Annotated in this window: 51 protein-coding genes (1 of these 51 only partly in view); 13 read left to right on the top strand and 38 right to left on the bottom strand. The window is 63.8% G+C overall.

Features of this window, described 5'->3' with window-relative positions; all coding sequences use genetic code 11:
- Positions 1–16 precede the first annotated feature (16 nt).
- The 10 genes from BW940_RS03905 to BW940_RS03950 form a co-directional block, all read right to left on the bottom strand.
- The gene (locus tag BW940_RS03905) at positions 17–235 is read right to left on the bottom strand and encodes a hypothetical protein (RefSeq protein ID WP_076607884.1); all 219 of its coding nucleotides are present in this window, start codon (positions 233–235) and stop codon (positions 17–19) included.
- Between the two features lie 88 nt (positions 236–323).
- Positions 324–788 carry a universal stress protein gene (locus tag BW940_RS03910; RefSeq protein ID WP_076607885.1) on the bottom strand — a complete coding sequence of 155 codons (465 nt, stop codon included), beginning with the start codon at positions 786–788 and terminating at the stop codon, positions 324–326.
- Positions 789–790: 2 nt separating this feature from the next.
- Complete coding sequence (locus BW940_RS03915) at positions 791–2,476, bottom strand: VC_2705 family sodium/solute symporter (protein ID WP_076607886.1); 1,686 nt, start codon at positions 2,474–2,476, stop codon at positions 791–793.
- Complete coding sequence (locus BW940_RS03920) at positions 2,473–2,925, bottom strand: DUF4212 domain-containing protein (RefSeq protein ID WP_076607887.1); 453 nt, start codon at positions 2,923–2,925, stop codon at positions 2,473–2,475. Before BW940_RS03920 ends, BW940_RS03915 begins: the two co-directional genes overlap by 4 nt.
- A gap of 153 nt (positions 2,926–3,078) precedes the next feature.
- On the bottom strand, positions 3,079–5,052 hold the full coding sequence (gene acs, locus BW940_RS03925) for an acetate--CoA ligase (RefSeq protein WP_076607888.1): 1,974 nt from the start codon (positions 5,050–5,052) through the stop codon (positions 3,079–3,081).
- A gap of 310 nt (positions 5,053–5,362) precedes the next feature.
- Positions 5,363–7,597 carry a bacterio-opsin activator domain-containing protein gene (locus BW940_RS03930; RefSeq protein WP_076607889.1) on the bottom strand — a complete coding sequence of 745 codons (2,235 nt, stop codon included), beginning with the start codon at positions 7,595–7,597 and terminating at the stop codon, positions 5,363–5,365.
- Positions 7,598–7,734: 137 nt separating this feature from the next.
- Entirely contained in the window at positions 7,735–9,711 is a 1,977-nt protein-coding gene (gene acs / locus BW940_RS03935) for an acetate--CoA ligase (protein WP_076607890.1), read from the bottom strand.
- A 79-nt stretch (positions 9,712–9,790) separates the two neighbouring features.
- The gene (locus BW940_RS03940; protein WP_076607891.1) at positions 9,791–11,827 is read right to left on the bottom strand and encodes a cation:proton antiporter; all 2,037 of its coding nucleotides are present in this window, start codon (positions 11,825–11,827) and stop codon (positions 9,791–9,793) included.
- A gap of 87 nt (positions 11,828–11,914) precedes the next feature.
- Positions 11,915–12,409, bottom strand: coding sequence for a universal stress protein (locus BW940_RS03945; RefSeq protein ID WP_076607892.1), 495 nt, complete (start codon positions 12,407–12,409; stop codon positions 11,915–11,917).
- A 142-nt stretch (positions 12,410–12,551) separates the two neighbouring features.
- The gene (locus tag BW940_RS03950) at positions 12,552–12,983 is read right to left on the bottom strand and encodes a universal stress protein (protein WP_076607893.1); all 432 of its coding nucleotides are present in this window, start codon (positions 12,981–12,983) and stop codon (positions 12,552–12,554) included.
- Positions 12,984–13,100: 117 nt separating this feature from the next.
- On the opposite strand from BW940_RS03950, the gene BW940_RS03955 reads away from it, so the two are divergent.
- The gene (locus BW940_RS03955) at positions 13,101–13,316 is read left to right on the top strand and encodes a hypothetical protein (RefSeq protein ID WP_076608117.1); all 216 of its coding nucleotides are present in this window, start codon (positions 13,101–13,103) and stop codon (positions 13,314–13,316) included.
- A gap of 25 nt (positions 13,317–13,341) precedes the next feature.
- On the opposite strand, the gene BW940_RS03960 is transcribed toward BW940_RS03955, so the two are convergent.
- The 17 genes from BW940_RS03960 to BW940_RS04040 form a co-directional block, all read right to left on the bottom strand.
- Positions 13,342–14,148, bottom strand: a complete 807-nt coding sequence (locus tag BW940_RS03960) for a hypothetical protein (protein ID WP_076607894.1) — start codon at positions 14,146–14,148, stop codon at positions 13,342–13,344.
- 50 nt (positions 14,149–14,198) lie between these two features.
- Complete coding sequence (locus tag BW940_RS03965) at positions 14,199–15,179, bottom strand: hypothetical protein (RefSeq protein ID WP_076607895.1); 981 nt, start codon at positions 15,177–15,179, stop codon at positions 14,199–14,201.
- Positions 15,180–15,239: 60 nt separating this feature from the next.
- Complete coding sequence (locus BW940_RS03970) at positions 15,240–15,899, bottom strand: hypothetical protein (RefSeq protein WP_076607896.1); 660 nt, start codon at positions 15,897–15,899, stop codon at positions 15,240–15,242.
- A gap of 2 nt (positions 15,900–15,901) precedes the next feature.
- Positions 15,902–17,014 carry a hypothetical protein gene (locus BW940_RS03975; RefSeq protein WP_076607897.1) on the bottom strand — a complete coding sequence of 371 codons (1,113 nt, stop codon included), beginning with the start codon at positions 17,012–17,014 and terminating at the stop codon, positions 15,902–15,904.
- A 232-nt stretch (positions 17,015–17,246) separates the two neighbouring features.
- Complete coding sequence (locus tag BW940_RS03980; RefSeq protein WP_076607898.1) at positions 17,247–18,521, bottom strand: outer membrane protein assembly factor BamB family protein; 1,275 nt, start codon at positions 18,519–18,521, stop codon at positions 17,247–17,249.
- Between the two features lie 2 nt (positions 18,522–18,523).
- Entirely contained in the window at positions 18,524–18,895 is a 372-nt protein-coding gene (locus BW940_RS03985; RefSeq protein WP_076607899.1) for a DUF3209 family protein, read from the bottom strand.
- Positions 18,896–18,948: 53 nt separating this feature from the next.
- A complete protein-coding gene (locus BW940_RS03990) occupies positions 18,949–20,175 on the bottom strand; it encodes a CbiX/SirB N-terminal domain-containing protein (RefSeq protein WP_076607900.1) in 1,227 nt (408 codons plus the stop codon).
- A 55-nt stretch (positions 20,176–20,230) separates the two neighbouring features.
- The gene (locus BW940_RS03995) at positions 20,231–20,959 is read right to left on the bottom strand and encodes a cobalamin biosynthesis protein (RefSeq protein ID WP_076607901.1); all 729 of its coding nucleotides are present in this window, start codon (positions 20,957–20,959) and stop codon (positions 20,231–20,233) included.
- Positions 20,956–21,222: a ferredoxin gene (locus tag BW940_RS04000; protein WP_076607902.1), complete on the bottom strand. Its 267-nt coding sequence runs from the start codon at positions 21,220–21,222 to the stop codon at positions 20,956–20,958. Before BW940_RS04000 ends, BW940_RS03995 begins: the two co-directional genes overlap by 4 nt.
- Positions 21,223–21,224: 2 nt before the next feature.
- On the bottom strand, positions 21,225–22,253 hold the full coding sequence (gene cobJ, locus BW940_RS04005; protein ID WP_076607903.1) for a precorrin-3B C(17)-methyltransferase: 1,029 nt from the start codon (positions 22,251–22,253) through the stop codon (positions 21,225–21,227).
- Positions 22,254–22,265: 12 nt separating this feature from the next.
- On the bottom strand, positions 22,266–23,141 hold the full coding sequence (locus tag BW940_RS04010; RefSeq protein WP_076607904.1) for a precorrin-3B C(17)-methyltransferase: 876 nt from the start codon (positions 23,139–23,141) through the stop codon (positions 22,266–22,268).
- Complete coding sequence (gene cbiG / locus BW940_RS04015) at positions 23,138–24,121, bottom strand: cobalt-precorrin 5A hydrolase (protein WP_076607905.1); 984 nt, start codon at positions 24,119–24,121, stop codon at positions 23,138–23,140. The genes BW940_RS04010 and cbiG overlap by 4 nt, the downstream gene beginning before the upstream one ends.
- 2 nt (positions 24,122–24,123) lie before the next feature.
- The gene (locus tag BW940_RS04020) at positions 24,124–25,068 is read right to left on the bottom strand and encodes a cobalt-precorrin-4/precorrin-4 C(11)-methyltransferase (protein ID WP_235847768.1); all 945 of its coding nucleotides are present in this window, start codon (positions 25,066–25,068) and stop codon (positions 24,124–24,126) included.
- Positions 25,068–25,937 (bottom strand): cobalt-factor II C(20)-methyltransferase, encoded by an 870-nt coding sequence (locus tag BW940_RS04025; protein ID WP_076607906.1) that lies wholly within the window; start codon positions 25,935–25,937, stop codon positions 25,068–25,070. Before BW940_RS04025 ends, BW940_RS04020 begins: the two co-directional genes overlap by 1 nt.
- Positions 25,934–26,515 (bottom strand): precorrin-6Y C5,15-methyltransferase (decarboxylating) subunit CbiT, encoded by a 582-nt coding sequence (cbiT, locus tag BW940_RS04030; RefSeq protein ID WP_076608119.1) that lies wholly within the window; start codon positions 26,513–26,515, stop codon positions 25,934–25,936. The genes BW940_RS04025 and cbiT overlap by 4 nt, the downstream gene beginning before the upstream one ends.
- A gap of 229 nt (positions 26,516–26,744) precedes the next feature.
- Positions 26,745–27,668 (bottom strand): glycosyltransferase, encoded by a 924-nt coding sequence (locus BW940_RS04035; protein ID WP_076607907.1) that lies wholly within the window; start codon positions 27,666–27,668, stop codon positions 26,745–26,747.
- Positions 27,669–27,726: 58 nt separating this feature from the next.
- Positions 27,727–29,088, bottom strand: a complete 1,362-nt coding sequence (locus BW940_RS04040) for a cobyrinic acid a,c-diamide synthase (RefSeq protein WP_076608120.1) — start codon at positions 29,086–29,088, stop codon at positions 27,727–27,729.
- A 100-nt stretch (positions 29,089–29,188) separates the two neighbouring features.
- On the opposite strand from BW940_RS04040, the gene BW940_RS04045 reads away from it, so the two are divergent.
- Both BW940_RS04045 and BW940_RS21670 read left to right on the top strand, forming a co-directional pair.
- A complete protein-coding gene (locus BW940_RS04045; protein ID WP_076607908.1) occupies positions 29,189–29,749 on the top strand; it encodes a DUF1802 family protein in 561 nt (186 codons plus the stop codon).
- Positions 29,750–29,815: 66 nt separating this feature from the next.
- Positions 29,816–29,983: a hypothetical protein gene (locus tag BW940_RS21670; protein WP_173834840.1), complete on the top strand. Its 168-nt coding sequence runs from the start codon at positions 29,816–29,818 to the stop codon at positions 29,981–29,983.
- 3 nt (positions 29,984–29,986) lie between these two features.
- Here BW940_RS21670 and BW940_RS04050 read toward each other — a convergent pair whose 3' ends face one another.
- The 3 genes from BW940_RS04050 to cobN are packed head-to-tail and all read right to left on the bottom strand — an operon-like array spanning position 29,987 to position 35,413.
- Positions 29,987–30,778, bottom strand: coding sequence for a cobalt-precorrin-7 (C(5))-methyltransferase (locus BW940_RS04050; RefSeq protein WP_076607909.1), 792 nt, complete (start codon positions 30,776–30,778; stop codon positions 29,987–29,989).
- Positions 30,775–31,533, bottom strand: coding sequence for a precorrin-8X methylmutase (locus BW940_RS04055; RefSeq protein ID WP_076607910.1), 759 nt, complete (start codon positions 31,531–31,533; stop codon positions 30,775–30,777). The genes BW940_RS04050 and BW940_RS04055 overlap by 4 nt, the downstream gene beginning before the upstream one ends.
- Positions 31,526–35,413, bottom strand: coding sequence for a cobaltochelatase subunit CobN (cobN, locus tag BW940_RS04060; protein ID WP_076607911.1), 3,888 nt, complete (start codon positions 35,411–35,413; stop codon positions 31,526–31,528). Before cobN ends, BW940_RS04055 begins: the two co-directional genes overlap by 8 nt.
- A gap of 34 nt (positions 35,414–35,447) precedes the next feature.
- On the opposite strand from cobN, the gene BW940_RS04065 reads away from it, so the two are divergent.
- The 7 genes from BW940_RS04065 (at position 35,448) to BW940_RS04095 (ending at position 43,658) form a co-directional block, all read left to right on the top strand.
- Positions 35,448–37,643 (top strand): VWA domain-containing protein, encoded by a 2,196-nt coding sequence (locus tag BW940_RS04065; protein ID WP_076607912.1) that lies wholly within the window; start codon positions 35,448–35,450, stop codon positions 37,641–37,643.
- Between the two features lie 99 nt (positions 37,644–37,742).
- Complete coding sequence (locus BW940_RS04070) at positions 37,743–39,365, top strand: uracil-xanthine permease family protein (protein ID WP_076607913.1); 1,623 nt, start codon at positions 37,743–37,745, stop codon at positions 39,363–39,365.
- Between the two features lie 84 nt (positions 39,366–39,449).
- Entirely contained in the window at positions 39,450–40,274 is an 825-nt protein-coding gene (locus tag BW940_RS04075; protein WP_076607914.1) for an alpha/beta fold hydrolase, read from the top strand.
- A gap of 143 nt (positions 40,275–40,417) precedes the next feature.
- On the top strand, positions 40,418–41,083 hold the full coding sequence (locus tag BW940_RS04080; protein WP_076607915.1) for a MaoC family dehydratase: 666 nt from the start codon (positions 40,418–40,420) through the stop codon (positions 41,081–41,083).
- Positions 41,084–41,162: 79 nt separating this feature from the next.
- Entirely contained in the window at positions 41,163–41,375 is a 213-nt protein-coding gene (locus BW940_RS04085; RefSeq protein ID WP_076608121.1) for a hypothetical protein, read from the top strand.
- A 92-nt stretch (positions 41,376–41,467) separates the two neighbouring features.
- A complete protein-coding gene (locus BW940_RS04090) occupies positions 41,468–42,922 on the top strand; it encodes a heme o synthase (protein ID WP_076607916.1) in 1,455 nt (484 codons plus the stop codon).
- Between the two features lie 91 nt (positions 42,923–43,013).
- On the top strand, positions 43,014–43,658 hold the full coding sequence (locus tag BW940_RS04095; RefSeq protein ID WP_076607917.1) for a DsbA family protein: 645 nt from the start codon (positions 43,014–43,016) through the stop codon (positions 43,656–43,658).
- 27 nt (positions 43,659–43,685) lie between these two features.
- Here the strand turns inward: BW940_RS04095 and BW940_RS04100 are convergent, their stop codons facing one another.
- Positions 43,686–45,314 (bottom strand): potassium channel family protein, encoded by a 1,629-nt coding sequence (locus tag BW940_RS04100; RefSeq protein ID WP_076607918.1) that lies wholly within the window; start codon positions 45,312–45,314, stop codon positions 43,686–43,688.
- Between the two features lie 10 nt (positions 45,315–45,324).
- Positions 45,325–46,329, bottom strand: a complete 1,005-nt coding sequence (locus BW940_RS04105) for an aldo/keto reductase (protein WP_076607919.1) — start codon at positions 46,327–46,329, stop codon at positions 45,325–45,327.
- A gap of 187 nt (positions 46,330–46,516) precedes the next feature.
- Here BW940_RS04105 and BW940_RS04110 point away from each other — a divergent pair, with 187 nt between their 5' ends.
- Positions 46,517–46,927 (top strand): universal stress protein, encoded by a 411-nt coding sequence (locus BW940_RS04110; protein ID WP_076607920.1) that lies wholly within the window; start codon positions 46,517–46,519, stop codon positions 46,925–46,927.
- Here BW940_RS04110 and BW940_RS04115 read toward each other — a convergent pair whose 3' ends face one another.
- The gene (locus BW940_RS04115; protein ID WP_076607921.1) at positions 46,928–47,884 is read right to left on the bottom strand and encodes a TIGR03557 family F420-dependent LLM class oxidoreductase; all 957 of its coding nucleotides are present in this window, start codon (positions 47,882–47,884) and stop codon (positions 46,928–46,930) included. It abuts the gene before it with no gap.
- Positions 47,885–48,015: 131 nt separating this feature from the next.
- Here BW940_RS04115 and BW940_RS04120 point away from each other — a divergent pair, with 131 nt between their 5' ends.
- A complete protein-coding gene (locus BW940_RS04120; protein ID WP_076607922.1) occupies positions 48,016–49,002 on the top strand; it encodes an ABC transporter ATP-binding protein in 987 nt (328 codons plus the stop codon).
- Positions 48,999–49,772 carry an ABC transporter permease gene (locus BW940_RS04125; protein ID WP_076607923.1) on the top strand — a complete coding sequence of 258 codons (774 nt, stop codon included), beginning with the start codon at positions 48,999–49,001 and terminating at the stop codon, positions 49,770–49,772. The genes BW940_RS04120 and BW940_RS04125 overlap by 4 nt, the downstream gene beginning before the upstream one ends.
- 56 nt (positions 49,773–49,828) lie before the next feature.
- On the opposite strand, the gene BW940_RS04130 is transcribed toward BW940_RS04125, so the two are convergent.
- The 5 genes from BW940_RS04130 to leuS form a co-directional block, all read right to left on the bottom strand.
- On the bottom strand, positions 49,829–53,242 hold the full coding sequence (locus tag BW940_RS04130; RefSeq protein ID WP_076607924.1) for a PAS domain S-box protein: 3,414 nt from the start codon (positions 53,240–53,242) through the stop codon (positions 49,829–49,831).
- Positions 53,243–53,306: 64 nt separating this feature from the next.
- Positions 53,307–53,780, bottom strand: a complete 474-nt coding sequence (locus BW940_RS04135) for a pyridoxamine 5'-phosphate oxidase (RefSeq protein ID WP_076607925.1) — start codon at positions 53,778–53,780, stop codon at positions 53,307–53,309.
- Positions 53,781–53,825: 45 nt separating this feature from the next.
- Positions 53,826–54,422, bottom strand: a complete 597-nt coding sequence (locus BW940_RS04140; protein WP_076607926.1) for a DUF420 domain-containing protein — start codon at positions 54,420–54,422, stop codon at positions 53,826–53,828.
- Between the two features lie 119 nt (positions 54,423–54,541).
- Positions 54,542–54,829, bottom strand: a complete 288-nt coding sequence (locus BW940_RS04145) for a HalOD1 output domain-containing protein (protein WP_076607927.1) — start codon at positions 54,827–54,829, stop codon at positions 54,542–54,544.
- A 191-nt stretch (positions 54,830–55,020) separates the two neighbouring features.
- Positions 55,021–57,671 carry the 3' portion of a leucine--tRNA ligase gene (gene leuS, locus BW940_RS04150; RefSeq protein WP_076607928.1) on the bottom strand. Its footprint extends 52 nt past the window's final position, so the window shows 2,651 of its 2,703 coding nt (coding positions 53–2,703); its start codon lies off the right edge, out of view; its stop codon occupies positions 55,021–55,023.

Genomic DNA, 57,671 nt, shown 5'->3' on the forward strand with positions numbered 1-57,671 from the left:
GAGACTCGAACCGGTGTCACTGCTGTTTGGCCAGTTCGATCGAGAAGAAAAAGCCGAAGTAGGCAGGAACACCGGCTGCCATGAACATATAGAACGCCCACGTGGGTGCGCTCGTAAAGACGAAGTCGAAGAGGATACTCACCAACGCGACCCAGGCGACGGCGAACATCAGGTCGTGGACCATTCCGTTCCTGTTTTCTTTGACGTGCTGACGAAAGCGTTCAGCAAGGCTCATCGTGTAGTTCCTCGTGAGTGTGTCGGCGATGATCGTTTCATACTGTAAGAAAAGAACCGGTAATACGTCAGTCTTGTGCGTTGGCGGCTCAGTCGTCGCTTTCTTCGTAGTCGACGACCAGCACGGGGGTATGCGTCGAGCGCAGGACGCGCTCGGTGACGCTACCGAGCAGTGCGCGTCGGACGCCCGAACGCCCGTGGCTCCCCATCACGATGAGGTCGATATCGTTGTCTTCGGCGTAGCTGGCGATCAGCCGGTGTGGCTGGCCGCCGGAGTGATGTTCGACCGCGGACAGCCCGTGTGCCTCCGCTGTCTCCGTTACGTATCCAGTCGCTTCTTCGGCATCTTCACGCAGCTCTGTCATCCCCGCGAAGTCGCCTTGTTGAATACGGTCTACCTGCTCGGCACCCAAACCGTAGGCGACCGCGTCGGTATCGGCAATGTACAGCGCGTGAACGGTTGCGTCGTACTTTTCTGCCAGATCTACCGCAGTGTCGACCGCTATCTGTGCTACCTTGCTCCCGTCTGTCGGAACGAGTATGTTATCGTACATTGTTAGTCGTCTGCAGGTGCGTTTCCGTTCTTTTCGGCGACGACGTCCGCCGCCGTCTTGTCACGCGGCATCGGGTCGGGACTGTGACACTGTCGAACCATCTGTTTTGTCTCGAGTGGCGGCTCGCTGGTGAGCAGCGAGACGACGATGGTGATAGCAAAGACGAGGGGCACGCCGACGAGGCCGGAGCCGATGGCCGGCATCCAGGTCTCGAGGACTTCGATACCGAAGCCAGGGCCGAAGTGGCCTTCGTTGAACATCGGGATGAGCCAGATGATCAGCCCGCTCGTCATCCCGGCGAGTGCACCCGGGCGGTTCGTGTTCTCCCACCAGAGTCCGAGGAAGAACATCGGGAACAGCACGATCGCAGCGAGCGAGAACGCGAACGACACGAGCGCAGCGACCGGTGCCGACGGGTTCAGCGCGAAGATGATCGAGAGCACACCGATCGCGATGATGCTCAGACGACCGACGAGGACCTGCTGGCGCTGGGTCGCGTCCTCGTTGATGATGTTCGCGTAGATGTCGTGGGAGATCGCCGACGAGGCGGCGATGAACAGGCCAGCCGTCGTCGCGACCGCAGCGGCGATACCGCCTGCTGCGACGATGCCGACGAACCACGTTGGTAAGTCTGCAAGCTGTGCTGCCATCACGACAATGACGTCACCGGCAGCCGCAGTCATTCCGGGGTCACCGTAGACGGCACCGATCTCGTCCGCGTACAGGGCCGTCCCGAACGCGGCGAACGCGGGTGCGCTCAGGTACAGCAGTGCGATGAAGAACAGCCCCCAGGTGCACGACCAGCGGGCGATTCGTTCGTTTTGAACCGTGTAGAACCTGACCAGCACGTGCGGGAGTCCACACGTCCCGAAGATCAGGCTGAAACACGTCGCGATCCACAGGTAGTAGCTCCCGCCCGCGAACGGATCGGAGAACTCAGCACTGAGTTCGCCGATTAACTGCCCGTACTCGAGCTGTGGGAGAATCGTCGAGTAGCCGCCCGCCCAGCCGGTGGCGAGCAGGCCAATGAGGAACGCGGCGATGAGGATGACGTACTGCATGACCATGGTCTTGGTCGCACCGAGCATTCCCGAGAGCGTCAGGTAGGCGATAGTGACGACCATGAACAGGATCATCATCACCTGGTAGGCGCTGAGCATGCCGCCAGTCACCGCCGACCAGTCACCGAGAATGTACATGCCGACCAGCCCCATCCCGCGGGCCTGCCCGAGCGTGTAGACGAATCCGATGAGGAACGTCGTGATCGCTGCGATGGCACGCGCGGTGTCGGAGTTAAAGCGGTCTCCAACGAAGTCCGGTGCGGTGTACTTCCCGAACCGGCGCATCTGTGCGGCCATGAAGATCAGCAGGATGAAGTACCCTGTCGTCCAGCCGACGACGAACGCCAGCCCGTAGACGCCTGATAGGGCGATCAGGGCTGCCATTCCGAGGTACGACGCGGCCGACATCCAGTTGGCGCCGATCGCCATCCCGTTCTCCAAGTTACCGATCGAGCGGCCGGCGACCCACATGTCGTCCGTGTCGGCGACCTTGTACAGGAACCCGGCCACGAGGAACGATCCCATCATCGCAAAGACGATGACCGCGGGGAGTGCCTTGAACGAGATGTCGAGGCCTTCCGGAAGCAACTCATCACTTGCCTGTAGCGGAACTGTAAGATCCATCATTCTTGGGTACCTCCATCAGTTGCCGCCGCATCGTCCGGAACGGTATCCGTCGTCTCCGGTGCGGCCGTCGGCTGTTCGATGCCGTACTTCTCGTCGATCTGGTCGCGCTTACGGGCGTACCACACCGAGAGGAGCAGTGCCGCACCCGGTCCGACGATCGCGATCGAGAAGTAGTGGAACGGGAAGCCGAGTATCGGCATCTCAGTCGTCATCGCGCCGGGTGCGATACGAGTCGCCGTAATCGGGCCGAACGTCGTCACTGCCCAGACGGCAAAGCCGAGCCAGATCACTTTCAGGTGATCCCGCATGAACGGGGTTGCCGGCTTCAGCAGGTTGATTTCGACGTCGAGATAGTCGATCTGCTTCTCTCGCTCCACGTCGCTCATTCCACCGTCGGTCGCCACTTCGCGGGTATCGCGTTCTGAATCGTGGTTCGTATCTGCGGTCATTGGTAGTTGCCTCTACTTTCGTGGTTCGTTTTGCTCGACACGCTGCCGTCCACGCTGACGGTGCGTCCCGAATTATGGGTGATATTCTCTGTCATGAGATTTCGCCTGTGTTCGCGTCGTCTGTGGTTGCTATTTGAAAGAAAGTACCCCGGCTCAGTCTTCGCTGACCTGCTCTGCGATCTCGTCGACGACTTCGGGGTTCCGGAGCGTCGACGTGGTGCCGAGCTCGTTGCCGCTTGCGATGTCCTCGAGCAGTCGGCGCATGATCTTCCCGGAGCGGGTCTTTGGCAGCTCGTGGGTGAAGACTACTTCCTCGGGTTTGGCGATCGGACCGATCGAGTCGAGGATCGCCTCGACGGCTCGGTCCTCGAGTTCGTCACCGGTTTCGTAGCCGTCTTCGGGGATCGCATAGATGTAGACGGCTTCGCCTTTGACCTCGTGGTCGCCGCCGACGACGGCGGCTTCGGCGATTCCTTCGACGCCGACGACGGCTGATTCGATCTCCATCGTGCCCAGTCGGTGGCCGGAGACGTTGATCACGTCGTCGACGCGACCGAGGACGGTGATGTAGCCGTCCTCGTCGATCTTCGCACCGTCTTCGGGGAAGTAGACCCACTCGTCGTTCTCCGGATCGGAGTACTCCGTCCAGTACTCGTTGACGAAGCGCTCGTCGTTCCGGTAGAGCGTCCGGAGCATGCCGGGCCACGGTTTCTGGACCGTCAGATACCCGGCCTGGCCGGCGTCGACTTTCTCGCCGGCTTCGTCAACGACCTGTGTGTCAATGCCGGGCAGTCCAGGACCGGCGGAGCCGGGTTTCATCTTCCCGACACCGGGCAGGGTCGTGATCATGTGGCCGCCGGTTTCGGTCTGCCACCAGGTGTCGACGATCGGACACTCGCCGCCACCGATGTGGTCGTAGTACCACTTCCACGCGCGTGGGTTGATCGGCTCCCCAACGGTGCCGAGCAGACGCAGCGAGGAGAGGTCGTGCTGTTCGGGGTACTGTCCGCCCCACTTCATGAACGCGCGAATGGCCGTCGGTGCGGTGTAGAAGACGTCCACCCGGTTGTTCTCGATGATCTCCCAGAAGCGGTCCTTCTCGGGGTAGTCCGGCGTTCCCTCGTACATCACCGTGGTCGTCCCGAGCGCGAGCGGCCCATAGAGGATGTAGGAGTGACCGGTGATCCAGCCGATGTCGGCCGAACACCAGTAGGTATCCTCGGGTTTCAGGTCGAGCACCGAGTGGGACGTCCACGCGGAGTAGGCCAGATAGCCACCCGTCGTGTGTTTGACGCCTTTCGGTTTGCCCGTCGTTCCCGACGTGTACATCAGGAACAGCATATCCTCGGCGTCTCGAGAGACCGGCTCGACGCTTTCGCCGGCATGCTCCTCGATTAGCTCGTCGTAGTCGTGCTGGTTCTCCGAGAGGGAGTGCTCGAGGTCGTCGCCGAGTCGGTCGACGACGATGGTCGTCGTCTCGTGGTCGACGCCCTCGAGCCCCTCGTTTGCCTTCGAGATGTGATCGAGTGCGTCCCCGCGACGGTAGTAGCCGTCACAGGTGACGAGATACTCGCTGTCGGCATCGCTCATCCGAGTCGCCAGCGCGTCGGCCGAGAAGCCGGCGAAAACGACGCTGTGTGGCGCACCGAGACGGGCACACGCGAGCATCGCGATCGGGAGCTCGGGTACCATCGGCATGTACAGCGTGACGACGTCGTCTTCCTCGACGCCGAGGTCACGCAGCGTTGCCGCGAACTCGTTGACCTCGTTCAGGAGGTCTCCGTACGTGTACGTTCGCGTCTCGCCAAGCTCGCCTTCCCACTTGATCGCGGCCCGGTTTTTCGCCCCGTCCTCGACGTGACGGTCGAGACAGTTCTGCGATGCGTTGAGTTTCCCGTTCGTGAACCACTGGTAGCTGGGTGCGTCCGACTCGTCTAAGACGTCGTCGTACTCCTCCTCCCAGTCGAGAAACTCCGCAGCGCGTTCCCAACACTCCGGCCAGTTTTCGTCGAACTCCTCATAGATCCCCGGATCCGAGACGTTCGCCTGTTCGACGAACGACTCGGGCGGTTCAAACGTGTCTTGTTCCTCGAGACGAGCCTCGAGGCTGCCATCCTCCTGTGACATGATACAACAGTTCAATATGCTACTACCATAGTAAAGCCGGCATCTAGTTGTGCAAAATCGGGCCCCAAACAGGGAGGGAATATAGAGAATATTGACTGTATTAGGAGCGGATATCTGGTTATACGCGGCCAAATCCCCGTCAGATCGGACACGCGACACCATCGTTGATACCGGGCGTGGGCAGCCACGGCCGGAATGGACGGCGACGAACCACTGCCCTCTAGAGGCTTAGTATACGGTTGGCCGACTGCCGGAGACAGTGGTCGGCCGATCAGGAGGAAATCTCCGGCCTCGAGTCAGCGACACGCCGTTAGTCGCTTCTGGACGACTCGACGTCGTCGCCGGCCGGATCGTCGAAGAACGTCCGCAGGAGTTCGTGTTGGCCCTTCCGGAGGTGATTGTGCAGCGTCGGCGAGGAGACGCCCATCGCATCGGCGATCTCTTCGGCGGTGCTCTCGCGAGGCCAGTCGTAGTAGCCGCCGAAGTACGCGGCCCGCAGCGACGCCTCCTGTCGGTCGGTCAGTCGGTCCTCGAGTCCCTCCCGGAACTCGCGGGCGGTCTGGACGGTTCGTTCGGCTTCGCGTTTCCCGACCAGTTCCGAGTTGGGGAATCCGGAACGAAGGCCGACGAGGACCGTCCGCAGGTCGGCATCGGCTGCGGATTCGGCAGTGATCGTCGTCACACCGCCTTCGGTAACGGCATCGATGACGGTGACGCCGTACTCGGTGAGTGTCAGCGTCGGCGAGGAGCCCTCGACGACGAACTCGACGCGCCAGCCGTCCTCGTCGGTTTCGACCAGCCGACAGTCGTCGATGCCGGGATCGTCCGCCGCGAGGTCGAAGACGTCGGCCGGCGAGCCATCCTGCAGTCGCACGTAGTACAGTTGCGTCGTCTCCGAGATCGGGACGAGCGAGTCGAGTTCGAACCGACAGCCGAGTCGCTGGGAGGCGTCGACGAAAAACGAATCGTCGTCGCGACAGGCGAACTCAAGTTCGACGACGCGATCGGACAACAGCAGGTTCCGTCGCCGGATCGCGGCGATCGCGTAGCCGACCTGTTTCCCGAGCGTCTCGAGCCACTGGCGTTCGTCCGCATCGAACGCCGCCACCCTGTCGGTTGCGACCGTCAGCGTTCCGTAGACCGTATCCCCGTAACATAACGGAACGCGCGCGAGCGCTCCCTCACCGTCGCTCCCTGCACCGTTTTCGCCTTCGGGCTCGATATCGAGGGGGACGTCGGTGGCGACCGAGAGTGTGCCTTCCCCGTCATCCGTCGCCGGGCCGTCTTCCTGCCAGTGGTCCGGAACGAGCCGATCGACGTCGGCGGGCTCGATCCCGCTCGAGGCGCGCCAGTCCGACCGCCGATCCGTCACGGTCGCCCGGTCGATCCAGGCGTATTCGTAGGCGCGTCCGTCAGTTAGTGCCGCACAGGTCCGCGTCTCGACTTCCTCGTGGTCGGTCGATTCGAGCAGCGATCGCGCGACCGCTCGGTGGGCCTGAGCGACCGCATAGCGTCCCTCGAGTTCGTCGCGGCGTGACCGGACCGCCTCGAACTCCTCGTGTGAAGCCGAGACATCACGAACGAAGACGGCAAAGCCGCGATGGCGACCACGGTCGTCCCGCAGCGGCGAGATGACTTCGGTCGCGCGAAACTGTGAGCCGTCCTTGTGGACACGCCACCCCTCGTATTCGGAGCCGGACTCCTCTAAGGCGGTCGACAACGCTCGTTCCGGGCAGCCGTCGTCCACGGCCGCGTCCGTATAAAACGTCGAGACGTGCGTGCCGACGATTTCGCCGGCCCGATAACCGAACATCGACGCTGCGCTGCGATTCCACCGTTCGACGTAGCCGTCCGCATCGAGACGGAGCAGCGCGTATCGATCGCTTGCAGCCAGTAACAGTCGGATGACGCTGTCGTCGCTCACCATCGGTCCGGACTGAGTCTGCGAGCGGCCGTGATCGGATCCCGACGGCCGTTCGACGGCGTCGAAGGCGTCGACGATCTCCGCGTCCGTCGGTTCGGGGAGGTAGGACTCGAGTGCCTCGAAGCTCCCCCAGCCACCGACGGTTTTGACGACTCTGGGGTTGACCGCGTGATCGATGAGTGCGGTGTAGGTGAAGTACTGTCGCAGATCGCTCGTGGAGAGCTCGGCGAGTACCGGCTGGTCGTACCGCTCGCTGGCTCGCTCGGCGATGTCCGAAACCAGCATCTGCAGCCGTCGCGCCGTGACGGGAAAGATTCGATCGTTGGTGGAGAGCCCATTGCTCTGGGCGTATCGCCGCAGTTCTCGTTCGACGTGGGTCGGTAGATACGCCGTCCGTCTCGATCCGTCGTTGACGGCTGGGACCCGAATCAGGTACCGCGGCGGATCGATCCTGACCTGTTCGATGCTATCGACGGTGAGTTCGGTGAGCTCCGTCGGTCGGAGTCCGACATCACCACAGAGTCGAACGACGAGTGCCTCGCGATACGTTTCGGCGGCGTCGAGGAGCGACTCGTAGTGCTCACGCGACAGCATCGACGAGTCGGTCCTCTCGAGACTCATGGTTCGTTGTTTCTAACGACACGAATATAATTGTGTCGGCAGACACACTGTTTGCGATGTGAAATCGGTTTATGGGCAGCACTTGTTCTGTACTGTGTTTCGCCTCCCTTGAAAATGCGAAACGCTCTCCGTCACGGTCACTCCTCGTCGAGCTCGGCCTGGATTTCGCCGATGATCTCCGGGTTCCGCAGCGCGCTCGTGTCTCCGAGTTCCTCGCCGTTTGCGACGTCCTCGAGTAGTCGGCGCATGATCTTCCCCGAGCGCGTCTTGGGGAGTTCGGGCGTAAACTGGACTTTTGTCGGCCGGGCGATCGGGCCGATCGCCGTTTCGATGTTGTCGATAATCGCCTCGCGAACCGCTGTACCGTCGTCGTAGCCGCCTTCGGTGCTGACATAGGCGTAGACGTCCGTTCCGTTCGTCTCACTCGAGCGGCCGACGACGGCGGCTTCGGCGACGCCGGCGACACCGGTAATTGCGCTCTCGACTTCCGTCGTGCTCAGTCGTCGCCCAGAGACGTTGATGACGTCGTCGACACGGCCGAGAACGGTAATATAGCCGTCCTCGTCGATTCGAGCAGCGTCGCCGCTGAAGTAGTGCCAGTCGTCGCTCTCTGGATCGGAGAACTGATCCCAGTACTCCGCCCGAAAGCGCTCGTCGCCGTCGTACAGCGTCCGAACCATCCCCGGCCACGGGCGGGCGATGGTGAGATAGCCGGAGTCGCCGGGGTCGACCTCGGTGCCGGAGCTGTCGACCACGCGGACGTCCATTCCGGGCAGGCTCGGGCCGGCTGCGCCGGGTTTCATCTCGCTGACGCCCGGAAGCGTCGAAACCGTTACCGCACCCGTCTCGGTCTGCCACCAGGTATCGACGACCGGACACGTTTCGTTGCCGATGTGTTCGTAATACCAGTTCCACGGGCGGGGGCTGATCGGTTCACCGACGGTGCCAAGCAGGCGCAGCGAGGAGAGGTCGTAACCGGCGGGATACTCCGATCCCCATTTCATGAACGCGCGGATGGCCGTCGGCGCGGTATAGAAGATATCGACCGCGTTCCGGTCGACGATCTCCCAGAGACGGTCTCGATCGGGGTAGTCGGGTGTCCCCTCGTACATCACCGTGGTCGTCCCGAGTGCGAGCGGCCCATACACGATGTAGGAGTGGCCTGTAATCCAGCCGATGTCGGCTGCACACCAGTAGGTGTCTTCCGGTTTGACGTCGAGGACGGCATGGCTCGTCCAGGTCGCGTGGGCGAGATAGCCCCCCGTCGTGTGGACGACGCCTTTTGGCTCCCCGGTGGTACCCGACGTATACATCACGAACAGCATATCCTCGGCGTCCCTGGGGACGGGATCGACGAGTTCGCCCGCGAACGTCTCCCGCAGCTCGTGATAATCGCACTCGTCGTCGCCGAGAACGTGTGGGAGGTCGTCGCCGAGCCGATCGACGACGACGGTACTGACGTCTTGCTCGAGTTTGAGCCGGGCGTTGTCCGCCTTGCTCTTCTGGTTGAACGCATCCCCTCGACGGTAGTAGCCATCACAGGTGACCAGATACTCGCTGTCGGCGGCGTCCATCCGCGTGGCCAGCGCGTCAGCCGACAGTCCCGCGAAGACGACGTTGTGTGGCGCACCGATCCGGGCACACGACAGCATCGCGATCGGTAACTCCGGGATCATCGGCAGATAGATCGTCACGACGTCGTCTTCCTCGACGCCGAGCGCTCGCAGGGCCGCGGCGAACTCGTTGATCGCGACGTAGAGGTCCCGATAGGTGTACGTCTGTCGCTCCCCGTGTTTGCCCTCCCACCGGATCGCCGTGTGGGTTTTGCGACCCGACTCGAGGTGACGATCAACGCAGTTTTTGGCGGCGTTCAGTTTCCCGTCGGGAAACCACTGGTAGAACGGCGCGTCCTCCTCACGGAGAACAGTCTCGTACGACTGGTCCCACGAGAGCAGATCCGCTGCTCGCTCCCAGCACTCGGGCCAGTTCTCCTCGAACTCGTCGTAGATCCCCGGATCCGTAACGTTTGCCTGCTCGACGAACGACGGCGGCGGGCGTCGGGGCGATCCAGTGAGGACAGGCCGGTCCCGTTCCCACTCGTTCCGATCGACCATGTTCGTTCGAACCGAAGACAGTCAATGGAATAAACGTTCCTCCGAACGGTGTCCCGTTGAGCGATCGACCGACGCTCGCTCAGCGGAACTCGAGGAACTGGCGATCGTCGTCCCGATCGCTGACGGCCGGATAGAGCACGATGAAGTTCCCGCCCGTCTCTGTGGCAATTTCCGTCGGCAGCGTCCGCAGTGCCGACTGCCACCCCATCGTCCCGCGCCGTGCACTCATTGGGACAACGAGCGCCGTCTTGTCAACGTCCCCGCGGAGTCGGGTCGAGACGGCGTTCCAGTCATCCACCCGTTCGAAGGTCGCAGGGACGTCCGGTTCGACCAGCCCGAAGAGCCGTTCGAACTGCTCGGGATTCCCGTCGACGACGATAGCCCGGATCGACGCGCCGACCTGTTCCGCGAGGTGTTCGATCGTGTGGACGGCCTCGTAGAACCCGTCGTTGTGATCGATCCCCGGCGGGAGGATGACGATGATCTCGCTCGTCGTGTTCAGCGGCTGGCGGATGTGTGAGACCAACACGAGCTGTGTCGACTGCGTGAGGACCCGATCGATCACGTGGCCGAAGATACGCCGGTGGCGCGGCGTGCCGTCCCACCCGATGACCAGCGTCGTGATTCGGTTCTCGAGAGCGGCCCGGACGATTCCCGACGCCACGTTCCGTTCGACGCGCGTCTGGCGCTCGACGGGAACCTCGGCGCCGGCAGTGTACGTCTCGGTCTCTGCGAGCGAGGCTTCGATCGCGGCGATCTCGGCTTCGGTTCGGGAGCCCGGCTGGGCGACGCTCAGGGTGTACAGCGGCTGGTCGGCGTCGCCCTCGCGAACGAGCAGGGCGAGATCAAGGAGTCGCTCGCGAAACTGGGAGTCTCGCGAAAACGGGACCAGTACCCGCTGTGGCGCGGTTCGCGGATCGTACTCGGAGTGTGCCGAAGCGCGGACGATCGCTCCCCCGTAGCGCTCGACGATCGCGGGGCTGATGACGCCGACGACGAGGATCATCAACACGACCGCGTTGAGCATCGCCTCGCCGAGCAGTCCCGCGTCGAACCCGATGAGGACGATGGCAAGCGCCGCCGCGGCCTGTCCGATCGAGAGTCCGAACATGGTCATCGTCTCGTCGGGAGTGTAGTCATACCGCCACGCGGTCAGCCAGGCCGCGGCGTACTTCGTCGTGAGCACGAGCACGACGAACGCGGCGGTGAGCGACAGTGTCTCGAGGCCTTCAGTCAACACGCGGACGTCGACGAGCATGCCGACCGACAGCAGGAAAAAGGGGATGAACAGGGCGTTGCCGACGAACTCGATACGGTTCATGAGCGGGCCGCGTTCGGGGATGAGCCGGTTGAGGACCAGGCCAGCGAGGAACGCCCCGACGATGTGTTCGACGCCGGCGAGTTCGGCCAGCGAGGCACAGACGAACAGCACGGCCATCACGAACAGGAACTCGACGTAACTCTCCTGGTCGACCGTCCGGAAGAACCATCGCCCGATGCGAGGGACGAGCAGCCAGACCCCAGCGAAAAAGAGCGTGAGTCCGCCTGCCAACTCGAGCCAGAAACTGGCCCCGAGGTCGCCTTCTGCGCCGGCAATAACGACGGCAAGGACGAGTAACGCGAGCGTATCGGTGATAATCGTGCCGCCGATCGTCGCGGTGACGCTTTCGGTTTTTGTGATCCCGAGCCGGCTAACCACTGGATACGCAAGCAGCGTATGGGAGGCGAAAATGGCCGCAAACAGGGCTGCAGCCCCAACTGAGAGCCCGAGCCCGTAGTACCCAACGACCATTCCGACTCCCTGTGGGATCACGAACGAGAGCAGCCCGAAGACGAAACTTCGATACTTGTACTCGATGAACTGGGTGAGGTTGATCTCGAGGCCCGCGACGAACATCAGATAGACGATCCCGACTTCGCCGAGCAAGATGATCGTCTCGTCGCGCTCGAGCACCTCGAGCCCGTTGGGACCGATGGCTGCGCCGACGACGAGGACGCCGATGATTCCCGGCAGCCGATACCGGCCGAACACCAGCGGGGCGACCAGAAAGACGATCATCGCCACCCCGAATATGAGAATCGGGTCGGTGACTGGAAGCGCCAGGTACGGCGCCATCAGATGGCGCTCCTGCCAGCGCGAGCTCGATGAGGTGTGAGTCTCTGACCCGCATCCGTCATTGCATGGCGAGTACGACAGTCTCGCTTACTCGATTGTCGAGTCGATATCGGCGACGTCTTGGGGCTCGATCGAGTCTCCGGGTTCGCGAACGACGTACACGTCGTATCGCTGGTCGTTTGCGACCGGGCTTCCGACGCTCGACTGCGGTGCGATCACCGAGCCGGCGTTCTCCGAGCCGATGAAGACGACCGACGCTTCGATCTCGCCGGCGATTCGTCGAATCTCGCGAACGACGTCCGTCGTGGACGTCGACGTCGGTTCGTCGGAGCTGACACGCTCGGTTCGGACCGTCGCCTCCGGGGCAACCTCGCCGGCTCGGACTTTCATTCCCGCTTCGATCGCCTCGAGATCGAACGGCTCCCCTTCCGTGATCCAGCCCCGTTTTCGTGCGTACTCGTCGTCATCGGGAATCACCGTCAGTACGACCACTTCTTCGTCGAGCAGGTCACCGAACGTGGCGGCCTTCTCGAGGGCTTTTCGTGCCAACTTCGAACCGTCGAACGGGACGAGTAGCGTCATACCCGTATCTCATACGACAGTGGAAGTAAATGTTCGGTCTTCGACAATCCAGAACTGCGCGATCTCATACGGACAGCTGTCAGTCAGTGCCGGCACACCCGCGGCCCGCCGTTCGGGTAGGAGACAGTGACAGCAGACCGTCTTAATCGGTTTCGTCGATCAACAGCACTGGCCGGGTCGTGGATCGAACGACGCGGTCGGCAGTGCTTCCGAGAAGCGCTCGCCGGAACGACGAGCGGCCTCGAGCGCCGAGCACGATCGCGCTCGCGTCCTGTTCGTCCGCGTACGCGAGAATCGTTTCGTATGGAACACCCGAGCGAATCGTCGTTTCGACCGTAACCCCGGCGTCGTCGGCCGCTGCCTCGAGCGCCTCGAGCGCCTCGAGCGCCTGTTCGCGCTGTCGGTGCCTGACCTTTTCGGGATCGACGATCGCGTTGTCGTACTCGGTTCGAGTCTCGAGGACGGCGATTCCGTACAGTGTCGCATCGAACCGGCGGGCGAGTTCGACCGCGTGGGAGACGGCCTCGTGTGCCGCCTCGCTCCCATCGGTCGCGACCAGAATCGACTCGTACATACCGCTTGCTACAGCGTACACCCCGTAAGTTCTGTCCCTGTCGTTCCGTCGGTGGACGGTATCGGGACCGCAATCGAAACCTCGTAGCACTATATGTTCGAGTTCGTACGTCCACGTATGACTGAGGAAGTTCCGGTGAATCCAACGGATATACTCGTCCTCATCGCTGTGTCGCTCGGTGGCGGGGTTCTCATCGCATCGCTGATACTCACCCCAACACTCTCCACACGATTTATCAGTACCACCTTTCTCAGCATGACCTTGCTGGCGTTTTTCCTGTTCCTTCCAGTAATGGGTGTGCGACTGTTCATCGACGACTGGAACGACGAGTAGTCGCCGTCACACTCTCACGAGCCAATCAGTGTTTGTCAGGCATCGTCGAGTGGCGCGCGGTCCCTTTCATGTCGGCACGCTCCGACGGCGGTGGTGCCATCGTCGAGTAGCGGGTCCCACTGCCGCCGGACGTCTCGCGATTCTGGTTCGATCCGAGTCCAGCATCGAGCAGTCCGTCGTCGTCTTCCGCGTCAGTTTGGTCCGCTGTCGCTTCGTCCTCGTCGTCTGCTCCATCGTCCTCGCCGACGGTGCTGGCGCTCGCCTCCTCGAGTCGACCCTGGAGTTGCTCGAGGTCGTCACCGATGCCCTCGAACGAGGACTCCATGGCCGACCGAAGCTGGTCGCCGAGATCGCTGGACGTGTCGGTCCCATCGGACTCGTCTGTGCTCTCATCAGCGGTGTCCGCTTCTGTCTCATCCGTCCCGTCGTCTATCGAGCCGGATTCGGCTGTCCGCTCGCCGTCACCGATCGCTGCTTGTAACTCGCCGACGGCCCCCTCGAGTGCCTCGCCGTCGTCCCAGTCGGCGAGTTTCGAGAGGTTCAGCAGTCGCTGTAGCTCCTCGACCTGCGCTGGATCGCCCTGAGCGATCGCCGCCGGAATCGAGTCCGGTTCGGTCCCATCCGGGAGCGTATCCAGGCCGACCGCCTCGAGCAGTTCCTCCGACTCGGCCGACTCGAGGAGGTCGTTCGCCTTCGCTGCGGTCTCGAGTAGGTCTGTCTGGGCCGTCTCGTCGGCACCGTCGTCCGAGTCGCTCGTCGTGACGAGCGAGCCACTGGATGCATCGGCCTCGTGCAGTACCTCGTTCACGTGTTCACGCAGTTCTTGGCTCATCTGTCGTGTCTCGGTTCTGAACCCGCACTCGAGGCGGTGATATCGATCGATTACTCGGCTTGCGCGTCCGCCTTGTCCGCCGATTCGTCGTCCGACTCGTCGTCCGTCACCGTCGCGATGATTTCCTCGGTCATCTCCTCGCGGCCGAGGTTCGCCTTCACGCCGACGTCCTTGGCGACTGATTGCAGATCGTCGTAGGACATCACCCCCAAGAAGTCCGTGAGCGTGTCTTTCCGGAGTCCTTCGAGATCCTCGGCCGACGTTTCCGAGTCGTCTTCGCCATCCTCCTCGGCGTCCGGTTCGTCGTCGCTTTCGTCTGCCGTGTCCTCCTCGGCGTCCGGTTCGTCGTCGCTTTCGTCTGCCGTGTCCTTTTCGGCGTCCGGTTCGTCGTCGCTTTCGTCCGCCGTGTCCTTCTCAGCGTCCGGTTCGTCATCGCCTTCCGTCTCCGCTTCGCCGTCCTCCGTCGTCTCGTCGTCCCCAGATTCGTCTGCATCGTCGTCCGTGAGGACATCGTCGAGTCCGCTGGCCTCGCTTACGTCCTCGGCGGCCGACTTGACCGCCGCTCGAGCACCGGACTCCTCGCTTTCCTCGTCGGCTTCGTCACTCTCTGCGTCGGCTCCGTTCGCCCCGTCCGCAGATTCCTCTCCGCCGGTCTTTCCCTCGGTCTCGAGAAGTCCCTCAAGGCCACTCCCTTCCGTCGCACCCTGTGCCAGAGACTGGACCGATTCCTTGGCACCGTTTTCATCGACCGTCTCGCGGAGGGCGTCACGGATCGCCGTCGTGAGATCCGACTGCAGCTCTTGGCGGTCTTTTTCGGCTTCGATCCCCTCGGCGATCGTCTCGTGGATCGCGCGGCCGATCGATGCACCCAGTTCCCGTCCCGCTCGAGCGCCGAACTCGCGACCGACCGCGGCACCGATCTCGCCACCATCGATACCGTCTTCGATGGAGCCATCGCCGAGCAGATCGGTTACCGCGACCTGATTGCTCACCTCCTGGGCAACCAGCTGTTTCAGCCCGGCATCACTCATCAAACTCACCTCGAGGCGGACCGTCCGAACAGTCGGCGTGCAGTTGATACGATGACATGGTTATTCCTCCTCGTCCGTCGTTTCGTCTGCGGTCTCAGCGTCGTCGGCGTCCGCAGTTGTGGCACTTTCTTTCTCACTTTCTGCGTCGTCGCTGGTGTCTTCGGCTTCCTCGGCCGGTTCGTCCTCGTCTTCGGCTTCCGCTGCCGGTTCGTCCTCGTCTTCGGCTTCCGCTGCCGGTTCGTCCTCGTCTTCGGCTTCCGCTGCCGGTTCGTCCTCGTCTTCGGCTTCCTCGGCCGGTTCGTCCTCGTCTTCGGCTTCCTCGGCCGGTTCGTCCTCGTCTTCGGCTTCCTCGGCCGGTTCGTCCTCGTCTTCGGCTTCCTCGGCCGGTTCGTCCTCGTCTTCGGCTTCCTCGGCCGGTTCGTCCTCGTCTTCGGCTTCCTCGGCCGGTTCGTCCTCGTCTTCGGCTTCCTCGGCCGGTTCGTCCTCGTCGGGACCAAGCAGTTCCTCGACGACCAGCTCACCGATCGTCTGGCCGACAGATTCGCCCACCTTTCGGCCGACGAGTGCGCCGATCTGGCCGCCGAGTGCTTCGCCGAGTGGCTTCTCTTCGTGGATTTCGTCTTCCCACTGGGTTCCCTCGACGAGCTCATCGACGTCAACGTTGTCGGCGATCTTTCCGTAGTCGATCCGCTGGGTCACTGATTCCGATTGCTCACTCATGATTACGCCTCCGCCTGTGGCGCTGCATCGGACTGGGCATCCGACTCGACTTGCTCGCGATCCGGCTCGAGTTGCTCGATCAGTTGCTCGATTGCCTGGCTGACGATCGTCGCCACGAGGTCTTCGAGCGGGAAGCCGGGAACGAGCCCGAGTAGCTTCTCTTTTAGCCAGCTCCAGGCGTCGGCGAGCCGACCACTGGACTCGTCGGCCGTCTCTGCTGTCGCTTCGGTCTCGGCGTCCGATTCCTCGGCAGCGGTTTCCGCTTCGTCACCGCCAAGACCGAAGAGTCTACTGAGCAGTTCCCGTGGCTTGCTCGCCAGTCCGCTGAGGAGCGCTTTCGGTTTCTCCAGCAGGCCGCTAAGTAGTTCCTTCGGCTTGTCCAGGAGTGACGATACTGCGTCCGAGAGGCCGCCAGCGCCATCGAGAAGGCCCGTCACTGCAGACAATAGGTTCCCGAGCAGGTTGTTTTCACCCGGGCGAGCCGAGACGTCGAGCGTCACTGGATTTAGATTCACCTCGAGGCCGAGCAGATCGAGAAACAGCCCATCGAGATCCAGATGGAGGACGCCGGACGTGTCGTCGTCTTGGTAGACGTCCTCGGCGTCTTCGACGTGGTACTCGTCTTCTTCGTCGGTCGCTTCTGCTTCGTCTGCTTCCTCCTCGGCTGCTTCTTCCTCAGCCGCTTCCGCTTCGGCCGCTTCTTCCTCAGTTGTTTCCTCTTCGGCTGCTTCTTCCTCAGCCGCTTCCGCTTCTTCCTCGGTTGTTTCCTCTTCGGCTGCTTCTTCCTCAGCCGCTTCCGCTTCTTCCTCGGCTGTTTCCTCTTCGGCTGCTTCTTCCTCAGCCGCTTCCGCTTCTTCCTCAGCCGCTTCTTCTTCGGCCGTTTCCTCGTGGGCGTCCGGCTCCGCCTCGGCTGTCTCCGCTTCAGACGTCGATTCACCGCCATCGCCCTCCTCGCTCTCGTCTTCTGCTGACATCTCGGCTTGCCCGCCGTCGGTCATCACCTTGTGATCCGGCGGTCTCGCCTGCTTGTCGACGTGGCGGTTCTTCGTGCAGGCACAAACCGCCACGGGATCCGAACAGTCTTCAGATCCAGCTTGTTCTTGGATCGGTGTCATTCTACGAAAACCAAACGAGAGTCGGCGTTGTGGGGATTTGCCTTGCGTGTGCGACGGCAGCACGGACACCGCTCTGTAGCTCGAACATGCTCTCGGCGAGACACCGTGGCGACAAAAATTGTCGAAGCCCTGTAGTAACAACTGAAACTGTTTGCACACCGATCGCATAGCCGTCGTGCGATCGGGTGCGCACTGGCTTTCAGTGGCTATTATATTCGACCATGTGACCGCCTTACTCAAGCGAGCCGACGCAAAGCGCGTACTCGCCGCGCCGGTTGCCCTCATCGTGATACGCGACAGGCTCTTCGATCGCCGCGATGGTCTCACCGTCGACGGCTGCAGCGGTCGCGACGCCCTCGAGAGGTTCGACGCCGGTCGGTCCGGATTCGAGGTCGAACCAGCGAACGGCATGTGTCTCGGGGTCGCGAACGCGGAAGTTCTGGGCACACGGTGTGACGAGCGTGTCACCATCGGTGGCGAGCCCATGAACGAACCCGCGAACCTGCTCGTCCCACAGGAGGCCACCGTCGGCATCGAACGTCGCAATCCGATGCTCGTTCGGATGGCGACCGTTGGTCTCGCGGCTCTCGAGTGCGTAGGTGTTCCCGGTAATGAACGCCACCCGGTCGTTGTTCGCGTAGACGTGATTCGGGTACGCATACAGCGTCTCGCCGTCGAGTTCTGTTTCGACCGCCAGATCGACGGCCCAGCGTTCGGCCCCGCCGGGGCCGAGCAGGTAGCCGCGCTTGTCGCCGTGACTCGAGACCGCGATCGAGTCCTCGTCGAACGAAACGTCGCCGACGCGCCGGACGCCCTCGGTGCCGGGGTCCCAGGTCCACTCGAGATCGCCCGTTGCCGTTCGGAGGACGACGAGCCCGTTGTCGTGGTCGCCCATACAGCGGTTGTAACCCACGGCGAGGCGCTCGCCAGCGTCATCGAGATCGATCGCGATCGGTGAGGCGTCGGTCTCGTAGGTCCAGCGAACCGAGCCGTCGGGATCGAACGCGTAGACGGTGCTGTGCCACTGTCGATGCTCGCCGTCGCGCTCGTAGCGTCGCGCGGCCGCGTACAGTTGGTCTCCGTCCGTCTCGAGCGCGACGACGTAGGGCAAGTAGAAGACGGTGTCTTTGACCGCCTCGCCGACGTCCGCGGCCGTATCGTACCGCCAGCGTTGCTCGCCCGTCTCGGCGTCGTAGACCGCGATCGCTCCCGATTCGCCGCGGCCGGCGACGGCGACTGCACCAGCGCTGCCGGCTGTCTCGTCGTTCTCAAGCGTTGCAATTCCGACTGCGTGATCCGGATGAGTGACGGTCCAGCGGGGCTCGAGGGAGTCGGCCTCGCGGGCGGTGACCGTCCCGTCCCATTCACCCGTCACAACGAGGTCGGCAGTCGTGGCGACCGCAGAGCGGGTCCACATGTGTCGGCTGCGGGCCGGTTCGAGGTCGCCAAGCGGTCGTCGTTGGAGCGATCGCTCGTGCTCTGGTTCGGAGCCAGCGGTTCCAGCCATGCTCACTCCTCGACCGGGAACGTCTCGTGGAGGGTGTCGTGGGCTTCACCCATCCCGTCGACGATACTCTCGCCCTGAACACTCAGCCGCTCGATCGCCCGCTCTGCGTTGCGGACCTCGAGCAGTCGACCCCGGGTGTAATCGTACTCGGGATCCTCGCTGTCCATGGCTGCAACGTCCTCCTCGAGGTCGACCAGCGCCGCATCGAGGTGGCGCTGGATCTCGGCAAGGGTGTCGGCCTCAACGAGGCCCTCGATGGGGCCCTCGAGATGGCCTTCAAGTTCTTTCTCCGCGTGCTCGCGGGCGCTCTGGTCCCCGACGCCGAGGACGTTCATCAGTCCGAGTCGTACCGCTTCGATTTCGTGACAGCTCATAGCTAGTTTCTGTGATTTCGTGATCGGTGGTTGGTCGTGTGTCTATGCGTCTGCTACAGCGTCTGGTCGACGAGGTCGCTCACGATGCGGTCCCGATCCAGGTGGTCCGCGACGAGTCGTTCGGCATCCTCGGCTGCGACGTCGCCGTACCAGATTCCGCCGGGGTAGACGGCGACCATCGGCCCGTCGCCACAGCGACCGAGACAGGACGACCGCGTGATGCGGGCATCGCAGTGGTCCGAATCGCGGACCTCCTGGCGAAGGCGCTCGAGCACTGCGGGCGAGCCCATCTTCGCGCAGGTCTGGTTGGTACAGACCGCAACGTGCTTCTCGGGTGCGTCGTGGGTGTGTGGTTCGTCGTCGACGTCCTCCCGATCCGCGTGAGTCTCCTGGTGAGCCAGTGCCCGAAGCATGGCCCGTGCGCCGCCGACGTCCTCTTCGTACCCCTCGAGGTCGACTTTGTACTTGCACGTGTCACAGGACATCTCGACGCTGTCGGTGCGGGCCTCCTGCCAGCGGTCGGCGAAAACGTCGAGTAGTCGCGAGTCCGTCCCGAGTGGGTCGCCCGCCAGCGCGTCGACGTAGGGGTAGTCCTCGTCGAACTCGGCCGTCCAGTCCCGGACTCGCTGGGTGAGGACGCCGTCGCCGAGCATGTACGGCAGGACGACGACTGCGTCGGGACGGTGTTTCGAGAGGCCGTGTAAGGTGTCCTCGAGCGTCGGCTCCGTGACGCCGATGAACGACGCTTCGACGCGGTCGAACGCGCGGCCTTCATACAGCAGTCGGGCCAGTTTGTGGACGTCGCCGTTGGCGTCCGGATCGCTCGAGCCACGCCCACAGACGACGACGGCGACGTCGTCCTCGGTGCGGTCGACGCCCAGCGCCGATTCGACCGCGTCGGCGCGGTCGTCGAGCAGATCCAGAATCGCCGGATGGATACCCAGATGCGCGCCGTTGTTGAGCTCGACGTCGTGGGTCGCCCGAGCCTGCTCGATCGCCAGCGGCACGTCGTTTTTGACGTGACTCGCAGCGAACAGCGAGCAGTGGACGACAGTTACCTGTGACGTGACGGCTGCGAGTTCCGCGATTGCGTCGTCGATCGCCGGCTCTGCCAGCTCGAGAAACGCTGCGTCGACCGGAATCCCCAGTCGCGACTCGAGGTCGGCGGCAAGCTCTCGCACCTGTTCGTTCGATTTCGCTCGACGGGAGCCGTGTCCCACCAAGAGGACGGCCTCGTCGTCGAACGCGGACGTGGATATGGAATCGTCGGATTTACTCATCGGTTGTCAGTATGGTCGGGTGCTGAACGCTGTTCGAACGCGGCGCTAGCGCTGGTTACTCGTCGTCGCTGTCTGCCTGCTCAAGGCTTCGCTCGAGTTTTCGACGCCGGCTCGGCGCGAACAGGCCAGTTGCCTCGCAGTCCTCGTAGAGCCACATGCCAAACTCGGGGACGGCATCGTCGTCGATACCGAACCAGTAGCCGCCCGAGGAGGTCTCCGAAAGCTCCCCGACAGGTGCGGTCACCGGGCAGTCGGCGAGCAGTTCCTGTGTCGCCTCGAGCAGCGCGCGGTCGTCGTGGACGAACGAAATGCCGACGGTACCACTCGATGATTTGAAACAGATCGTCCCACAGCCCTCGAGCAGGCCACGAAGGAGTTCGCGATCGTGACTCGAGAACGCGCCGAAGCGGTAGTTGCCGCGGCCGTCGACGGGCAGCGAGAGCACGCTGGTGCGACCCAACAGCTCCTCGCTGTCCTCGTCCTCGCCGATCGAAAGCGTGTACTCGTCTTCCGTGCGCGTGATCGACGTGTCGTGGGCGTACTCGCGGCTGCTCGTCTCGTGGTCGATGTCGCCGCCTGCGATCGCGGCGAGCACCTGCGCGGATTGCTCGTCGTTGGTCACGACCTCGAGATGCTCACGGCGTCGCCGTTCGCCGTCCGTGGTTCTCGCTTCGCTCCGAACCACGCGCCCACTGCCGGCGACGTGCCCCCAGAGGTACGCGGTTGCAGGATGGCCAACAAGCGGGTCAGCTGGAACCTCGATTTCACGTCGAGCGTCGCTCATTCGCCCACCTCCTCGACGATGATCGCGTCCGTCGGACAGGCCGCGGCGGCCTGTTTGGCTTCGTCGACGCGGTCGTCGTCGAACGTCGCAACGACGCGTTCGGCGTCGTCCGTGACCTCGCCCTCGCAGTCGTAGACGGGATCCGCAGTTGGATCAACCGTCGCGAGGCCGTCTGCGCCTTCGATAAATCGCGGATCGCGGGTCAGGCAGGCGAAGATGCCGTCACAGGCGTCCTTTTCGATGGTGACTTCGTAGCGTGGCATAGTCAGTAGTCGTATTTGGTCTCGTAGCCACGCGGCGTGACCATCCGGTCGTCCCAGACGTAGGTGTCTTCGGTCCCGACGACGATCGTCGTCGTCATGTCGATGATTTCGCTTTCGCCCAAGTCCTCGAGTTCGCCGAGGTCGGTGATCATCACCTGCTCGTCTTCGCGTCCTGCGCCGTGGACGATGCCGACTGGCGTGTCTTCGTCGCGGTGGGTCAGCAGGATCTCACAGCACTTCTCGAAGTTCTCCCGGCGCTTGCGGCTCCACGGGTTGTAGATCGTGATCGTGAAGTTCTCGCTTGCGACCGAGTGGAGTCGGGACTCGATCTCGGGCATCGGCACGAGGTGGTCCGACAGTGAGACCGAGACGGTGTCGTTGACCAGCGGCGCGCCCAACCGGGCCCCACAGGACTGGGCCGCCGGCACGCCGGGCACGACCTCGAAGTCGACCATCGAGGCCGTTGCGCCCTTCGACTCTAAGATCTCGAGGGCCAGTCCCGCGAGCGCGTAGACGTTGGGGTCGCCGCTGCCGACGATCGCGACGTCATTGCCCGCGAGCGTGCGGTCGATCGACTCCTCGGTCCGCGAGACCTCGCCGCACATCGGCGTGTCGTAGATGTCGTCGGCCTGCTCGGTGATTTCGTCCGGGATGAGGTCGATGTAGGTCGTGTAGCCGACGATGTGCTCGGCCTCGAGCAGCGCCGTCTTCGCGCGCTCGGTCATCCCCTCCGGATGGCCAGGGCCGAGGCCGACGGCGATCAGCTGGCCGGGCTCGGCGTCGAAGTCCTCAATCGTCGCGCCGACTTCTTGCTCGTTCGACTCGTCGTCCGAATCGGAACTCGAGGCCCCGCATTTGCTCGAGGACGAGGAACTGGAACTCGAGGAGCCGCCGCACTTCGAACTCGAGTCGTCGGTGCTGCTCGAACCACCGCACTTCGAACTCGAGGAGTCGGTGCTCGAGTTGCTGCTACTCGAGGCGCCACATTTGGAAGTCGATTCGTCAGCGTCTGCATCAGTGTCCGTGCTCATGGTATGATTGTCTCAGAAGTCGTCGACGTCACGCCCGCCGCGCGGGGTGACGAGATATGTTCGGTCGTCGTTGCGCCAGGTGTCGGTCTCGTGGTTGCCGATGATCAGCGAGGTGCCCATCCCGGAGACCTTGTCGTCGTGGTCGGCGGCCTCGCCGAGCGTCGTAATGAACTGGCTCTCGCCGTTTCGGCCGGCATCTTCCCGGCCGGCGTCGTTGACGATGGCCACGTAGGCGTCGTCGGTCCGCTCTTCGCGGACGATTTCGACGGCCTTCTCGTAGTTTCGCCAGCAGTTGTAGAGGACGATCACGAAATCCGAAATCGCCGCAGCACGCAGTTTCTCCTCGATCTCGTCCCAGCCGCGCCACTTGTCCGACAGCGAGATCGTACAGAAGTCGTTACACAACGGCGCGCCGACGTTCGCTGCGCCGCCGAGTGCCGCCGTGAGTCCGGGGACGATCTCGATCGGCACGTCCGTCGCGTCCTCCTCCTCGGCCATCTTGAAGATGAGATCGGATTTCCCGTAAACGGAGGGATCACCGCCCGAGACGTGGGCGACGTCTTTGCCCTCGCGAACGTAGTCGAACGCTGCGCGAGCGAGTTCGATCTGTCGACCCATCGTCGAGCGGACGATCTCCTGTTCGAATCCATCGTCGCGTGTCGCGACGCCGTCGTCGTCGACGGCCTCTTTCGAGGGCAGTGTGCCGTCGTCGCGCAGGAACTCCTGATAGAGACTCGAGGCGATGACTACGTCCGCCGATTCGATGACCTCTTTGGCCCGCTTGGTCATGTGCTCGGGTAGCCCGGGCCCGATGCCGACGACGTAGAGGGTGCCGTGGTCGTCGGGGGTGCCGCCGGCAGCGGTTGCGGCGTCAGCGTCGGAACTCATCGGCCGATCGCCACCGTGACCTCGTTTTCGTAGCCGATCTTCTCGAGGACCAGTTCCCGTTCGGCCCCGCCGGCGATCGCGGAGGCCTCGGAGACGCCGGGCCAGCCGATCAGCTCCTTCGATTTCGACGGTGTCGGGCCCTCGTGGTCGAGCAGGGTTTCCTTGTCGAACGCAACGACGCCGAGATCGAGTTTCTGGGCCGCCTCGAGCAGCCCCTCCTCGTCTTCCTTTCGGGTCGCCGTGGCGACGAACTCGACGTCCTCGAGGTCGTAGTTGGTCTGCTCGAGGGCGTCTTCCCAGGCTGCGATGAACGACTCCGTGCTCGCGCCGGAGACGCTCCCGGTGCCGATGACGACACCCTCGTCTTTGTTGCGCTTGAGAACGGTGACGTCGTCGCCGACGAGGACGGCCTTGGGGCCCTCGAGTCGGGCCACGGGGCCGAGGTTGTCGTCTAACACGGCGAGGTTCGTCTTCACGGTCGAGTCGCCGTTGACGACGTGGGTGTCCATCGCCTTCGCCTTCGATTCGACTCCCTGCTTGCCGGCGGCCTCGCTCGCGGTGGTCATCGCCGGGATCGCCCCCATCGTCGCCAGATCCTGTGCGACCTGGTTCGCGCCGTGGTGGCCGCCCGTGATCGGGATGGCCCACGTCAGTTCCTCGTCGACGACACAGATCGCGGGGTCGTCCCACTTGTCGTCTAATAGGTGGGCCGTCTTGCGCATCGCGATTCCCGATGCCATCAGGCCGATAAAGCAGTCGTACTCGCCCCAGTGTTCCTCGAAGACGTCGCCGTGGTACTCGAGGATCTCGATCGTCTCGTAGCGATCCTCGAGTTCGGCTTTGATCTCCTCGGCAGTATCCATCTTGCGCTCGAAGGAGATGATCGCGATCTCCTCGGCGACTTCGCCGTCCGAATCCGGCGTCGAACAGTGGCCGCCCGAATCCGTCTCCGTACTCGAGTTGTCGTCGTCAGTGCTCATGATTAGTCACTCTCGGCTTCGTCAGCGTCGTTTGCACCGCGGTTCGCCCAGTCACCGTAGAGGAACGAGCGTTCATAGCCCGCACCAGTCACGGCGTCGCCGATGACGACCATCGCCGAGGCGCGATAGCCCGCCTCCTCGACCTTGTCGGCGATGTCGCCGATCGAGCCAACGATGACGTCCTCGTCGGGCCAGGAGGCGTGATAGATCACCGCAACTGGCGTCTCGGGGTCGTGGTCGTCTGCGAGCAGCCGATCCATCGTATCGCGAACGGCGTGTGTGCCGAGATAGATACAGGTCGTTACGTCGCCCATCTCCACGAACTCGGAGATGTGGTCTTCCTCCTCGGTCAGGGTCTTGCCCTGTGGCCGAGTGAACGCGACGTGGTTCGAGACCTCGTTGAGCGTCAGTTGGGTCCGTAGCGTCGCGCTGGCCGCGAAGGCCGACGTGACACCGGGCACGAAGTAGGTCGGAACACCCTCGTGTTCCAGGGCGTCCATCTGCTCGAGTGCGGCCCCGTAGATCGCGGGGTCGCCACTGTGCAGTCGAACCACATTGTCGCCGTCCTCGTAGGCGTCCCGCATGAGCGGGATCAGTTCCTCGAGGTCTTTGCCAACCGAATTGACCAACTCGGCGTGGGCGCAGTACTCGTCTAACAGTTCACTGTTGACTAGCGACCCCGCGTGGACGACGAGGTCGGCTGCCTCGAGCAGTTCCTTCCCGGCGACGGTCAGCAGCCGCGGGTTGCCGGGACCAGCGCCGACGAAGGGGATTCCCTCCTGTTCGTCGCCGGCGTTGTGGTCGAAAATCCGGTCGTCGAGTTCCTCACGGCGGCGCTCCCCCTGTGTGTCGATCGCCTCCTGGGGATCGCCACCGTCGGATCGCAGTTTCGGTTCCGTCTCGATTACTGTCTCCGTCGTCTCGTCGGGTGGTGTCGTCTCTCCCATCAGTACCAGTGTTGTTCACAGTCGCCATGTTCGAACCCTTCCGAGCGCTCGAGTTCGTGCAGTTCGCTCCCGAGTCCGACCGGTTCACCGGCCGTGGTCGTCTCCGCTCGAGTGCTCTCGTTGCTTCTGGTGCCGCTCTCGCGCTCGCTCGAGGGCATACTCGAGCCGTCCGAGCTGTCGGCTTCTCGCTGGAACGCCGCCGTCGCCTGCTCGACCTCGAGAGTTTCTTTTTCGGCGTAGGCGAGCGTGTAGTAGTCGCGCTCGTCGATCTCCTCGGGGTCGTCGGTGATTATCGTCTCGCCCTGTTCCATGAACAGTCGGCGGCCGTAGGTCACCTCGTAGCCGGCGTCGACGAGGCCGTCGTGAGTCGCCGGTGCGTCGGTGACCTTGAAGAGGATCATCCGGTCGGGACCCGTCGGACTCGTTCCGTTTGCGGCCTCGCGAAGCGAGAGTCCCGCGCCGGCTTCGATCTCGACGCCCATCGCGGTCGCAAACGCCGTTACGGCGCTCACGCCGGGGACGATCTCCAGTTCGACGTTCGGATGAAAGGCATCGATCGTCCGCCGCAAGTGGCCGAACGTCGAGTAGACGTTCGGATCGCCGAGCGTGACGAAGGCGACGTCACCGTCGCGTGCGTTCGGGGCGATCTCTGCGGCAGCCTCCTTCCATGCCGACCGCAGCTTTTCTTCGTCTTTCGTCATCGGGAACTCGAGATCCCCGATCTTCGACTCGTCGACGTGGTTCAGTGCGACCGTCCGCGAGAGTCGACCCGGCGAGTAGACCACGTCGACGGACTCGAGCACCTGCTTCCCGCGAACGGTCACGAGGTTGGCTTCGCCGGGGCCGAGGCCAACGCCGTAGAGCGTCATCGCTGACTCCCCTCGCTCTTCGAGTCCCCTGGCGTTGCACTCCCGACCAGCATATAGACCGGGTTGTCCGAGTTGAAACTCGTCGCGCCGGCGAGTTCGTAGCCGTGGCTCACCTGGAACTGGACGACCTCCTCGAGAATCCCGCGCTCGCGGAACGCCTCGGTCGCCTTCCCCGCGACCTCGAGTCGCGAGACGTTCATCACGACACGGTCGACCTCGGTGTCGACGGCGTGATCGAGGACGGCCTCGAAGTTGCGACTGCCGCCCAGAAAGAGCGCGTCGGCATCGTCGGGCAGTTCCGCCGGCGCTTCCGCGTTCCGGAGTTCGACGGCCGCTCGAATCGCGTCCTCGTTGGCAGCCAGATTCCGCTCGGTCGTCTCGAGTCGTTCGGGTTTCCGCTCGAGGGCGGTCACTCGGCCGGCTCGCTGTGCGGCTTCGATCGTCACGGCTCCCGTACAGGAGCCGACCTCCGCGAAGTGGTCGTCGGCCTCGAGTGCGAGCTTCGAGTGGACGACAGCCCGGACCTCCGGTTTCGTGGGTCCGGCCTTCGCGTCGTGTGGCAGCGCGATAGGTGGCATCATCCGGTGGAACAGCGGCCGCCCCTAAAACAATTTTGTTTGTTGTAGATCAAGCTGGATTGCCAAATTGGGGTTTCGGTAGCACAATATTACTTGTGAGTATGACATTGAACGTCTCGTTGTCTGATCTATTCTCAGTCGGAACAGGTCACAGCGTCCGCCATAGTCGTGACTGACTCGAGCGATGGGTGCTGCAAGGACGGCAAGGACGTCTACGCTTGGTGTCGGCTCACTCGGGCTCGACCGTCACGTCGAATTTGTCGTGCCACCGATAGCGTCGGCCACCCCAGACGAACGATCGACGGGCCAACCCATACACCAGCAGTGGGATCGCCGCGATCGCCACTGGATACGCGGCGAAAAACGTCCAGCGTCGAATGCCAAAGGTGGCGTACACGCCGGCCACCAAAAGCGTCACGAGCGCCAGCGCGGGGAGCGGAAACAGCAGACAGCCGGCGGCCAATCCAGCCCCGAAAGCTGCTTGAGTGGCAGTTCCCGTCGGATCGTGCCGGTAAACGATCTGTGTAAACCGGACCTGTGTCTCGAGTGTCTCGCGGATCGACCCGCCGGTCTCGACGTGTCGAGTTCGCTTGACAGTGGTGAAATCGACGTGTTCCATAAGAAGCCCGTCGTCGCTTATCGTTTGTCGAAGGGCCTCGAGAAACGCCGCCTCGTCGTCGAGATCGGCGCGTTCGAAGACGAGCGAGCCGGCCCACGGAATGTCCGCGAGGAAAACGGCAACTGTCCCGCTGAGTGCGTACAGTGGCTCGAGGGCCGCAGCGAGTGGGTCCTGCCCGACAAAGACGGGCAGCTCCGACGTCGGCCCGTGGCGGTCGTAGTCCGCACGCAACCGTGCCAGCCAGTCCGGCGGATGATGAAAGTCGTCGTCGGTCCAGACGAGTCGATCGTGTTCGGCCGCCTCCATCCCGGCGGCGATCGCGTTGGCCTTGCCCGAACAGCCCTCGGGGTCGTCCGCGATCACCAGCCGAACGCTGTCGTCGTAGTCGTCGATGCGGTCGACGACCGCGGGCGCTGTGTCGTCACAGACGACGAGCAGTTCGTCCGCCGGCTCGAGTTGGGCGGCGATCTCCTCGCTGGCGTCGCTCCAGCCCTGCGTCGGTAAGATGACGCTCGTCGGCGTCGCAGTTGCCATACTCCTACTTGTTAGTGAACTGTAATAGATTCCGGGCCAGCAGAGTTGGGCGTCGTGGCTACCGAGATCCGTCGAGCGTCTCGAGGAACCGATCGAACGCCCCGCTTTCGGGATGGACGTGGACGTACGTACCGAGCGACTTGTACTCGGTCAGGCCATCGTGGTTGCCGTCGATGCCGTCTCCCCGAACAGTTTCGAAGGCGAAGCGAGCATCACCGTCGACGTCGGCACTCGAGTAGTGGAACTCGTGGCCCCGAATCGTCTCACCGGTGTTCGCGGTGAGCGCCCCCTCGAGAGCCTCGAGTTCGACGTGATCGAGCGCCTGATAGCGGTCGTGCATGGTCACGTCCGCCGGGAGGATGCCGGCCATCTCGCTTGTTTTGCCCTCCGCAGTCGTCAGCGACTGGCTCATAGCCATCAAGCCACCGCATTCGCCGAGTACCGGGAGTCCCTCGCTGGCCAACGTCCCGAGTTCGGCGAGCGTGCCGGCCGACTCGAGGTCGGCAGCGTGGAGTTCGGGGTAGCCACCCGGCAGATAGACGCCGTCACAGTCGGGGACGGGATCACCTGCGAGAGGCGAGAACGACACCAGTTCGGCCCGTTCGCGAAACCGCTCGAGGGTGGCCGGATAGCGAAAGCAGAAGGCGGCGTCGTCGGCGACAGCCACGGTGGCGTCGACCGGTTCGGGTTCGTCCTCGACTGCCGTTTCGGGGGCGACCGCCTCGCTCGCCACCGCAGCCAGCCGCTCGGCCGAAAGCGAGTCGGCGGCCTCCCGCAACGCCTCGCGTGGCAACGCAGCCTCCGCACCCATTTCGAGGCCGAGGTGTCGATCCGGGATCTCGAGGTCGTCGTTCGGCGGGATTCGACCGAAGTACTCGAGGTCCTCGGGCAGCGCGTCACGGATCCCCTGCTCGTGGCGGCCGCCGTGGGCGCGCTGGGCGACGATGCCGGCGACCTCGATCTCGCGGCCGATCGTCTCGGCGTAGCGCTGGAAGCCGAGCGCCGTCGCCGCGACGCTTTCCATCCCGGCTTTCGCGTCGACGACCAGCACGACCGGGAGGTCGAGGGCCTCGGCGACCATCGCCGTGCTCGAGCCGTCGCCGTCGTAGAGGCCCATCACACCCTCGACGACGCAGATATCGGGGGACGACGTCCCCCGGGCAGACGGGTGTGACCCGTCGACGTCGCCCTCGCCGCGGGCGTAGTTTCGCTGGAGACCGTCCTCGCCACAGAGCCACAGATCGAGCGTGCGGGAGGGGCGGCCGGCGATCGCCTCGTGGTGGCTCGGATCGATGAAATCCGGCCCCGCCTTCGCCGGCTGGACCTCGTGGCCGGCGTCCTCGAGGGCCTGAATAATTGCGAGCGTCGCGACCGTCTTCCCGACGCCGGAGCTGACGCCGCCGAGGACGAATCCGTTCATCATTGTACTTTCATTTGGACAACTCAACTTGAATCCGTCGGTGAGGAGGGGGCCGGGCAACCGAAACGAACGTGAAGATCGTACGCGTTCGACCGATCGTATGAGTGAAACGGAAGCGGGGCCGTCCACGATCGCTGCGCTGAAAGAACGCGCTGGCGTGGTCAACGCCCTGCTCGATGGCACGCAGACGGTCCTCGTTCGCCACCCCACGCTCGACCCGGGCACGATCGACGACCAATTCGTCCTCTATCCGGCCTACAGCCATCAGGACCCTGATCGATACCAGTCTCGACACGAGCACTACTACCACCACGCGAGCGCCAAACCCGACGCCGGCGTGCCGATTCGCGCCGTCGCCGACGTTCGCGAGGAGTACACCGTCTCGAGCGACGACCTCGCGTCTCTCGCGCGCCACTACGTCTACACGCCCGATGGCCTGCGCGACAAGTACGACCCGGCCGACGACCTGCGCGTACTGTTGCTTCGAGTCCACGAACTCGGGTCACCGACACTCATCGAGGAACGGGGCAACTATCGCGGCTGTCGCGCCTGGATCGAACTGGACGCGGACGTCAATGTCGACCCCGAGTCGGCGACGCCCGTCCTCGATGAAGCGGCGTTCGCCGAACGTCGGGCGGCGGTTCGGGACGCGCTCGAGTGACAGCTATCCGATAGATAACCGACGAGTTTAACCGATCGAATCGGGTACGACCGGTTCCCGATTTCCATGACTGACGAAACCGAGTCCCAGATCGAACACCACCTTCGAGAAGCGCTTCGACACCTCAACGAGGCCCAGGACGGCGACCTCCGGAAGACGAACGCGATCGCGCTCGAGCAGGTCTCGAATACGGTCTCGATGGTGCTTCGCGAGCACAGCGAAGACGGCGAGTGATAGTTAGACCGGCTGTCGTACCGCGAGGACGATCAGGTCGGAAAACGGCGTCTCTTCTTTCCCGCTGCCGCCAGCGTGCTCGGAGAGCTCCGCGAGCGTAAAGCGGTGGATCTGCTCGTCCTCGTGGGTTAGCTTCTCGCACACCAGCGCCTCGAGATCCGGTTCGGCTCCCTGCTCGAGTAGGAAGTCGGCGATATCGCCGGGCATCCGGTCGTACGGCCGGGGGAGTACGAGCAGGTGTCGTTCGTCGTCTGTAACGGCAGCAGCGAGCCGGTCCATGTCCGCCTCGAGGTCGCCGCTTTTGTGCAGCGTGACGAACTCGGTGTCCTCCATCGGTGTCCGGGCGCGGCTCGCAGCCATTTGAATCGAGGAGATGCCGGGAATCACGCGAGTCGGAACGTCGGAGGCTACGCGTTCCACCGCATCCTGAACCTTCCCGACGAACTGATACCCCGAGTGGTTGGGGTCGCCCATCGCGACGGCCGTTCCCGACTCGCCGTCGGCGACCCGGTCGGCGAATTCCTCGAGGGCCTCGGCTTCGTCCTTGTAGCCACAGGTCAACAGGTCGGCGTCGGTCAGATCCTCAACGAACTCGACGACCGTGGTGAAGCCGACGACGACGTCGGCCTCGTGGATCGCGCGTTCGCCTCGCGGCGTGAGATACTCCTGATTGCCCGGCCCGACGCCGACGGCGTAGACTGGGTCGTCAGTCGCCTCATTGACATCTGGCTCCGCCGCTGCCGCGGCGAACGTCGCCGGATCCGGCCCCGACTCGAGGTCGTACTCGTCGCTCATTGCTCGCCCTCGTCGTCGGTCGCCGCTGCTCGAGTCTCGGCGTCGAACTCCAACTCGAGATCGCCAGTCCGGACGTCTTTCGCGACGTGGATCAGTTCGTTCGTCAGCGCGGCCGCGAGGCCACTGCCACCGCGACGGCCGACGTTGGTGATCGCTGGCACGTCGTAGGTCTCGCTGACCTCGCGGATGCGCTGGCGGCTCTCCTCGGCTTTGACGAAGCCGACGGGGGTCGCGACGATCGCGGCGGGGCGTGTGCCGTTTTCGATACAGTCTGCAAGCGCGAACGCGGCCGTCGGGGCGTTACCGATCACGGCGATCGAACCGTCGTAGACACCCTGCTTGTCGAGTTCGAGCACCGAGGCTGCGGTTCGGGTCATACCCGTCTCCTTGGCCAGTTCGGCCCCGTTGCCGATCGCCTTGCGCTTCTCGCAGTTGTGGCCGCGGCCGGTGATCCCGGCTTTCGACATCGTGATATCGGTGACGATGGTCGCCTCCTCGAGGACGGCCCGCGCGCCGGCCCGGACGGGGGCGTCCTCGTCGTCGCCCACGTCGTCGCCACCGGTAAACTCGATCAGGTGCTGGAACTCGATGTCGCCCATCGAGTGGACCGACTTCTGCCGGATACGATCCGCAAGCGTCTCGTCCGGCACGAACTGCCGGACGATATCCATACTCGTCTCCGCGATATCCATCGCGTTCTGGGTCGTCGCACCCAGATCGGCGTACTCGTCTTCAAACTCCGATTGCTCAGTCATCGTTGGTCACCTCCATCGCCGAGTTGGTCGTTCGTGCCTCGAGGTCACCCTCGACCTCGAGGTTCAGATCGCGCAGTCGGTCGACCGTCTCGTCGTCGGCGTCCCAGAGATCTCGTTCGATGGCCTCGAGTAAGGTGTCCGTGATCGACTCGAGTGCCCATGGGTTCACCTCGCGCATCCAGTCCTGTCGATCCTCGTCGAAGGCGAATTTTCCGGCGACCGCCTCCCAGAGCGTGTCGCTGACGACGCCGGTCGTGGCGTCCCAGCCCAGCGTCACGTCGACGGTCGTCGAGAGATCGCCTGCGCCCTTGTAGCCGTGTTCTTCCATCGACTCGAGCCAGTCGGGGTTGAGCACGCGGGCACGCATCGCCTTGCGAACTTTCTCCTCGTTCGTGTAGACCGAGACGTTGTCTGGATCAGAGGAGTCTCCCACGTAGGAGGCGGGTTCCTCACCCGAAATCTCCGACACTGCAGAGATGAACCCGCCGTGGAAGGCGTACCAGTCCGAGGAGTCGAACTCGTCCTGTTCCATCGTGTCCTCGAGTTTGACCGTCGCGTCGACACTCGAGAGTCGCCGTTCGAACGCGTCGTGGGCGTCCGACACGCGGCCGCGCGACCCCATCGCGTAGCCGCCCCACTGGACGTAGACGCTCGCAAGATCCGAACGGTCGTCCCAGTTGCCCTCGTCGACGGCCTTGTTCGTGCCGGCCCCGTAGCCGCCGGGTTTCGTCGTGAAGACGCGGTGTTTCGCCGCTTTTCGGGCCGCTTTCTCGTCCAGCCCGTCGTCCTCGAGGTCGGCTTGCTCTTCCTCGACGTGTTTCTTCACGTAGTTCATCTCGTGCGATTCGTCGAGATCGACGACTGCGTCGACGGCGTCGTGGATAACACCCGCCGCGGCAGGGAACGCATCCCGGAACAGCCCGGAGACGCGCGTGGTAACGTCGATCCTAGGTCGGTCGAGCTCCTCGAGTGAGATCGGCTCAACGTCGTCGATGCGACCGGCGTCAGTCCACTGGGGTTCAACACCCATCATCGCGAGCACCTGCGCGATCGTCTCACCGCGGGTGCGTACCGTGGGGGTCCCCCATGCCACGACGCCGATCTCCTCGGGGTACTCGTCGTTTTCGCTGTAGTGGCGCTCGAGGACGCCTTCGGCGACCTCGCTTCCGACCTGCCAGGCGGCCTTCGCCGGCACCTTGCGCGGATCAAGCGTGTAGAAGTTCCGCGCAGTCGGCAGCAAGTCGACGCCGCCACGAGTCGGCGCGCCGGAACCGCCCGGCGGGACGTACTCACCCGAGAGTGCGTCCGCAGTTCTCGGGATCTCGTCTTCGGCCCCCTGTACGCGGGGCTGGGCCTCCTCACAGATGTACGCGAGCGCCTTCCGGAGGTCGTCGTGTGCTCCTGGCTTTGCCCGCGCATCGCCGATCGTCTCGAGGTCGACGATCAGGAGATTGATGTTGACCTCATCGTCGGGGCCGCCCTCTAACTCCGAGACGGGGACGTCGAACTCGTTCGCCGCGAGCGTCTCGATCAGGTCGACGCTGGTCTCGTAGACGATGTCGGCGGCCTCGGCGTACGTCATGCCGAGCGCGTCGTCGTACGTTCCCGGCGACTCGAGCATCGTCTCGTAGTCGACACCCAGCGCACCCGCCACGCTCTCGCGCAGACTCGGCGCACCGGGGTTCTCGAGGCGGGTCAGCGCGACGAGATACTCGGTCAGCCGCTCACCTTCTGGCGGCTCGGACATCGTGTGCAGCCCCAGCCGGATCTGGGTCGTTTTGACGTCGGTGAGATACTCGTGAATCCGTTCGACGAGGTCGTCAATTTCGAGATCCTCGCCCTCGATAGCTCCCTCCGCCAACGTCGAACCTGCTTCCTCAGGGCCGCGAACATCGGCCTTCTCATCAATTGTGCCCGCAACGCCGAGTTCGACCGCGAGATCCAGCTCCTCGACTTTCTCGCGCATGAGCTCCTCGAGGTGCTCGCCGTCGTCGGCGCGGGCGTCTTCCATCCCAGCCTCTCGGTACTGGTTCGCGAGTTCCTCGAGTTCGGAGAGTTCGTCGTACGTGCCGGCGTTTCGCATGACTGGCGTCAGATAGTCGACAATGGCGGCGTACGAGCGCCGCTTGGCCTGGGTCCCCTCGCCGGGGTTGTTGACGATGTAGGGGTAGACGTTCGGAATGTCGTCGATCAGCTGATCCGGTGCGCTCGCGCCGTTGAGCCCGACCGTTTTGCCGGGGAGCCACTCGAGGCTGCCGTGGGTGCCCAGATGGACGACCCCGTCGGCCTCGAACTCGTTTCGGAGCCAGCCGTAGAAGGCGTAGTAATCGTGGGGTGGCTGCAAGTCCGAGTCGTGGTAGACTTTCGAAGGGTCCATCCCGAACCCACGCGGGGGCTGGACGGTGACGAGCACGTTGCCGAACTCGACGCCCGGAATCGCAAAGGGCCGGTCCGGAACGTCACCCCACTCCTCGAGAATGTTCTCCTGAAATCGCTCGTCGGCGTCTGCGAACCACTGCGCGTAGGTGTCCGAGGGAACGACGTCGACCGACAGGTCCCGGACGTCCTCCGGGGCGACCCAGCGGTCCTCGAGAGTGAGCTGGGCGGTCAGTTTTTCGACGAGCGTCTGGCCGTCCTCGGGCATATCGCCGCCTAACTCGTACCCTCGAGCCTCGAGTTCTGCGAGCAGGTTGACGGTCGACTCCGGCGAATCGAGCCCGAACGCGGTCCCGATCCCGTCGTCACTCGGCGGATAGTTGTGGAGGACGACAGCGATCTGTTTGTCCTCGTTCGGCGTGTGTCGGAGTTGCGCCCAGTTGACTGCCAGCCGGGTCGCGTGGTCGACACGATCATCGATCGGGTAGTGGTGTTTCGGCGCGCTACCGATGCCGGCCTCGTCGTCGGTGCGCTCTTTGCCCGAGATGGGGTGCGTAATGACGTTCCCGTCGAACTCCGGCAGCGCCACGGAGAGGGCGAGTTCGAAGCCCATCACACCCGTGTCGCTGGATTCGTACCGCGAGCGCGAGCGCATCGTGGTGACCGTCTGGAGGACGGGAACGCCCAGCCGGTCGAGGAAGACGTCCTCAGCACTCGAGCCCTCATCGCTGGCGCTGCGGCCGCGCTCGTCCATCGAGAGCGAGAACATAAACGAAGAGAGCACGGCGTCGACGATCGGCTCGCCCGCGTCGTCTAGCAGCCACGTGTCGGTCACCCACTCGGCGTCTTCCTGTTCATCAGTGTCCGTCGCCGGGTTACAAAAAATCGGCAACGCGTTTGCACCCTGTTCCTCGAGCGCCCGGACCTGCGCGTCGACGTAGCGGGTGTTCTCGTGGGTCCAGTGGGATTCGTAGAACCAGACCGCGACCGTCGGCTTGTCGGGGTCGTGGGTCTCGAGCAGGCCCTCGTACTCGATCCCCGGATGGTCGGGGTGGTAGACGCCCTCAGTGGGGAGGGCCGTCGGCTCGTCGTAGTCGACGTCGCGGCCTTCGTACTCGGCGACGAGGAAGCGACACAGATTCGCCGTGTTGATCGTTCCCCCCTTCTCGAGATACTCGTAGGCGCGGTCGCGATGGGCCGCACTGACCGTCGTGTCCTCGACGGCGTAGGCGTCGCCGGTCGCCTTGACGATCAGGGGGACCCCCGCCTCCTCGAGTGCGCCCGTCGCGTAGTCGTAGCCCGGCATGCTGTCTTCGGCCCCGTGCAGCCAGAAAATCGCTGCTGTGGCGTCGCGCAATTCCTCGACGAACTCCTCGATGTCGGCCTCGCTTTCGAGGTCGCTTTCCGAGCGAACGACCAGCTCGACGTCCTCGAGACGCTCGGCGGCCCGTCCGATCGAGCCGAGTTCGTTCTCCGTCGCGGTGTAGATCCCGATCCGTGTCATCGCGTTTTTAAACCTCTATTGTATTAGCGCAAGTATGGTTGCAGACGCTGGGGACAAAAAGTTGTCGTCACTTCCCTTTCCGGCGATCGTCGGGCAAGCGGAGCTCAAACGCGTGTTGCTCGCCGTCGCGGCCAACGACGGGCTCGACGGCGCACTTATCAGTGGCGAGAAGGGGACCGCGAAGTCGACCGCCGTCCGGGGACTGGTCGATCTGCTTCCCAAACAGCGAGCCGTTGCCGACTGCTCCTACGGTTGTTCGCCCGACGACCCAAGCCAGCAGTGTGCGGACTGTCGCGAGCGCGACCCCGCGGACCTGCCGGTCGAGACGCGACCGGTCCCGCTCGTGACCCTCCCGCTCGGAGCGACCCGCGACCGTGTCGTCGGCACGCTCTCGGTCGAGGACGCACTGGCCGGCGAGGCCGACTTCGACCCCGGCCTGCTGGCCCGTGCGAATCGCGGCATTCTCTACGTCGACGAAGTGAACTTACTCGACGACCACCTCGTGGACGTCATCCTCGATGCGGCGGCGAGCGGCGTCAACACCGTCGAACGCGACGGAATCAGCCGCTCCCATCCCGCCGAGTTCACCCTCATCGGGACGATGAACCCCGAAGAAGGCGACCTTCGACCCCAGCTCCGGGATCGCTTCGCCCTCCAGGCGACCGTCGAGGGCTGTCGGGACCTCGAGGACCGCGTCGAGATCATCGACCGAGCACTCGGAGACGGCGGCGACGACGATCCGATGGCGTACGCCGACGCGGTCGATGCGCGTCGCGAGGAGCTTGCCACGGCCCGCGATCGGCTCTCGAGCGTGACGCTTCCGGCCGAGTTCAAAACGGAGATCGCCGGGCTCTGTCTCGAGGCCGGCGTCGACGGCCACCGTGGCGACGTCGCAACGGCCCGAGCTGCAAAGACGATCGCCGCACTCGAGGGGCGAACGGCGGTCATCGAGTCGGACGTCTCCGAAGCCGCCCGCTACGCGCTGCCCCACCGCCTGCGGAGCACGCCGTTCGAAGACGAACCGGAACTCGAGGATGTCCTCGAGGATCGGTTCGAGGAGGGGGAGCCGGATGAGGGTGATGGCGAGGCTGACGACGCCGGCGACGAGAGCGATTCGGAGGCCGACGGGGACGGTGAGACGGGAAACGAGTCCGGCGGCAAGGATCGTAACGACGGCCGCGACGACACTGATTCAGGACCAGAGAAGGGACGCGATGGCGGTGATGACTCGAGCGACGGCCCCGACGGCGCTGGTGACGATGGCCGCTCCGACGACAATGGCGGCGCAGCCGGAGGTGATCCGTCACCCGCTGACTCCGGTCCTGACGAAGGTGGCGACGGCGACGAGACTGACGACTCGAGTGAGCAGGAGGGGGAGGACGGCGACAGCGAGGACGAGGCCCAGCCGCTGGTTCCCGGCCAGCAGCGCGCCGAGATAGCCGATGTCGGCGAGGCTCGAGCACCCGACCTCGAGTCGCCGGACGTCAAGCGCCGGGCCGCGACGGACGCGGGTGGCTCACGCGCGAGCACGACGCCGAGCGTCGGTAATCGCGGGGCTCGCGTCCGAACCGAACCCGCCTCAGGCGAGGGATCTATCGACGCGGCGGCGTCGGTCCGGTCGGCCGCTGCTCGCGGGAGCGCGCGCGTCGAGAAGGATGACCTCCGGCAGTCGGTTCGAGCCGGCGAGACGTCGGTGACGATCGTCTTCGCCGTCGACGCCAGCGCCTCGATGCGACCCGCGATGGAGACCGCCAAAGGCGTCGTTCTCGAACTGCTGCGGGACAGCTACCAGCAGCGCGATCAGGTCGCATTCGTCGCCTTCGCGGGCGACGACGCCGAAGTTCTCCTGCCCCCAACCGACAGCGTCTCGCTCGCCGCGCGCCATCTGAAAGAACTCCCGTCAGGGGATCGCACGCCGCTTCCCGCCGGGCTCGAGACCTCGAGACGGGTACTCGAGCGCGCGGAGACGGACGCCTCTGTCGTCGTGCTCGTGACGGACGGGCGGGCAAACGTCGCCGACGGGAGTCCGACGGCGGCGACACGACGGGCTGCACGCGGGCTCGCGGCCGACGAAGCGACGGTGATCGTCGTCGACGCCGGCGACGACAACCGGGCTGGCCTCTCGGAACTGGTCGCAGCGGAAACGGACGGCGAACTGGTCGATCTCGAGTCGCTGTCGCTCGAGACGGTTCGGACGGCGGCAAACCGGGCCGCTGCGGACGAGTCGTAGCGCCACTGCGTAGTGGGTCGTGATATCGAGACACGGCGTATCCGCGCCGGTGTGGATCAATACGTCTTTGACCCCCGTCGATCGTTATCCGACGAGTCTATGACTGACGAGGGGGACAAACACGCAGACGGAGACGCTGGCGGCGGTGTCGACCGCGACGTCAGTGACCATATCGAGTACGGGATCGATGACCGACCGCCGCTGGGTGAGTCGACGGTGCTTGGCATCCAGCACTACCTGACGATGGTCGGTGCGAACATCGCAGTGCCGCTGATTCTGGCGAGTGCAATGGGAATGCCAGGGGACGTGACTGCACGGTTTATCGGCACCTTCTTTGTCGTTTCGGGGATCGCGACGCTGGCCCAGACGACGTTCGGGAACCGATATCCAATCGTGCAGGGTGCGCCGTTTTCGATGCTCGCGCCCGCACTGGCGATCATCGCCGTCGTCACCGCCGGCGGTGTCGGGGGCGGAAGTGACTGGCAGGCCGCGCTTCTCCAACTTCAGGGGGCGATCATCGTCGCCGCAGCCGTCCAGGTCGCGATGGGGTACTTCGGGCTGGTCGGCAAACTCCGTCGCTTTCTCTCGCCCGTCGTCATCGCCCCGACGATCGCGCTGATCGGGCTGGCGCTGTTCGACGCGCCCCAGATCACGACGGCAGACCAGAGCTGGTGGTTGCTCGGACTGACGCTCGTGCTCATCGTCCTGTTCTCGCAGTATCTCGATCTCAAACACAAGGCGTTCCGGCTGTATCCGGTTATTCTGGCGATTGCGATCGCCTGGATCGCCGCCGCGTCCCTGTCGATCACGGACGTCCTCGGGAGCGAGCATCCAGGTCACGTGCCACTCGGTGAGGTCACCGACACGTCGCTTCTCTTGCCAATCTACCCGTTCCAGTGGGGGACACCGGAGATCACGACCGCGTTCATCATCGGGATGTTCGCTGGCGTGCTCGCCTCGATCGTCGAGAGTATCGGCGATTACTACGCCGTCGCGAATCTGACCGGCTCCGGCGCGCCCAGCGAGAAACGGATCAACCACGGGATTGGGATGGAAGGGCTGATGAACGTTTTCTCCGGGATCATGGGGACCGGCGGCTCGACGTCGTACTCCGAAAACATCGGGGCGATCGGACTCACCGGCGTCGCCTCCCGCTACGTCGTCCAGATCGGTGCGGCCGTCATGCTCGTCGTCGGCTTTATCGGCTACTTCGGGCAACTGATCGCGACGATTCCAGATCCGATCGTCGGCGGCCTCTTCATCGCGATGTTCGCCCAGATCGTCGCCGTCGGGATCTCCAATCTCAAACACGTCGATCTCGAGTCATCGAGAAACGTCTTCGTCATCGGTTTTGCGCTGTTCGTCGGGCTGGCTATCCCCGAGTACATGGCCAACTTCGCCTCGACGCTCGAGTTCCGTGACGCCGTCGCACTCGAGGCCACGCTCGCGCCGCTGCTCGAGGCGGACGTGATCGCCGGCACCGTCGTCGCGGCATCGCTCGAAGCCGCGGTGCAGGCGTTCGTCGACACCGTATTCATCATTGGCTCGACGGGAATGGCCGTCGGCGGACTCGCAGCGCTCGTCCTCGATAATACGATTCCGGGCAGTCGTGAGGAACGCGGGCTGGCCGAGTGGGACCGACTCACCGAAGACGACACCGACTTCGAGACGTTCTGGGAGCGATGGGGCGGCGCTGACGCCGACACTGACAGCCACACCTGAGGTCATCGACGCTCGTTTCGACCGTTTTCTCGCAGTGTATGCAACCCGTCGACCTATATGGACAGCGTCCCACTACTAATAGCAATGGCAACACTTCCGCTCGAGGACGGCTCACTCTGGTATGAGACACACGGCGACGGCCAGCCGCTGGTCTTTATTCACGGTGGCTGGATGAACGGGCAGGCTTGGGAACCTCAGGTCGAACGCTTTGCCGACGAGTACCAGGTGATCACGCTCGACGTCCGTGGCCACGGCAAAACTGGGGCGACCGAGCCGAACCAGTACTCGATCGAACTGTTTACCGACGACCTCGAGGCACTCCTGTCGCGGCTCGAGGTCGACAACCCGATTCTCTGTGGGCTCTCGCTGGGGTCGATGGTCGCCCAGGAGTATATGAACCGCCATCCCGATCACGCAGCGGGCGCGGTCCTCGGCGGTGCGGTTCGCTCGATGCCGCCGATGGACCTGCCAGCAGGGATGAAACCGTTCATGTCGCCGCTGCCGGCGCTGACGACGACGCTGTCGATGACGAGACCGGAGACGATATTTCGGTCGTTGTTGGTGTCGATTCAGGCGACGACCGGCGAGCAGTGGCTGTCGGTGGACCCGGCAGTGCGATCGTCGGCGCTGGATGCCGTCGGCGAGATCTCTCGACGCGAGTTCCGGAAGGTGTTCGGCGCGCTCTATCGGTACGAACCGGCCGATCTCTCCCACGTCGAAACGCCGACGCTCGTGATCCACGGCGAACAAGAGGCACCGCTGGTCAAACAGCAGGGTCGACAACTCGTCTCAGAAGTCGCCGAGGGTGAGCGCCTCGAACTCTCGAACTCGGGCCATCTCGTCAATCAGGACCGGCCTGACGCGTTCAATACCGCGACCGCGGCGTTTCTCGACCCGGCAGCGCAGTAGTCTCGCCCGGTCACCGAACTGAACAATCCCGTTCGAGTACCCTATACGATTTGGCAAGGAGTGGAAGACGGTCGCGTGCAAACAGCTATCATGAACCAGCCCAATGGAGTAAGCGGTACACTAGTCACTGACCCCACAAATCTATGAGCAGCAATTATCCGGAGTCCGACGCCGCCAATAGTACGACCTCATCAAACGAGCACTGGTCGAGTGTGTCGAAACACGTCGTCAACAGCTATCTCGAGGCCAACAACGCCCTTCTCGCGGCGATGGGTCTGCCCCCCTCGAGCGAGACCGAGTTCGGCACGCTCACGGCGCGAAACAGACCGGAAACCGCCGAGGAACCGATCACGGAACTCGCCTTCGGTGATGAGGCGTGGCTGATGGAGCGATCGGTTGACAGCTACGAGGACCTCGCTGTCGGCGAGTACGTTCGGTTTACCAAAACGATTGATGAGACCGACGTCTCCGCATTCGCCCACATCTCCGGTGACACCAATCGACTCCATCTGGCGGAATCGTTCGCCGAACAGACCCAGTTCGGCGGGCGAATCGCCCACGGCACGCTCGTCGCCGGAACGATCAGTGCTGCGCTGGCCCGCTTTCCCGGGCTCACGATCTATCTCTCACAGGACCTGGAGTTCCGTGCCCCGGTCGAAATCGGTACGACCGTCACCGCCGCCTGTGAAATCGTCGAGCAACTGGGCGACACACGCTACCGGCTGCACACGACCGTCGAAACCGACGACGAAGTAACGGTGATCGACGGCGAGGCGGTCGTCGTAATCAAGGAGTCGCCATCGGACTGATCGCGTTTCGGCGGCCGCCCCGAAGCTCCCAAAGTACTGTGGCAGAATGGTGATCCCTGTCGATATCCTTCGTATGGCCATGACCCAAGCAGAGTCCCACTCGAGAATCGTCGCGGTCTGTCGTGCCTGTGACTCGGTATACGTCTCCGAACAGCAACCCGACGGCACGATCAGGCCGATCGGTGTCTCGGATGAGTGCTCCTGTGGTGACGGCGATTTCCGTCGGATCTCCGTGCCGGACGATGCTGGCCCGACGGTGGCACACTCCGCAAACGAATCCACCGTCGAATGACTGTCAATAGAAACCGACCGTAATCCGATAACAGAGCGCTGAAAACGGGAATCATAAGTACACGGAGTCGTACGATCCATACGAGAATAGCTGTGGCAACCGAATCTTCGCCGTTCCCCCGTCCGGTCGGCACTCGACAACGATTCTCTGCACTCCTCGCAGCGACTGCACTCGGTGTGTATCTCCTGTTGATCATCGGTGCAACGACGTCGCTGACGGACGCCGCGTCGGCGTGTTCGACGTGGCCAGCCTGTCACACACCGGTCGATCCGCTGAGTCAGACGGAGCTCGCGATCGCCTGGGGGCATCGTCTCGCAGCCGTCCTCGTCGGCGTGCTCGTCGGCGTGACGGCCATTACCGCCGTCCTCGGTGACGTCTCGAGACGCGTCCGCGGAACGATCCTCGCCGGCACCGTTCTCTACGTCGTCCAGGTCGGCGTCGGCGGCGTCACGGCGATCGCTGGTCCCGCCGCGATCGCTCCGGGGCTCCACCTCGGGCTTGGACTCGTGATCTTTACGCTGATCGTCCTCGCACTCGCGTGGGATCTCGAACTCGCAACCGGCAGCAAGAACGAGACGTTCGACGCACCCGAGCCCTTCGAGCCCGACACGACGGCCGAAGACGGGATTGCAGCCGCTGGCCGATCCCTCCCCGCTGGCGGCCTCGCTCGAGCCCGGCTCACCGCGTTTGCGTACTTCAAGATGATGAAACCGCGGCTGATGTGGCTCCTCTGTCTCGTCGCTGCCGCAGGGATGGCACTGGCTGCCGGCCCGGAGCTGACGGCCCGAACGATCGTCGCCACGCTCGCCGGCGGCGTCCTCGCAATCGGCGCGTCGGGGACCTTCAACCACGTCCTCGAGCGCGACGTCGACCAGCGGATGTCCCGGACGGCCGATCGGCCGCTGGCGACCGATCTGATTCCGGTCCGGAACGCGATGGCCTTCGGCGGACTGTTGACGGTCGCCTCGCTCGGCGTCTTCCTGACGATTAACCGACTCGCGGCCGCGTTAGGACTCGCTGCGATCGTCTTCTACAGCGTCGTCTACACGCTCTTGCTCAAACCGAACACGGTCCAGAACACGGTTCTCGGCGGCCTCGCGGGCGCACTACCAGCACTCATCGGCTGGGCGGCCGTGACGAACGAGATCGGGATGCCCGCACTCGCGCTCGCGGGCGTGATCTTCCTCTGGACGCCGGCTCATTTCTACAACCTCGCGCTGGCGTACAAGGACGACTACGCCCGTGGCGGCTTCCCGATGATGCCCGTCGTCCGGGGCGAGACGACCACCCGGAAACACATCCTCTACTACATCGCGGCGACGCTCGTCGGCACGGTTGCACTCGCCTGGATCGCCGATCTCGGCGTGCTCTATGCCGCGACGGTCGCGATATTCGGCGGGATCTTCCTCTGGACGGCCATCGTGCTCCACTTCGAGCAGACCGAGGACGCGGCGTTCCGGTCGTTCCACGCCTCCAATGCGTTCCTCGGTGCCGTGCTGGTCGCGATCCTCGTCGATGCGCTCGTGTTGACAGTGTCGCTGTTCTGAGCGCCATCGAACGGCCGGGTTACCGTTCGTGGTCTGTCTCGTCCCCACGGAACCACACCCCTAACAGTGTTGCAGCCGTAGCGTCGACCGAATGCACCGCCGTTCGTTTCTCACACTGGCTGGCACGGGAGCCACCCTCTCGATCGCTGGCTGTACATCCGTCTTCGAGGCATCGCTCCCCGACGACCTCGAGGGCACGGAGCCTGATTCCGACCAGCTTCCCGCGCCGTCGATCGGCAGCGGCCCTGTCGCGATCGACGTCTACGAGGACTTCGGCTGTCCGTCCTGTCACGACTTTCAGGCCGACGTGTTCCCTGACCTCGAAAAACGACTGCTCGAGACCGACGAGGCGACGTACCGACATCGGGACTTTCCGCTGCCGGCCGATGACCAGTCGGTTGCGATGGCGAGTGTCGCTCGAGCGGTTCAGGCCGAGACGATGACGGACGACGACCCGGCCGGCGAATTCTTCACGTACAAGCGGGCGGTGATCGCAGCCGACGACTGGAGCGAGGACGCACTCGTGGATCTCGCCGCGAGCGAGGCCGACATCGACCGGAACGTCGTTGCTGATGCGCTCGAGGAGGGCACGTACTCCCCGACGCTCGTGGCCGACTGGAACCGCGGCGACGAGGCCGGCGTCGAGGGAACACCGACCGTCGTCGTCGATGGCGAGCAGGTCGAGGACCCGTTCGATCTCGAGGCGATCGTCTCGAGTGTCGAAGACGCTACGTGACGACGACGACGCAGACGGGCTGTGTCGTCACTGGGTAGCAGCGAGAAACCGGTTGACGGTGTCGTCGCTGCCGACAACGATGAGCGCGTCGTCCGCTTCGACGGTGAACTCGGGACCGGGGTTCGGCAACAACTCGCCGTTCCGTTCGACCGCGACGACCGTACATCCAAGCCGTGTGCGGACGCCGGCTTCGTCTAGACTCTGCCCGACGAGTTTGGGGGCCGTCGTGCGGATAATCTCGAACTGTGTCTCCGGTGTGAGGACCTCCTCGTCCTCGAGCAGCACCGACGAGAGCATCCGACCGGTCACGGTCGACAGCGCGAGGACGTATTCGGCACCGGCCCGGTAGAGTTTTCGAACGGTCTCCGTCTCGTTGGCTCGCACGATTACCTCGGTCTCCGGGGCGATTTTCTCGAGGACGAGCGTCGCGTAGATCGCCGTCGTGTCGTCATCGAGCGCGAGGACGACCGACCGGGCGGTCTCGATATCGACGGCAGCGAGCGTGTCCTCGTCAGTGATATCACCGACGACATCGACACCGTCGATTTCGACCCTATCGACGACGGTCTGTGAGATGCCAGCCGTGCTAAGCGTCTCGCTGACAGTCCGGCCGACCTCGCCGTAGCCGCCGACGATCACGCGCTGTGACTGCGCTTGTGAGGGCGAGACCGTCCGTGAGGTCAGTTCCGTAAGCGCGTCGTACTGGCCGGCAACGAGCAAGATCGTGTTCTCGTCGATGACGGTCTCTGGATCCGGTACGGGTACGAATTGGCCCTCGTGCCACATCCCGATCACGTTGATACCCAGTCGGTCACGAATCCTCGACGCTGCGATCGTCTGGCCAGCGAGTTCGCTGTCACCTCTGACGAGGAGTTCGGTGATCTCGAGGCGTTCGCCGAGCTCGATCGTCTCCCGAAGCTCTGCGGTGACTGACAGCGCTGCTTTCCGTGCGAGACTGTGACCGAGGACCTGTCGCGGCCGAACGACGGTATCCGCGCCGGCATACCGGTGGTAGGTCACGACCTCGCTGTCTTCGGCGACGCTGATGATCCTGAGATCGTCCCGGAGTTCCCGCGCCGTGAGGATCACTTCGGGATTTGCCTCGTCGGCGACGTCGATCACGATGGCACGGGCGTCGTCGATGTTTGCTGCCCGGAGCGTCTGTTCTTGCTCCGGATCACCAACGATCGCGTCAATGCCGTCGCCGGTGAGTTCCGTCACCGTCTCCGGGTTGGATTCGATGAAGACGTACGGGATCCCTGCGGCCTCGAGTTCGTTTCTGAGGACGTCTTCGCGTTCCGTATGCGAGCAGATGATGACGTGGTCGGTGAGGTCGGTCGACTCCGCTGGCTGCGTCGCAAGCGCTCGCTGAAAGAGCGGTACGACGAACAGCGGCAAGGCGAGAAAGACGAGCAAGACGCCACTGAGATTGATCCAGATCACGAGGAGGTTCATCCCATCCGTGGTCCAGTCGTCCGCATCGCCACCGAACCCGGCGGTGGTCAGGATTTCGATGACGGTCTGTGCCGACTGGAACACCGTCCGCTGTTCGCCCTCGAACGTTGCCATCCCCCACTGGTAGACGAGACTGTAGACCACCAGAAGTCCGAAAACGGCGACCAGCGAGAAGCCGATTCGTCGCCACCACGTGTTCATCGGTCCACGCTCACGTCTCGTCGGTTCGGGCCGACTCGATCCGTTCGAACTGCTCGTCGTCCAGTTCGAGCTCGATTGCACCGACGTTTTCGGCGAGTTGGTCGGGCGTTCGTGCGCCCACGATCGGAACGCACGTAAATCGATCCTGGTCGATCAGCCACCGCAGGGAGACCTGTGCCGGCGTGGCCTCGAGTTCGTCGGCGACCGACTCGACAGCCTCGAGGACGTCCCAGGCCTGTTCGGTCGCGTAGTACTCTTCGAACATGTCGTCGAGACTCCCTCGCGAGCCGTCGGGGGCTTCGACCGCCCCATCCTCTGTGCGGTCGTACTTGCCCGTCAATAGGCCGCCGCCCAACGGCGAGTACGGACAGACCGCGAGGTCCTGGTCTGCACAGACGTCGAGGTAGTCGCCAACCGCGTCGTAGTGGGCGGCGTTGACCATCGGCTGGGTGACGTCGAAGCGCTCAAGGCCCTCGACGTCTGCGGTCCACAGCGCCTTCGTCAGCTGCCAGGCGGCCATCGTCGAGGCCCCCAGATAGTGGACTGTCCCCTCGCGAACGAGTTCGGTGAGCGTCCGGAGCGTCTCCTCGATCGGCGTGTCATCATCCCAGCGGTGGATGTAGTAGAGATCGAGGTAGTCGGTACCGAGTCGCTCGAGAGTGCCCTCGATCTGGGCGCGGATGTGTTTCCGTCCGAGCCCGGAATCGTTGGGGCCGGGTTCGCCCCGGCCGTCGAAGGGGAAGTAGACTTTCGAGGCGATGACGAGGTCCTCGCGGTCATGGTCGCGGTCGGCGAGCCAGTCGCCGATCCACTGTTCGCTCGTGCCGTTTGGATCGCCGTAGACGTTGGCCGTATCGATGAAGTTGATGCCGTGATCCCAGGCCGCATCGAGCAGTTCGAAGGCTTCCTCGCGATCCGTTTCGATGACGCCGCCGGTCTCGCGGCCGAATCGCCAGGTGCCAAAACAGAGGTTCGAAACAGTCATTCCCGTGTTACCGAGCGTCGTGTACTCCATGCGGGCCGATTCACGTGCAAGGGGCAAAACGGATGTGGAAGCGGCGACCTCGTCGAGTCACTGCCAGCAACGATACCGACTGCTGGCAGTCAGGTCCGGCGCGACCGCGAACCGTCTGCGGGTGCGACGGAACTCGGGACAGCACCCCGTCTGAAACGTTTTACCGGTTCGCGTTCATCTCTAGGGTATGGACCGCGTACTCGTCGCTATTGATGACTCCCGAGAGGCACGTGACGCACTGAAATACGCACTCGAGCAGTTCTCGGACGCCACAATCCACGTCATCCACGTTCCAGAGGTGCCAAGCGTCTCCTTCGATATGGCACCCGATTCGTCGATGACCGACCAGGCGGAGGACCAGGCAGCGGATATCCTCGAGAGTGCACGAGAGATCGCGTCGGAGCGCGGACGGACGGTCGAGACGGACGTCGTGTTCGGTCATCCGGCCAAGGCGACCATTTCCTATGCCGAGGACAACGATATCGAGCAGATCATCGTCGGGAGCCGTGGCAAAGGCGGGATGAAACGGGTGCTCCTCGGCAGTGTTGCAGAGACGATCATCCGCCGGGCGGACTGTCCGGTCACCGTCGTACGCTAATCACCGAAACGCCGGCAGTACCTCCTCCTCGTAGAACTCGAGTGCCAGTTCCTGGTCGGGACCGATCTGGTGGACGTAGACGTGATCGTAGCCGGCGTCGATGGCCTGTTCGATGCTGTCGATGTGAGTCTGCGGGTCCGGATCGGTCGTGGTGCCGGCCTCGGCGACATCCTCGCGATCGACCATTTGGGCCGCCTGCTCGAAGTGGGCTGGCGTCGGCAGTTCCTGTCCGAGTTCGCCCGGGATCGAGCCGTTGGGCCAGTACTCGAGGACGGTCCCGATCGCCTCTGCCTCGGTTTCGGCGTAACAGCCGTGAAGCTGGGTGTATGTCGGCCCGTTGCCACCGGCGTCCTCGTAGGCCTCGACCGGCTGCTTCTTCGGACCGGAACACCACAGCCCGTCGGCGTTTTCGGCCGCCCATTCAGCCGTCTGGGGACCGAACGCGCTCGCGATCGTCGTCGGCTGCTCGTCGGGCACGGTGTACAGTCGCGCGTTCTCGACCGTGTAGTGCTCGCCACGGTGGCTGATCGTCTCGCCGGACCACAGCTTTCGCATGACGGTCATCGCCTCATCCAGCATCTCGAGGCGGACGTCGTGTTCGGGCCAGCGCTCGCCCGTGACGTGTTCGTTCAGGTTCTCGCCCGTGCCGACGCCGAACGTAAATCGGTCGCCGAACAACTCGTCAACGGTCGCGACGGCGTGGGCGACGTTTACGGGATGGATGCGAATCGTCGGGCAGGTGACGCCGACGCCGACGTCGATATCGTCGGTCGCCGTCGCAATCGCGCCGAGCGTCGACCAGACGAACGGCGATTCTCCCTGCTGGGACACCCACGGGTGGAAGTGATCCGAAATCGAGAGGAAGTCGAAGCCCGCGTCCTCGGCGCGTCGGGCGATGTCGACGAGGTCGTTCGGGCCGTGTTCTTCGCTCGAGAGCGTGTAGCCGAGCTGTGTCATGCCGACTCGGTACGGCCAAAGCCTGGGTAACGGTTGAGCCTGCGACGGCAACACCGACGCCGACACCGCGAGCACTCGCGGTGACCAACGAAATCGAACGCCTTACCCGCGCCGCGTTGATACCGGCCCGTATGGAAGCCGAAGCCGTGGTCGAAGCGCAGGGCCTCGAGAAATCCTACGGCGAGACAGTGGCGCTGTCGGGGGCGTCACTCGCCGTCGAGGGTGGCGAGGTCTTCGCGCTAATCGGCCCGAACGGGGCGGGAAAGACGACGCTCGTTCGCGCGCTGACGGGGACGACCGAACCCGATTCCGGGCAGGCACGGATCATGGGCGACTCGCCGACGTCGGTCGATCGCAGCCGGCTCGGCGTGCTCCCGCAGGATTTCTCGCCGCCGGACCGACTCAGCGCCCACGAACTGCTCGCCTACTACGCGGGGTTGTACGACGACGCTCGAGATCCAGACGACGTGCTCGCGGATGTCGGACTGGCTGATACGGGCGAAACGCGGTACGAGGACCTCTCGGGTGGCCAGCAGCGTCGAGTCTGTGTCGGCGCCACGCTGGTCAACGATCCGGACGTCCTCTTTCTGGACGAACCGACAACGGGGATCGACCCCGCCGGCCGACGGACGGTGTGGCGACTGATCGAAGAGCTCGCCGCAAGCGGGACGACGGTCGTCCTCACCACCCACGATATGGCCGAGGCTGAACGACTCGCCGACCGGGTCGGCTTGCTCGCCGCTGGCTCGGTCATCGCCCGCGGGACGCCCGACACGCTCGTCCGCGAGCACGGCGGTGCAAGTCGGCTGACCATCGAGACGACCGCCGATCTCGAGGCGTTCGCCGACCTCGAGTACCCGGTCAGTCAGCCGGAGCGTGGCCGGGGCCGAAACCCCGATAACGCAGTCGTCGTTCGGGATATCGACCCTGCCGCCATCGCCACTGTCGTCGACTATCTCGAGGCCCGGACCATCGTGTACACCGGCCTGACGTGGTCGGAACCCGATCTCGAAGACGTCTACCTCGAACTGGCTGATGAGACGGAACTCGAGGGGACCGATCGTGCTAGCGACGGGGCCGAGGGAACGAATCTCGCACAAGCGGGTGAGACGGCATGAGTCGGCTCGGTCGCGTCCGCGCCCAAACCAGCGCCGGCTGGCGCTCGTTCGTCCGGCGACGGACGGCAGTCTTCTTTACGTTCTTTTTCCCGGTGATCCTGATCGTCATCTTCGGCGCGCTCGTACGAACGGACCCTGCGGGTGGTGGACTATTCGCGGAGCCACCGGCCTACTACGTGCCGGGCTATCTCGCCGTCGTCGTCCTCTTTACGCCGCTCTCGCGGATGGGCAGCGAGGTCGCACGCCACCGTGAGGGTAACCGCTTCGAGAAACTTGCGACGACGCCACTGACACGTGGCGAGTGGCTACTCGCCCAGACCGTCGTCAACGCCGTGATCATCGGTCTCGCCAGCCTGCTTATTCTCGGGCTGGTGGTCGCCCTGACAGGCGCCGAGATCGCCTTCTCGCCGTTTTTGCTCCTCTACATCCTCGTCGGCGTCGTCGCCTTCTGTGGTGTCGGGGCGATACTCGGCAGCTACACCGACTCACAGGACGGCGCTATCGCCGCCAGCAACGCCATCGCGCTCCCCCTGCTGTTCCTCTCGGAGACGTTCATCTCCCTCGAGCAACTCCCCGGCTGGTTCGAGCCGTTCGTCGACCTCTCGCCGCTGACGTACTTCGCTCGCGGCGTTCGGGCGGCGACCTATTCCGATGCGGAGTCGGCCGCAGTCGCCGGGATTGATCCCGTGATTGCGAACCTCGGGATTCTCGCCGTCGTGGCAGTGATCGTGTTTGCGATCGGTGCGTGGTCGATTCCACGGACCGATTGAGCGCTCGGTGCGGGCGAGTTCGCCTCGAGTTTCGGCGATGATGGCGGCTCAAGTCGTCAGTCGTGCTCCGTCTCGTCTCCGTCATCGACTGCTGGCAGCGTAAACGAAAACGTCGATCCGTCGCCCGGCTCGGAGTCGACCCAGATCTCCCCGCCGTGGCGCTCGACGATACGCTTACAGAGTGCCAGTCCAATGCCGTTTCCGGATCCCTCGTCGACGGCATGAAGCCGCTGGAAAATCTCGAAAATACGGTCCGTCGCTTCGGGATCGATTCCGATACCGTCGTCGCTGACCGAAAGCACCCACTCGCTGCCAGCACGGTGGGCCGACACGTCGATTCGTGGCGGCTCGTCACCCGCGTACTCGATCGCGTTCGAAAGCAGATTCTGAAAGACCTGTCGCAACTGGTTCCCGTCACCCTCGACACGGGGCAGCGAGTCGGCGGTGAGGTCGGCGTCGTACTCATCGATCTGGACGCCCAAATCCCGGCGAACGTCCGCAAGCACGTCGTCGAGATCGATCGGTTCGAACGGCTCACCCCGCGTTTCGATCCGGGAGAACTCGAGCAGGCCATCGATCATCTCTCGCATCCGCTCGGCGCCGTCGACGGCGAACTCGAGGAACTCCTGACCGTCCGCATCGAGCTCGTCGCCGTACCGATCGTCAATGAATTGGAGGTAACTCGAGACCATCCGTAACGGCTCCTGGAGGTCGTGGGAGGCGGCGTAGGCGAACTGCTCTAAGCGTTCGTTCGATTCCTCGAGGCGGCGGCGGTACTCCTTTCGCGGAGTAATATCCTGTGCCATGAGCATCCCGGCGAACACGTCGCCCTCACCGTTGCGAACAGGCAGTGTATACACGAGAAGATCTCGGCCGTCGTACGCGAACTCAAACGTGTGTTCCTCGCCCGCCAGTGCGGCTCGGAACTTCGGCTCGACGTCGTCGACGATGTCGTCGGGGTACCGATCGTAGATGTGGGTGCCGATCAGCTCCGACCGGGAGACGTCGCGCTCGTCAAGCATCTCGCCGCCGACAAGCGTGTACCGGAGGTCGTCGTCGAAGAGGGCGACGGCCCCGTTGGGGAAGTGATCGACGAGGGTTCGGTAGCGCTGTCTGCTCTCCTCGAGTTTGCGCTGGTGGGCTTGCCGTTCGGTGATGTCCCGGACCACGCCAATTCGTCTTCGGTTTCCGGATTCGTCGTCGACGTGGGTCGTGATCGTGGCTTCAGTCGGTACCCAACTGCCGTCTGCCGTCTCAAGTTCGGCCTCGAGTTTTGTCTCGCCCGGTTTGGGGGCCAGCGTTTGTGCGCGTTCGATCACGTTCTCGTCGACGACGAGCGAGGCGTGTGCCCCGAGTAACTCCGCACGCGAATAGCCGGTCAACTCGGCGTACGCCCGATTGACCATTGTGAACCGATTGTCGTCGTCGACCGTGTAGATGCCGTCGTCGACCGCCTCGACGATCGTTTCGTACTTCGCCAGCCGCCGCTCGCGTTCCTTGCGCTCGGTAACATCGACGTCGATGCCGACGATGCCGACGACCGTCCCTTCGTCGTAGACAGGCACTGCTCGAGCGTGGATCCAGCGCAGCTCGCCGTCATCGGTGACGATCCGGAACTCCTCGTCATAGTCGGTTTCGGGGAGGCCCGTGTACGCGTCCCGAACCCGCTCGCGATCGTCCGGGTGGACAACCTCGAGAAACGAGAGCGCGTCCTCGTACAGCGAGTCGCGACTGCGGCCGTAGACGTCCTCGTACGATGGATTGATGTAGAACAGGGCTTCCGGATCGGCACCGGCCAACCAGATGGTCTCGTCGAGGTGTTCGGCGAGCGTTCGGAACTGCTGTTCGCGCTCCCGAAGATCGGCCTCCATCCGCTTGCGCTCCGTCACGTCTCGAGTGACGCCGACACGCCCCGTTTCATCGTCCATCTCGAACAGGACAAACTTGTTTTGCACGCTGTGAGTTTTGCCGTCCGGTCCAGTGATGGTCGTCTCGAACGCCACCGAGTCGACCGTCCCGTCGACGAGCTCCTGCCATTCTGTCTCGTCCGTGTCGACGAAGCGCTCGCCGAAGAAGACGGAGCCGTGAGATCCAAGCAACTCTGTCCGTGTCAGTTCCGTCATCGACACGAACGCGTCGTTGACGAAGACGAAGCGACCCTCGCCATCGGTGACGTAGACACCGTCATGCACCGTTTCGACGATACTTTCGAACCGTTTTAACTGTCGTTGTCGTGCCTTTCGCTCGCTGACGTCCCTGAAATACACCGACAGTCCCGTCCCTGAGGGATAGACGTTTACCTCGAGCCAGGCGTCGGCGACGTCGGAGTACTCCTCGAACGAGACCGGCTCCTGGGTCGCCATCGCGCGCCGATACTCGGTCTCGAACTGCGTGCCGATGGCGCTCGGAAGCGCCTCCCAGACGTTCTTGCCGACCAGGTCCCGATCCTCGACGTCGAGCAGCGTCGCGGCATGTTCGTTGACGTACGTGTAGTTCCAGTTTGGATCGATCGCAGTGAACGCGTCGGTGACTCGATCAAGCATCGCCTCGAGTTCGCTCTCGAGGTGTTTTCGCTCGGTAATGTCTCGGACGACGCCGACTCGTTTCTCACTGCCGTCGTCTGCAGCGATGATATCGAACCGGCTTTCGACCGTCCGTGTCCCGTCCGACCCGGCGATGATCGTCTCCTCGAACACCGGACTTTTCGAGCCGCGGGCTGCCGCCCATTTTTCGGCCTCGATGGTGTCGAATTCCTCGCCAAACACGTCTACCGATGGCTTGCCGCGTAGCTCGGATCGGGTAAACCGGGTCAACTCGGCGAACGACTCGTTTACCAGCTCGAACCGCTGTTGCTCGTCGACCACGTAGATACCGTCGTGGGCCATCTCGGCGATCGTCTTCGTTCGCCTCACCGCTTCGTCCCGGCGTCTGTTCGCCTGCTCGCGTTCAATCGCCGACGCGAGAACGGTTGCGACAGATTCGACGAACGCGACCTCGCCTGCATTGAACGCACGTCGACTCGTCGTCTGCACGCTGAGGATTCCCCACGGCTCGTCGCCCGATCCGACAACGACGCCGACTCCGCTGACGACGTCGCGATCGAATTGGGAGTCCGAATCTCCAAACCGGTCGTCGGTCCGGTGATCGGTAACGACGGTCGACTCGCCCGTTGCGAGCGTGTAACCCGCCAGCGAGTCGAGGTCCGCGGCGACCGTCGTCGGTTCAACGGAGTCGTCGCCGGCTTCCCGTCCACAGCCCCCTCGACACCGGAACCGGTCTTCGCCGGGCACCGTCTCGAGAACGGTACACGAGTTCACCGCCAGCGTCGTGGCCACCGTTTGCGCCACATCCCGGAACAGCCCCTCGAGGTCGGCACACTCGAGCGCCCGATTCCCGAGGTCAGCGACGACCCGCTGTTGGCGAACGCAACGCTGGAGTTCCGCTTCAGTACCGGTGGACGACGAATCCATTTCGTTTGAGCTACTCGCCAGTCGACCCTAAAGGCTCCCCTCGGAACACGGGGCAGTGTGCCCGCTACGCTCGCGTCCCAGTATCACCCATCCGATCCGCGTAGTCCCAGCCGTACACCACCGCGGGCTCGATCGTGACCGTCACCTCGTCGCGTTCCTCACGGAGCAGATTCCGTGCCAGCGCCGACTCCGTCCCGACGTGGTAGCGCTCGAGGAGCGCCCGCAGCGTCTCCTTTTCGGGATCCGGCTCGATCGTCGCGGTTCCTCGCCCCCTGACGCCCATGTACGGCGGGTCGTTCGTCGACACCTCGAAGGCGACCTCGGATTCGGCCTCGAGAAACGAGACGATGTCTGCCCCAGCCGACGTGGCACACTGTAGCCGCCAGTCATCACCGTCGGATGCGTCCTCGAGTCGATACCACAGCGAACACATCCAGAGGTGATCCTGTGGGGTCCGACAGGCGACTCTGATCGGGGCTGTCGTCTCCTCGAGGACGTCGGTGATCGCCGACCGTGAGAGGCTTCCGCGAACGTGCATGGCTATGACAACGGACTCGAGGGCTAAAATAGCAACCCGGCGCAGTCAGACCAGCGGGAGAATCATGAACTCGTAGCTGAAGATGTGGTTGAGCATCAGATAGGTGACGACGCCTAACACGAGACTCAGGATCCACGACCCGGCAGCGATACGGCCGACCTTCGCGTGGGCCGTGTTTCGCAGCTCTGCTGGGGTGTGGGTCAGCCCGAGGATCAGCGCGTAGAGGACGACCGGCACGGCGAGGATCGAGAGGATGATGTGGATCGCGAGCATCGCGAGGTATGCGTAGTAGTAGAGATCCGGACCGACGAAGTACTTCTCGCCGCCGCCGCCGACTCGCAGGAGGTAGACGACCAGAAACAGCAAGATCAAGGTGAACGCGCCGACCATTGCGAATCGGTGCTTTTCGACCTCGCCAGTCCGAATCCAGTACCAACCGGCGACCAGAAACACCGTCGCGGTCGCGTTAATCACCGCAATCGCGTGCGTGAGCGCATTAATTTGCGCAATCGTGAGATCCGGATAGATCGGCAGATCGAGGACGAACGTACCGATCACTAACGCGTAACCGACGATCGTCAGAAAGATCGTCGCCCCGATCGGCCGCTCTCGAAGCTGTCGTCTCGCGTCGGCGGTTGCCATTATCGGGGGTTAGGACAGGTCCCGTATTTGTCTTGCTGTTCTCGATTATGAACGTCGGGTACGGTTACAGGTATCGAACGGCAGAGAACACCACTCTGAGACCCCTCGTCGATAAACTGTCAGTCGGTCGCCTTCTCGAGTGAGACCGTGCCGTTCCGTTCGACGGTGACGTCGTAGCCACAGAACGGAAACGAGACCCGTCCACCCGGTCGCGGTGTGCCGTCGGCTCGAGGCGCAAAGAGGAGATCGAGCGCCTCGGGATCGATAGCGGCGTGTAGCGATTCATAAGCCGGTGGACGCACCTGTCTGGCCGGAATGTCCTCTGCGTCGGCGATGGCTTCGACGACTGCCTGGCTTGGCTCGTTCCGATGCGATCTATCGGCGTGATCGCCGCCCCCCTCAGTCATATTACCACTGTACCAAATCCGTTGAAATAAAACTGTCTTTCTTGGCTGGATGTTTGACAGGACCGTCCCCGTCGGGTTTTGATATCAGGGTGTACAAATCGGTATATTCGCTGTGTCTGGGGAGAGCGAGTCGAGATCTGCGCTGTCGCCGTCTCCTCGAACACGGGTCATCTCGAGGGCGTGACTGGCAGCTAGCTGATGTAAATCGCTGGCTTGCCCGGTCGGCTGTTGCCGGCCACGTCGTCGCCATCGGTCGCCCGACGGACGACGACATCGGCGTCGAACTCGTCGGTGAGCAGCCACGCGCTCCGCTCTGCGATCGCCAATTCGTCCTCGGCTCCGAGGAGTTGTTCGAGCTCTGTCCGTCCGACTTGATCGGCCAGGTCGACGACGAACGGTGCGACGGTCTCGCGATCGACCTCGAGGTCGGCCGTCAGCACGCGGTCGACGAGCGAGCCGGTATCGACGTCGTCGGCCATCTCGTCGGCGGCGTCGGCGACAAGCCGCGCCACGTCGTACTTCCAGTCCTGGGCGACGACGAGTTCGATCCGCTCCGGTTCGTCGATCGCGGCGACGTCGACAATGTCACGGACGTCCGCGAGCGTCGACTCGACGAGTTGGCGCTCGAGTCGGTACTGGCTCACGTCGCGTTCGGCCGTCGGCCAGTCGGCTTCGACGACCAGCCCCTCGCCACGCAGTTTGTTCCACAGTTCCTCGCCGAGGTGGGGTGCCATCGGCGAGATCAGGGCTGCGAGTGTCAGCAGGCCACGTCGGTAGATCTCCTCGTGTGGCTGGTCATAGGCCCGGTAGCGCCGGAGCAGTCGTGCCAACTCCTGGATTTCCGTGGCGGCTCGGTGGAACCGGAACCGCTCGTACTCGTCGGTTACTGCAGTGATCGTTCGATCGATCTCGCGGGCGACGTACTCGTCGTGTGCTCGCGTCTCGACGCGGGTATCGCTTTCCTCGACGAACGTGGCGGCCATGTCGTAGAGCGTCTGCTGGAGGTCGTAGGCTCCGCGGACGTTGTTCGCGGTCCACTCGAAGTCCTGTTCGGGGTGGGCCGCCGAGAGGACGAACAGCCGCGTCGTCTCCGCGCCGTACTCCTGGGGCGCGACGACGTTGCCCTTCGAACTGGACATCTTTTCGCCGTCGTACAACACCGTCCCCTGGCTTTTGAGCTCCGTGATGGGTTCGCGCCGATCGAGCAGGTCCAGATCCGCGAGCGCGCGCGTGAAGAATCGCGTGTAGAGCAGATGGAGGATCGCGTGCTCCTCGCCGCCGACGTAGACGTCGACTGGCAGCCACTCGTCGGCCAGTTGGGTGTCGAAGGGCGCGTCTTCGAGGTCGGGCGAGAGGAATCGCAGGTAGTACCACGAGGAGTCGACGAACGTGTCCATCGTGTCCGTCTCCCGGCGGGCCGGGCCGCCACACTCCGGACACTCGGTCTCGCGGAACGATTCGTGTTCCTCGAGCGGGTTCCCCGTCGTGCGGACGAACTCGGGGAGTTCGACCGGCAGCTCCTCGTCGGGCACGAGCACGTGACCGCAGTCCTCACAGTGGACGACCGGGATCGGCGTCCCCCAGTAGCGCTGGCGGGAGATCAGCCAGTCGCGCAGCCGGTAGGTGACGTCGTCTTCGAGGGCGTCGTGGTCGGCAACGATCCGCTCTCGAGCCGTCTCGCTCGCCACGCCGTCGTACTCGCCGCTTGCCTCGAGGACGCCCTCGCCGGTGTAGGCCTCGTGTTCGAGGTCGAGGCTGGCGTCGCCATCTGAGTCATCGGGGACGATGACGCTCTCTATTGGTAACTCGTGTTCGCTGGCGAACGCGTGGTCGCGCTCGTTGTGGGCGGGCACGCCCATCACTGCGCCAGTACCGACGTCCTCTAAGACGTAGCCGGCGACGTAGACGGGGAGTCGCTCGCCCGTCAACGGGTGGTGTGCCATTCTATCGGTTTCGATCCCCGACGTCCCGACCTCACTCGGATCGCGCTCGCGGACGTCCTCGATGTAGTCGGCTACGTCGTCGTCCGTGTCGGCGAGTGCTCGAGCGAGGTCGTGGCCGGGCGAGACCGCGAGATAGGTCGCCCCGTGGATCGTCTCCGGTCGGGTGCTGAAGACGTCGACGTCGCCGTGGTCGTCGACCTCGAACGTGATCCGTGCGCCCTCCTGTCGGCCGATCCAGTTGCGCTGGATCTCGCGGACGCCCTCGGGCCACCCCTCGAGGTCCTCGAGGCCGTCGTGGAGTTCCTCGGCGTAGTCCGTGATCGTGAAAAACCACTGGTCGAGTTCGCGCCGGCTGACGGGGGTCTCACACCGCCAGCAGACGCGTTCGACTTCGCCGCTCGCTGCCTCCGAGGTCTCACTGCGTTCGACCTCGCGCTCCTCGACTTGTGCCGCGGCGAGGACCGTCTCGCAGTCGGGACACCAGTTAACTGCTGCCGAGTCGTACTCGACGAGCCCCGCCTCGTAGAGGCGTTTGAACAGCCACTGATTCCACTGATAGTACTCCGGCTCGCAGGTCGTAATCTCGCGAGACCAGTCGTAGCCAAAGCCCATGGTCTCGAGTTCCTCGCGCATCCGGCGGATACACGCCTCCGTCCAGGATCGTGGGTCGGTCTTGCGCTCGAACGCGGCGTTTTCGGCGGGAAGGCCAAACGCGTCCCAGCCCATCGGATGGAGGACGTCGTCGCCTTGCATCCGGCGATATCTCGAGTAAGCGTCGGTGATCGCGTAGTTACGAACGTGGCCCATATGCAGCGTTCCAGACGTGTACGGAAACATTCCGAGGACGTAGGTCGGGTCGTCGGCATCCTCGGGCAGCGCGTAGACGTCGTCGCGCTCCC

It is taken from the genome of Natronorubrum thiooxidans (genome assembly GCF_900156475.1).
GTDB lineage: Archaea > Halobacteriota > Halobacteria > Halobacteriales > Natrialbaceae > Natronorubrum > Natronorubrum thiooxidans.

Bases quoted from the DNA above. Each gene is read 5' to 3' on its own strand.
- BW940_RS03940 (WP_076607891.1), bottom strand. From the start codon at position 11,827: ATGGCGCCGTACCTGGCGCTTCCAGTCACCGACCCGATTCTCATATTC.
- BW940_RS03985 (WP_076607899.1), bottom strand. From the start codon at position 18,895: ATGAGCTGTCACGAAATCGAAGCGGTACGACTCGGACTGATGAACGTC.
- cobJ (WP_076607903.1), bottom strand. From the start codon at position 22,253: ATGAGCACGGACACTGATGCAGACGCTGACGAATCGACTTCCAAATGT.
- BW940_RS04070 (WP_076607913.1), top strand. From the start codon at position 37,743: ATGACTGACGAGGGGGACAAACACGCAGACGGAGACGCTGGCGGCGGT.
- BW940_RS03955 (WP_076608117.1), top strand. From the start codon at position 13,101: ATGACTGAGGAAGTTCCGGTGAATCCAACGGATATACTCGTCCTCATC.
- BW940_RS04085 (WP_076608121.1), top strand. From the start codon at position 41,163: ATGACCCAAGCAGAGTCCCACTCGAGAATCGTCGCGGTCTGTCGTGCC.
- BW940_RS03975 (WP_076607897.1), bottom strand. From the start codon at position 17,014: ATGACACCGATCCAAGAACAAGCTGGATCTGAAGACTGTTCGGATCCC.
- BW940_RS03970 (WP_076607896.1), bottom strand. From the start codon at position 15,899: ATGAGTGAGCAATCGGAATCAGTGACCCAGCGGATCGACTACGGAAAG.
- BW940_RS04075 (WP_076607914.1), top strand. From the start codon at position 39,450: ATGGCAACACTTCCGCTCGAGGACGGCTCACTCTGGTATGAGACACAC.
- BW940_RS03945 (WP_076607892.1), bottom strand. From the start codon at position 12,409: ATGACGCTACTCGTCCCGTTCGACGGTTCGAAGTTGGCACGAAAAGCC.
- cbiG (WP_076607905.1), bottom strand. From the start codon at position 24,121: ATGAGCACTGACGACGACAACTCGAGTACGGAGACGGATTCGGGCGGC.
- BW940_RS04140 (WP_076607926.1), bottom strand. From the start codon at position 54,422: ATGGCAACCGCCGACGCGAGACGACAGCTTCGAGAGCGGCCGATCGGG.
- BW940_RS04145 (WP_076607927.1), bottom strand. From the start codon at position 54,829: ATGACTGAGGGGGGCGGCGATCACGCCGATAGATCGCATCGGAACGAG.
- BW940_RS04130 (WP_076607924.1), bottom strand. From the start codon at position 53,242: ATGGATTCGTCGTCCACCGGTACTGAAGCGGAACTCCAGCGTTGCGTT.
- cobN (WP_076607911.1), bottom strand. From the start codon at position 35,413: ATGACACGGATCGGGATCTACACCGCGACGGAGAACGAACTCGGCTCG.
- BW940_RS03905 (WP_076607884.1), bottom strand. From the start codon at position 235: ATGAGCCTTGCTGAACGCTTTCGTCAGCACGTCAAAGAAAACAGGAAC.
- BW940_RS03930 (WP_076607889.1), bottom strand. From the start codon at position 7,597: ATGAGTCTCGAGAGGACCGACTCGTCGATGCTGTCGCGTGAGCACTAC.
- BW940_RS04135 (WP_076607925.1), bottom strand. From the start codon at position 53,780: ATGCACGTTCGCGGAAGCCTCTCACGGTCGGCGATCACCGACGTCCTC.
- acs (WP_076607888.1), bottom strand. From the start codon at position 5,052: ATGTCACAGGAGGATGGCAGCCTCGAGGCTCGTCTCGAGGAACAAGAC.
- BW940_RS03995 (WP_076607901.1), bottom strand. From the start codon at position 20,959: ATGAGCGACGCTCGACGTGAAATCGAGGTTCCAGCTGACCCGCTTGTT.
- BW940_RS04100 (WP_076607918.1), bottom strand. From the start codon at position 45,314: ATGAACACGTGGTGGCGACGAATCGGCTTCTCGCTGGTCGCCGTTTTC.
- BW940_RS04045 (WP_076607908.1), top strand. From the start codon at position 29,189: ATGAGTGAAACGGAAGCGGGGCCGTCCACGATCGCTGCGCTGAAAGAA.
- BW940_RS03990 (WP_076607900.1), bottom strand. From the start codon at position 20,175: ATGAGTAAATCCGACGATTCCATATCCACGTCCGCGTTCGACGACGAG.
- BW940_RS03980 (WP_076607898.1), bottom strand. From the start codon at position 18,521: ATGGCTGGAACCGCTGGCTCCGAACCAGAGCACGAGCGATCGCTCCAA.
- BW940_RS03910 (WP_076607885.1), bottom strand. From the start codon at position 788: ATGTACGATAACATACTCGTTCCGACAGACGGGAGCAAGGTAGCACAG.
- BW940_RS04110 (WP_076607920.1), top strand. From the start codon at position 46,517: ATGGACCGCGTACTCGTCGCTATTGATGACTCCCGAGAGGCACGTGAC.
- BW940_RS03920 (WP_076607887.1), bottom strand. From the start codon at position 2,925: ATGACCGCAGATACGAACCACGATTCAGAACGCGATACCCGCGAAGTG.
- BW940_RS03965 (WP_076607895.1), bottom strand. From the start codon at position 15,179: ATGAGTGATGCCGGGCTGAAACAGCTGGTTGCCCAGGAGGTGAGCAAT.
- BW940_RS03960 (WP_076607894.1), bottom strand. From the start codon at position 14,148: ATGAGCCAAGAACTGCGTGAACACGTGAACGAGGTACTGCACGAGGCC.
- acs (WP_076607890.1), bottom strand. From the start codon at position 9,711: ATGGTCGATCGGAACGAGTGGGAACGGGACCGGCCTGTCCTCACTGGA.
- BW940_RS04105 (WP_076607919.1), bottom strand. From the start codon at position 46,329: ATGGAGTACACGACGCTCGGTAACACGGGAATGACTGTTTCGAACCTC.
- BW940_RS04025 (WP_076607906.1), bottom strand. From the start codon at position 25,937: ATGACGCTCTACGGCGTTGGCCTCGGCCCCGGCGAAGCCAACCTCGTG.
- BW940_RS04000 (WP_076607902.1), bottom strand. From the start codon at position 21,222: ATGCCACGCTACGAAGTCACCATCGAAAAGGACGCCTGTGACGGCATC.
- BW940_RS21670 (WP_173834840.1), top strand. From the start codon at position 29,816: ATGACTGACGAAACCGAGTCCCAGATCGAACACCACCTTCGAGAAGCG.
- BW940_RS03950 (WP_076607893.1), bottom strand. From the start codon at position 12,983: ATGTACGAGTCGATTCTGGTCGCGACCGATGGGAGCGAGGCGGCACAC.
- BW940_RS04095 (WP_076607917.1), top strand. From the start codon at position 43,014: ATGCACCGCCGTTCGTTTCTCACACTGGCTGGCACGGGAGCCACCCTC.
- BW940_RS04020 (WP_235847768.1), bottom strand. From the start codon at position 25,068: ATGGGAGAGACGACACCACCCGACGAGACGACGGAGACAGTAATCGAG.
- BW940_RS04120 (WP_076607922.1), top strand. From the start codon at position 48,016: ATGGAAGCCGAAGCCGTGGTCGAAGCGCAGGGCCTCGAGAAATCCTAC.
- BW940_RS04040 (WP_076608120.1), bottom strand. From the start codon at position 29,088: ATGAACGGATTCGTCCTCGGCGGCGTCAGCTCCGGCGTCGGGAAGACG.
- cbiT (WP_076608119.1), bottom strand. From the start codon at position 26,515: ATGCCACCTATCGCGCTGCCACACGACGCGAAGGCCGGACCCACGAAA.
- BW940_RS04065 (WP_076607912.1), top strand. From the start codon at position 35,448: ATGGTTGCAGACGCTGGGGACAAAAAGTTGTCGTCACTTCCCTTTCCG.
- BW940_RS04125 (WP_076607923.1), top strand. From the start codon at position 48,999: ATGAGTCGGCTCGGTCGCGTCCGCGCCCAAACCAGCGCCGGCTGGCGC.
- BW940_RS04055 (WP_076607910.1), bottom strand. From the start codon at position 31,533: ATGACTGAGCAATCGGAGTTTGAAGACGAGTACGCCGATCTGGGTGCG.
- BW940_RS04115 (WP_076607921.1), bottom strand. From the start codon at position 47,884: ATGACACAGCTCGGCTACACGCTCTCGAGCGAAGAACACGGCCCGAAC.
- BW940_RS04050 (WP_076607909.1), bottom strand. From the start codon at position 30,778: ATGAGCGACGAGTACGACCTCGAGTCGGGGCCGGATCCGGCGACGTTC.
- BW940_RS04080 (WP_076607915.1), top strand. From the start codon at position 40,418: ATGAGCAGCAATTATCCGGAGTCCGACGCCGCCAATAGTACGACCTCA.
- BW940_RS04010 (WP_076607904.1), bottom strand. From the start codon at position 23,141: ATGAGTTCCGACGCTGACGCCGCAACCGCTGCCGGCGGCACCCCCGAC.
- BW940_RS03915 (WP_076607886.1), bottom strand. From the start codon at position 2,476: ATGATGGATCTTACAGTTCCGCTACAGGCAAGTGATGAGTTGCTTCCG.
- BW940_RS04035 (WP_076607907.1), bottom strand. From the start codon at position 27,668: ATGGCAACTGCGACGCCGACGAGCGTCATCTTACCGACGCAGGGCTGG.